Source organism: Phyllobacterium sp. SYP-B3895, from assembly GCF_009647635.1.
GTDB classification, from domain to species: domain Bacteria; phylum Pseudomonadota; class Alphaproteobacteria; order Rhizobiales; family Rhizobiaceae; genus Phyllobacterium; species Phyllobacterium pellucidum.
On record NZ_WJIG01000001.1, the window covers coordinates 396,618 to 454,288 of the forward strand.

A 57,671-nucleotide genomic window follows, 5' to 3' on the forward strand; every position below is an offset into this window, starting at 1 on the left:
GAGCATCGCCTTGCTTGAACGTGCTTCACCTACTAAAGATCAGCGCATGGTCTCGCAGGTTGATTCAACGCCCTCGCCTCTTGTGGCGCCTCACCTTGTTTCGGTGCTCGGTCGCATCGGCACGATGGAGGTCTGCCTTGCCCAGACCGAGGACGAGATCGAGTCGGCGCAGCAGCTTCGCTTCAAGGTTTTCTTCGACGAACTCGGCGCCAAGGGATCGGCGACGCTAGAACAGCGCGATGCGGACCGTTTCGATCCAGTCTGCGACCATCTTCTGGTCTATGATACCTCGATCGCCGGCCCCAAGCACAAGCAGATCGTCGGGACATATCGCCTGCTTCGTTCAGAGCGAGCTTCTGCATCAGGCGGATTCTATTCAGCCAGCGAATATTCAATCGAAAGCCTCGTCAGTGCCAAGCCGGATTTGCGCTTCCTTGAACTCGGGCGCTCCTGCGTTCTGCCGGAGTACCGCTCGAAGCGTACCGTCGAACTCCTGTGGCAGGGGATCTGGACCTATTGCCGCCATCATTCGATCGGGGTCATGTTCGGATGCGCCTCATTCCAGGGGACCGTTCCTGCAGCCCATGCGCTGCAACTTTCGTTCCTGCAGCACAATTTCCGCGCGACGCCCGATTGGGACGTCCGCGCCTTGCCTGACCGCTACCAGGCAATGGACCTCGTTCCGGCCGAGGCGATCAACCCGCGAGTCGCCATGTTTGCCATGCCGCCGCTCATCAAGGGCTACCTTCGCCTTGGCGCAATGATCGGGGACGGCGCCGTCATCGATCACGATTTCGGCACGACGGATGTCTTGATCATCCTGCCGGTCAGCCGCATCGCTGAACGCTATGTTAGCCACTATGCCGCGGAAGCAAAGCGTTTCGCTTGAGATCATCTGTGGAGAAGAACGCAGGATACTCGCTACAGAGGTGGGTAAATCCTGCGTTTGCGCATAAATTGCTCCAGACTGGACAAGGGTCTATCAGGAGAGCGCATTGGCGGAACTTGCAACCATAATCGAAACGCCTGCCTACGATGCCGAGCCATCGGCGCGGCCGACGCCGATGATGGAGCAATATATCGAGATCAAGGCGACGAATCCCGACAGCCTCCTGTTCTATCGGATGGGCGATTTCTACGAGCTGTTCTTCGACGATGCCGTCGCAGCATCGCGGGCGCTCGGCATTACGCTGACCAAGCGCGGCAAGCACCTCGGCGACGACATCCCGATGTGCGGCGTGCCCGTCCATGCCGCCGATGATTATTTGCAGAAGCTCATCGCGCGCGGCTTTCGCGTCGCCGTCTGCGAGCAGATCGAAGATCCAGCCGAAGCGAAGAAACGCGGCTCGAAATCGGTCGTCAAGCGCGATGTCGTCCGTCTGGTAACGCCGGGGACGATCACCGAGGAAAAGCTGCTCGATCCATCCGAGGCCAATTATCTGATGACGCTCGGCCGTGTGAAGGGCGGGGGCCAAGGGCAGTTTGCGCTCGCCTGGATCGATATTTCCACCGGCACCTTCCGCGTCGGCGAAACCGACCCGTCCCGCATGCTCGCCGATATATTGCGGGTCGAACCGCGCGAACTCATCGTCGCCGATCCCGTCTTCCACGATCCGGACCTTCGTCCGATCTTCGACATTCTCGGTCGGTCAGTCACGCCGCAGCCGCCAAGCCTCTTCGACAGCGCAACGGCGGAAAACCGCATCCAACGCTATTTCGATGTCGGCACGCTCGACGGGTTCGGCCAGTTTTCGCGGGCCGAACTTTCGGCGATTTCCGGCGCCATCGCCTACGTGGAAAAGACGCAGATCGCGGAGCGTCCGCCGCTGATGCGCCCGGAGCGCGAGTCGGAAGGCTCCTCGCTCTTCATCGATCCTGCGACGCGCGCCAACCTCGAACTCCTGCGTACGCTTTCCGGCAATCGCGATGGCAGTTTGCTCAAGGCAATCGACCGGACGGTTACCGGCGGGGGCGCCCGGTTGCTGTCCGAACGGCTCACCGCGCCGCTGACCGACCCGGAGGCCATTTCCACGCGCCTCGATTCTGTCTCCTTCTTTCTGCTGCAGCAATCGCTTGCCGGCATTGTCCGGGAAACGCTCAAAGGGGTACCGGATATGCCGCGCGCCCTCTCGCGGCTCGCCGTCGGACGGGGTGGGCCCCGGGACCTCGGCGCGCTCGCCCGCGGGTTTGAAGCCGCCGACGAGATCGGCCGTGTCATCGGAACAGAGATCCTGCCAAGCGAGCTTGCGAGGGTCCGCGATTGCCTCGCCGGGTTGCCGCGTAATTTCCTCAGCCATCTTGAAGCAGCGCTTGCCGATGAACTGCCGCTCCTCAAGCGCGACGGCGGTTTCGTGCGGCCCGGCTATAATGCCGAGCTTGACGAAATGCGCGCCCTTCGCGACCACTCACGCCGCGTCATCGCCGGCCTCCAGGCCGACTATATGGAGACGACGGGCATCAGGTCGCTGAAGATCAAGCACAATAATGTGCTGGGTTATTTCATCGAGGTGACGGCCAACAATGCGTCGGTGATGACCGATACGGATGCAGCCAAGGCAAAGTTCATTCATCGCCAGACCATCGCCAACGCAATGCGCTTCACGACGACCGAGCTTGCGGAACTCGAAACCAAGATCGCCAATGCGGCGGACCGCGCGCTCGGCATCGAACTTGATGTTTTCGAGCAGCTTACGCGGGAGACCGTCGAAAATGCCGAGGCGATACGCGCCGGGGCAGCGGCACTGGCGGCGCTCGACGTCTCGGTGTCGCTCGCGGTCCTTGCGGAGGAACAGGGCTATTGCCGTCCGCTGGTCGATGACAGCCTAGCCTTCGCGATCATCGCCGGACGCCATCCCGTCGTCGAACAGTCGCTACGGCGGCAGGCCGCAAACCCGTTTGTGGCCAATGACTGTACACTATCTCCCGAGGGAACCGGCAAGGGCGCGATCTGGTTGCTGACCGGACCGAACATGGGCGGTAAATCGACGTTCCTGCGCCAGAACGCGCTGATCGCGATCCTAGCCCAAATGGGCTCGTTCGTTCCTGCGGGCTCGGCCCATATCGGCATCGTCGACCGCCTGTTTTCGCGGGTCGGCGCATCCGATGATCTTGCCCGCGGCCGCTCGACCTTCATGGTGGAGATGGTGGAAACCGCAGCGATCCTCAATCAGGCGAGCGACCGCTCGCTGGTTATTCTCGATGAGATCGGGCGCGGTACGGCGACCTTCGACGGCCTGTCCATTGCCTGGGCGGCGGTCGAATATCTGCACGAGAAAAACCAGTGCCGGGCGATCTTCGCCACGCATTTTCATGAGATGACAGCGCTTTCCGAGAAGCTCCCGCGCCTCGGCAACGTCACGATGCGGGTCAAGGAATGGGACGGCGATGTCGTCTTCCTGCACGAGGTCGCCAAGGGCGCGGCTGACCGCTCCTATGGCGTTCAGGTCGCCCGCCTCGCCGGCCTGCCGGAAGCGGTCGTCAGCCGAGCCCGCGACGTGCTGCACCAGCTCGAGGCTGGCAATACCTCCGGCAAGGCCGACAAGCTGATCGACGATCTGCCGCTGTTCTCTGTTGAAGTGAAACGCCAGGCGCCCAAGCCGGCACAGGGGAAAGACAGCGCCCTCCTCACCGCGCTCACCGGCGTCAATCCTGATGAAATGACGCCCCGCGAGGCGCTTGAAGTGCTCTACCGCCTGAAAGGCATTGCAGCAACGAATTCATGAAGGGCGGGTTTGACCTGTTTCAAATGAAGTCATTCCGTTTGAATTGATTTCGCGCTATAGCGAGCCATCATCCATAAAGTCGTGTTCATGAACGCCTCAGACCTGAAACTGGAACAGATCGTCAACCCCACCATACTTCATCGGCAGTTTGAAGATCTGGTCAAGGCGGCGAAGGACAATGGGGCAGCATCCGTCGATCGCAACGACGTGCTGCAGCTTGTCAAGCAAACGCTCGCATCCGGCCGCAAGAAGGCAGAAGAGCTGCTGATGAAAGATGCCGGGGGCACGCGTTGCGCCATGCGGCTTTCCTTTCTGATGGATCAGATCATTTCGGCGCTGTACGAATTCGCGGTCGCCCATGTCTATCCTGCGGTAAACCCGTCGACAGCCGAACGCATGAGCATCGTCGCGGTCGGCGGCTATGGGCGCGGCGCCCTGGCGCCGGGCTCGGATATCGATCTTCTGTTTCTCTTGCCCTACAAGCAAACGCCGTGGGGCGAACAGGTCGTCGAGTATATCCTCTACATGCTGTGGGACGCCGGGCTCAAGGTCGGGCATGCCACCCGCAATCTCGATGAATGCATTCGCCTTTCGCTGGCGGACATGACTATACGCACCAGCATTCTCGAGGCGCGTTATGTTTGTGGCAATGAGGAGCTGTTCACTTCGCTGGAAAAGCGGTTCGACGACGAAGTGGTCAAGGGAACGGGTCCGCAATTCATCGAGGCCAAGCTTGCCGAACGCGATGCGCGCAACCGCAAGGCCGGCGCCACGCGCTACCTGGTCGAGCCCAACGTCAAGGAGGGCAAGGGCGGCCAGCGCGACCTGCATACGCTGTTCTGGATCGCCAAATACTACTACCGCGTCAAAACCAGCGATGAGCTGGTAAAGCTCGGTGTGCTGTCGCGGGCGGAGCACAACAAGTTCCGCAAGGCCGAGGACCTTCTATGGGCGGTGCGCTGCCACATGCACTTTTTGACCGGCAAGGCCGAGGAACGGCTCTCTTTCGATATCCAGAGCGAGATCGCCCGGCGACTTGGCTATACGGCGCATCCCGGCCAGCGCGACGTCGAACGCTTCATGAAGCACTACTTCCTCGTTGCCAAGGAGGTCGGCGACCTGACGCGCATCATTTGCGCGGCACTGGAGGAAGAACAGGCCAAGCACGTGCCCGGCTTCAACAGGATTTTCCTGACCTTTTCCCGTCGCAAGCGCAAGATTGCCGGGACAAGCGATTTCGTCATCGACAACCATCGCATCACCATCGCCGATGACGGTGTCTTCGAGAAGGACCCGGTCAACCTCATCCGCCTGTTTCACTATGCGGACCAGCAGGGCCTCGAGTTTCATCCCGATGCGATGCAACTCGTCACCCGTTCGCTGTCGCTGATCAATGGCGAATTGCGGGAGAACCCGGAAGCGAACCGGCTCTTTCTCGAAATTCTGACTTCCGAGCGCAATCCCGAGCTGATCTTGCGGCGCATGAACGAATCCGGCGTGCTGGGCAAGTTCATCCCGGATTTTGGCAAGATCGTCGCGATGATGCAGTTCAACATGTATCATCACTATACGGTCGACGAACACCTTCTGCGCTGTATCGCAGTGATGTCGGAGATCGACCATGGCGATCTCGGCCAGGAACACCCGCTGGCCAACCAGATCATGCCGGGGCTCAAGAAGGATCGCAAAATCCTCTACGTGGCGCTGCTCCTGCACGATATCGCCAAGGGACGTCCCGAAGATCATTCGACTGCAGGCGCCCGCATCGCAAGGCGGCTAGGACCCCGGCTTGGCCTCTCCAAGGCTGATACCGAGACCGTCGCGTGGCTCGTCGAGCAGCACCTGACCATGAGCCGGGTTGCGCAATCGCGCGATCTCAACGATCGGAAGACAATCGAGGATTTCGCCGAAATCGTCCAATCGCTCGACCGCATGAAGCTGCTGCTGATCCTCACCATCTGCGACATCAAGGCGGTGGGTCCAGGCGTATGGAACGGCTGGAAGGGCCAGCTGCTCCGCAACCTCTTCTATGAGACAGAATTGTTGCTGACCGGCGGCTTCTCGGAGGTTCCGCGCAAGAAACGCACCCAACATGCACGGTCTCAGCTCGAACACGCACTGTCTTCCTGGCCGCAGATCGAGCGCCAGTCCTACCTGGCGCTGCACTACCAGAACTATCTCCTGACGGTCAGCCTCGACGACCAGATCCGCCACGCGAATTTCATTCGCGAATCCGATGCGGCCGGCAAGACGCTGTCCACCATGATCAAGACGCATGATTTCGAAGGCGTCACCGAGATTACGGTTCTATCGCCGGATCATCCACGCCTGCTCTCGATCATTGCCGGCGCCTGCGCCGCGGCGGGCGCCAACATCGTCGATGCGCAGATCTTCACGACCAGCGACGGGCGGGCGCTCGATACGATCCTGATCAGCCGCGAATTTCCGACCGATGATGACGAGCGGAGGCGGGCGAAGAACGTCGGCCGATTGATCGAGGATGTGCTTTCCGGCCGCAGCTATCTTCCTGAAATGCTGGCGGCGCGCACCAAGCCGAAGCGGGCGGTCCGCGCTTTCCGTATCGAGCCCGGGGTCGAAATCAACAATACGCTCTCCAACAAGTTCACCGTCATCGAGGTGGAGGGGCTCGACCGGCCCGGCCTTCTTTCAGAGATCACCGGGATCATTTCCGATCTTTCGCTCGATATCGCCTCGGCGCATGTGACGACTTTCGGCGAAAAGGTCATCGACGTGTTTTACGTGACGGACCTCGTCGGCCAGAAAGTCACCAACACGGCGCGGCAAAACCGCATTCGCAAGAAGCTGCTCGCACTCTTCGGCGAAGGCGACATAACCACCGCCCAGCCGCAGCGGCAAAACATCCTCATGACGGCGGAATAAATGAGTCTCGTCAAGAAATTTGCAACTGTCGCATCCGGCACGCTGATGAGCCGCGTCTTCGGCTTCACCCGCGAAATGCTGATGGCGAGCGCGCTCGGCACCGGGCCGATCGCCGACGCTTTCAACGCCGCCTTCCGCTTCCCCAATACATTTCGCCGGCTTTTTGCGGAGGGCGCTTTCAACGCGGCGTTCGTTCCACTTTTTGCCAAGGAGATCGAGGCATACGGTCTTGATGGGGCGCGTCGCTTCTCCGAAGAGGTGTTCGGCGTCCTCTTCACCGTATTGCTGACGCTGACGATCCTGATGGAAGTGTCGATGCCGCTGATCGTGCGCTATGTCATTGCGCCGGGCTTCGTCGAGGATCCGATGAAGTTCGACAATACGGTGCGCATGGCGATCATCATGTTCCCATATCTCGCCTGTATGTCGCTGGCGGCGATGATGAGCGGGATGCTGAATTCGCTGCACCGCTATTTTGCCGCTGCGATCGCGCCGGTCTTCCTCAATGTCATTCTGATCGGTGTGCTTGCCTATGCCTGGTATACCGGCCAGGACGGCAGGCAGGTCGGCTACGCCCTCTCCTGGGGTGTCATGGTCTCCGGCCTCGTGCAACTTGCGATCGTGTGGATTGCGGTGCGCAATGCTGGCATCACCATCGGTTTCCGCCTGCCGCATCTTACCAAAAACGTGAAACGCCTGCTGGTTCTGGCGCTTCCCGCGGCAGTAACCGGGGGCATCACGCAGATCAACCTTCTGATCAACACCAACATCGCTTCGGCGAAATCCGGGGCCATTTCCTCGCTCGCCTATGCCGACCGCATCTACCAGCTGCCGCTCGGCGTCGTAGGCATTGCCGTCGCTACCGTGCTTTTGCCGGAACTTGCACGCGCGCTGCGCTCGGGCAACCTCAAGGAAGCGTCGAGCCTGCAGAACCGCTCGGTGGAATTCACCCTGTTTCTGACGCTGCCGGCAGCAGCGGCACTGCTCGTCATGTCCGAGCCGATCGTTCGTATGCTCTACGAGCGCGGCAATTTCTCCCCCACCTCGACGCATACGGTCGGCAATATCCTCGCCGTCTACGGGTTGGGGCTTCCGGCTTTCGTGCTGATCAAGGCGTTCCTGCCCGGGTTCTTTGCCCGTGAGGACACCCGCACACCGATGATCTTTGCGGCCATTGCCGTGGCGGTGAATGTCTCGCTCGCGCTCACGCTCTTCCCGATCATGTACGAGACCGGCATTGCCACCGCCGAGATCGTCGCGGGTTGGGTCAACGCCATCCTGCTCTTTGCGACCTTGGTATGGCGCGGCCACTGGGGACGCGACATCCCTCTCCTCACCCGCATTCCGCGACTGTTCATATCCGCGGCGGTCATGGCGATCGGCCTTCATTATGCGATTATCTGGATGGGCCCTGCGCTTGCACCGCATGCGCCGCTCCACACACAGGCCGTTGCCGTGCTGACGCTGGTCATCCTGGCGATGATCTCTTACTTTGCCCTTGCCTTCGGCACGGGCGGCGCCAGTCTTGCCATGATCCGCCGCAACGTGAAGCGCGGCGCGAAGGCCGCTGAAGCCAAGCCAACGGATGCCGCATCGTGAGCCGCCGCATCGGATTGGTCACGCTGGTCGTGCGCGACTATGACGAAGCCATCGCCTGGTACACGCAAAAGCTCGGTTTTCGCCTCGTCGAGGATACCGCGCTTTCCGAAACAAAGCGCTGGGTGGTCGTGGCGCCTGGCGACGGCGGAACGCGTATCCTTCTCGCGAAAGCGGACGGAGAAGCCCAGGAAGCCGCCGCCGGCAACCAGACGGGCGGACGGGTCGCTTTCTTCCTTCACACGGACGACTTCGAGCGCGGTCATTCGGCAATGGTCAAATCAGGCGTCATCTTCCTTGAAGAGCCACGGCATGAGTCATATGGCAGCGTCGCCGTGTTCCAGGATCTCTACGGCAACAAGTGGGACTTGCTTCAACTCAAGCAGCCTACGATATAGGGCTTGAATACTGCGTGTGGCTCTGCCAAAACCGCGCTTCACTGCCATCGGCGCCTGCAAGCCCGATCCCCGAACGATCAAGGACGATTAATGAGCACGTTTGAACAGCTCGTCTTTTCCGGTGTCCAGCCAACCGGCAATCTGCATCTCGGTAATTATCTGGGGGCTATCCGGCGCTGGGTCGCTCTGCAGGAAGACTATAACTGCATCTATTGCGTGGTCGACCAGCATGCCATCACGCAGGCCTTGTCCGTGTGGGGCGGTCCGGCCGAGCTGATGCACAACACGCGCGAGGTGACGGCGGCTTTTCTGGCTTCCGGTATCGACCCAAAGAAACACATCGTCTTCAACCAGAGCCGCGTGCGCCAGCACGCCGAGCTCGCCTGGGTGTTCAATTGTATTGCCCGCATGGGGTGGCTCAACCGGATGACCCAGTTCAAGGACAAGGCCGGCAAGGATCGCGAGAACGCATCCGTCGGGCTCTTCACCTATCCGAACCTGATGGCGGCCGACATTCTCGCCTATCGCGCTACCCATGTGCCGGTGGGCGAAGACCAGAAACAGCACCTCGAACTCACGCGCGACATTGCACAGAAATTCAATACGGATTTCTCCGGCCGCATCGCCGAACTCGGTCTCGGCGTCGAGACGCAATCGGGCGATGAGACGATTGCCAGCTTCTTCCCGCTGACGGAACCTGTCATCGGCGGGCCGGCTGCGCGCGTCATGAGCCTGCGCGATGGCACCAAGAAGATGTCCAAATCCGATCCCTCGGATTTGTCCCGCATCAATCTCATCGACGATGCCGATACGATCTCGAAGAAGATCCGCAAAGCCAAGACCGACGCCGAACCGCTTCCGTCCGATGTCGAGGGTCTCAAGGATCGCCCGGAAGCAGACAACCTCGTCGGCATCTATGCGGCCTTGATCGATGCGGACAAGGAAAAGGTAATCGGCGATTTCGGCGGCCAGCAATTTTCGGTGTTCAAGCCGGCACTCGCCGACCTCGCAGTCGAGCGTCTCGCGCCGATTGCCGCGGAGATGCGGCGTATTTCGGCCGATCCGAGCTATGTCGACTCCGTCTTGAAGGACGGCGGCGAGCGGGCAGCCGTTCTCGCCGAGAAGACGCTGCGCAATGTGCGTGATATTATCGGCTTCCTGCAGGACTAGGACCGGGTGCTGCAAGGGGTGGACGATCACATCGGTTAGGGCAGGAACGGGCACATGGTATCGAAACGTCTCAGCCGGGAAGCGGGCCATCGCCGCAAATTTCTAGCCGTTATCGACGAGACGCCCGAATGCGAGCGCGCGGTAGCCTATGCTTCGCGCCGCGCCAAGACGACAGGCGGCGTGCTGCTCCTCCTTTTCGTCATCGACACGGCCGATTTCCAAGCTTTTCTCGGTGTCGAGCAGATCATGCGGGCTGAAGCGCAGGAGCGGGCAAGCGCGACGCTGAGCAAGTTCGCGGCCAATGTGCGCGGGACGATCGGTATCGAATCCGAACTCGTCGTGCGTGAAGGGCTGACATCGGAAGAGATCCAGAAGCTGATCGAGGAAGACCAAGACATTGCCATTCTCGTCCTTGCGGCAGGCTCGGGCAAGGAAGGCCCGGGGCCCCTCGTTCAGTCGCTGGCGGGACGCGAATCCTTCCCCATTCCCGTCACGGTTGTCCCATACAATCTCTCCGACGAGGATATCGACGCGATTACGTGATCCCGCCGCGAAACGTGATACAATCCTGACTTGAACAGTTGAGTTTTAAGGCCTATATCGCCTTTGAACAATTCTAAACTAGACACGCGAGATCCGTCATGTTTATCCAGACCGAAGCAACGCCCAATCCGGCGACCCTCAAGTTCCTGCCTGGGAAGGTGGTACTCGACCAGGGGACGGCCGATTTCCGCGATGCTCAAAGCGCAGGCGCAGCTTCTCCGCTTGCCGGCAAGATCTTTGCAATCCCCGGCGTATCCGGTGTCTTCTTCGGCTATGACTTCGTCACCGTCACCAAGAGCGACGGTCCGGAATGGCAACATCTGAAGCCGGCCATCCTCGGCGCCATCATGGAGCATTTCATGTCCGGCGCGCCGATCATGACGAGCGCCACGCAGGTTGCCGACGATGCTGAACGCGATTCCGAAGACGAGTTTTTCGACAGCGCCGACGCCGAAATCGTCGATACCATCAAGGAACTGCTTGAGACGCGCGTACGCCCGGCAGTTGCGCAGGACGGCGGCGATATTACCTTCCGCGGCTATGAGAACGGCACCGTTTTCCTCAATATGCGCGGTGCATGCTCCGGCTGCCCCTCATCGACGGCGACCCTGAAGCACGGCATCCAGAACCTGCTCAAGCATTTCGTACCGGAAGTCCAGCACGTCGAATCCGTCTGAGCTTTTAAGGGTTGAAAGTAAAAAAAGGCCGCTTCGAGCGGCCTTTTTAACTGCGCCACGGATCGACGATGTCGATGCCGGAATCAATAAAATCTTTGACGTTCCTTGTCGCAAGCTTCGCTCCCCGCGACTGCGCGATGGCCGCAATTTGTGCGTCAAATTGGGACATGGTCTTACCCGCACGGCGACGTTCACCAAGAATGTCGGAATACGACATCGCCGCGGACGCATCGAACGACAAAATCCGGTCGGCCAGGTCTTCGATGAACATAAGGTTGGCCGCTTCCAAAAGCGCCTGCTTCCTCCTGCCCTCGGGCAAGAGCGAGAGCCCGTAAAAGATTTCGGCCTGTGTGATGGTCGTCGTAAAGAGGGAAGCGACGGGCTGTTGGCCGAGCCAGGCAATTACCTGCTCGTCAGGTTCAGCCTTCATCAACTCCGAAACGACATTCGTATCGAGGATAATCATTCGCTGAAATCGATAGGCTTTCGCACGCCCTCACGGGGAACAACAGGCAAATCCACCCCGCCGAGCCCTTTGAAGCGTTCAGCGATAATCTCCGCGAGATTTTTCGAAGGATTGCTTTCCTGTGCGAGGGCCGCGCGCAATATATCGCGCGCCTCATCTTCCATGGATTTCCCATGCTGGGCAGCGCGCACGCGGAGACGAGATTTCAACTTCTCATCGAGATTTCTGATCGTCATGCTCGCCACATCTGCCTCCATCACCTCTCATGCCACATTACTCATTGATTGCAAATCAATCAATGATTGCATTTGCGTGGGAGACAGGCCGTCACTGGCCTCAGACGCGGGGCTTGAGCTAGTTCACCGCGCCAGGCCCCGGAATTGCCCCGGGTGGGCATTTGCCGAGAATGATCATGCCAAGGACTTCATCTTCGGTGACGTCGGTGACCTTCGCCGTGCCGACGACCTGACCATTCTTCATCACCGCCACACGGTCGGCGAGGTGGAACACGTCGTGAATATCGTGGCTGATCAGGAAAATGCCGATACCTTCGCTCTTGAGCTGCTTGATGAGTTCGCCGACTTGCGCCGTCTCCTGCGGCCCCAGGGCCGCCGTCGGCTCATCCATGATGAGAATGCGGGCATTGAAGAGGATGGCGCGGGCAATCGCCACCGATTGGCGCTGGCCGCCTGAAAGCGCCTTGACCGGGTCCTTGAAGCGTTGGAACCGCGGATTGAGCCGGCCCATCACTTCGCGGGCGCTGTGCTCCATTGCCACATCGTCGAGCGTTCCCCACGGCGTCATCAACTCGCGGCCAAGATAGAGATTGGCAGCCGTATCGACGTTGTCGGCAAGGGCCAGCGTCTGATAGATCGTCTCGATGCCATAGGCCTTGGCATCGCGCGGATTGTTGATCGTTGCCTCCTCGCCATTGACGCGGATTGTGCCACTGTCGCGCTTGTAGGCGCCGGAGAGGACCTTGATCAGCGTCGACTTGCCGGCGCCATTGTGGCCAAGCAGTGCCACCACTTCGCCCGGATACAGGTCGACCGAGGCGCCATCGACGGCGCGTATGCCGCCAAAGGCGATCGAAACGTTTTCGATATCGACGAGAGGGGTTTGTGCATCGGTCATGTTTTAATCTCCCTCAAGCGGTACGGCGGCGATAGATCGTGTCGAGCCAGACGGCAACGACAAGCACGATGCCGACAACGATATTCTGCAGCGGCGTTTCGAGACCGAGCATGACCATGCCCGAATTCAGCGACTGCATCAGCAGCGCGCCGATCATTGCGCCGGCAATGGTGCCGACGCCGCCGGCGAGCGAGGTTCCGCCGATGACAGCGGCTGCGATCGTCATCAGCTCATCGAGCGTGCCTTGCGCATTGGTGGCAGCGTTGAGGCGGGCGGTCGATATCGCGCCGGCGATGGCGCACAGAATGCCCATGATGATGAAGATTTTCATCGTCACCCAGCGCGTGTTGATGCCGGCAAGATCAGCGGCCTCCGGGTTGCCGCCCATGGCGAAAACGTAGCGGCCGAAACGCGTGCGCGTCGTCACGAAGGTCATGATGATGCCCGTTGCGACCGCGATCAGCACGGGAATGGCGATGCCATGCGGGATGAACAGGCCGCCATCCGGAATGGTGATGTTGTTGGCCTCGGCATATTTGCGGACGATACCGATCGGCCAATAGTAATGGTTGGCGATCGAAACTGCGCCGAGGACGAGAAAACAGGCGATCGCCGCCATGAAGGCCTCGGCCCAGACCGGACGGCGAGGAAAGTTGAAACGCTTGCGCTGGCGCCGGCCGTTGACGATCATGCCGACAATGGCAAGGCAGGCGACGATGCCGACAACCCAGCTCCAGGTCGCTCCGATCGAGCCTTCCGGCCCGCCGCCCATGAGGCGGAAGGTCGAATCCATCGGTGCCACGGTGCGACCTGACGTGACCCACCAGGCAGCACCGCGCCAGACGAGCAAGCCGCCCAGCGTAACGATGAAGGCCGGAACGCCGAGGAAGGCGATGACGAAGCCCTGAAAGCCGCCGATGAGCGCGCCGACGACAATACCGAGCCCGAGTGCAATAACCCAGGTGAACGGCTGTTCGAATCCAATCAGCTTCGGCAGAATTTCGGCCTGCGTCACGCCCATCACCATGCCGACAAACCCGAGCACCGAGCCTACCGACAGATCGATATTGCGTGTGACGATGACAAGGACCATGCCGGTCGCCATGACAGCGATGGAAGAGGTCTGGACCGAGAGGTTCCAAAGATTGCGCGGTGTCAGGAACTGGCCGTTGGCAAGGCCGCCGGTTAAAAACTGGAAGGCAAGCCAGATGACGACGAGCGCTCCGATCATGCCGAGGAGGCGGGTATCGAGCTCGGTCGCCTTGAAGAACCTGGCAACGAGACCGAGTTCGGAAGCGCGAGCCCGGTCAAGACTGATGGCCGGATCACTCATGTTAATCTCCCAGTTTTATTTTCTTTTAGAACGCCGCCGATCCAGTGGACCAGCGGCGCTCAATTCTATCAGACTTGAAGGTGTTAGTTGCAGGCCGGTACCGAGCCAGCCTTCACGCCCTGGCAGACGACGTCCTTCGTCACCCAGCCGGCATCTATGACGACGCCGAGATTATCCTTGGTGACCGGGACGGGCGTCAGGAACACGGCACTGACCTCGACCTTGTTGGCGCCGCCGGCAAACTTCTGAACGTTCGGAATCTCTTCCATCTTCTTGCCGTCGGCAAGAGCCGAAGCGATGCCGGCAGCCTGCTTGCCGAGTTCGCGGGAGTCCTTCCAGATCGTTACGGTCTGGGTGCCGAGGGCAACGCGGTTGAGCGCGGCAAAGTCGGCATCCTGCCCGGAAACCGGAACGGTGCCGGCAAGGCCCTGCGCCTGGAGAGCGGCGATAGCACCGCCTGCGGTACCATCATTTGCCGCAACGACTGCATCGACCTTGTTGTCGTTAGCGGTCAGGAACTGCTCCATGTTCTTCTGGGCATTGGCCGGCAGCCAGCCGTCGGTATAGGCTTCGCCGACATTCTTGATCTTGCCGCTGTCGATCGCTTCCTTCAGCACTTCCTGCGCGCCGGAAAAGAGGAAATCGGCATTCGGGTCAGCCGAAGAACCCTTAATGAAGACGTAGTTGCCTTCCGGCTTGACGGCGAAGACACCGCGCGCCTGCATGCGGCCGACTTCCTTGTTGTCGAAGGTGATGTAGAAGGCATCCTTGTTCTCGATGAGACGGTCATAGCCGACGACGGGAATACCTTCGGCAACCGCCTTTTCGACGGCCGGGCCGATGGCGCTCGAATCCTGTGCAAGGATGATCAGCGCGTTGGCGCCCTGCGAGATCAGGCTCTCGACATCGGTAAGCTGCTTGGCGGCAGAGGATTGCGCGTCGGCGGAAATGTACTTGTCGCCATTTGCCTCGAGCGCCTTCTTGATCGCTGCCTCGTCGGTCTTCCACCGCTCTTCCTGGAAATTCGACCAGGACACACCGACGATCTTGTCTTTGGCCAGAACGGGCCCTGCGAAAGAGACAGCAAGGACAGCAGCGCCCGCCAGAGCGGTTGCATATTTCTTCATGGTAATCCTCCCAGTGCACACAGCACGATGACTGATGAACGAGGGCCTACACCTCCGACCCGCGTCTAAACCTCTTTTATTTCGAGGCTCGAAAAAAATAGTGACTTAAAAGTATTTCCATGTCAACATGGATTTTGCTAGGCATAACCCATTGCAAGGCAACAACATTTTTGCATTGCACAAAAAGTGGGTTATGGGGAGGAGTGGAGTTTGTTGATCGATGAGATCGCGCGTCCCGACGATGTCAGGCGCCAGAATCGTAGACTTGCGCTGACGGCTTTGCGCCGTCACGGCCTCCTGTCGCGCACCGATATCGTGGCCCAGACCGGGCTCAGCCCCTCGACTGTTTCCGCCATCACGACCTCGCTGATTTCCGAGAATATCATCATCGAAGCGCGCGAGGGCGACCTCGGTTCCAACCGGCGCGGGCGCCCGCAGATTGCCTTGGTGCTCAACCCCGACGTTGCGAGCGTGGTGACCGTGGAGATCGCGCTTAACCTCGTCCATGCAGTTCTCTACGATTACAAAGGCCAGGTCGTCGCTGAAATTTCGGAGCGGGTGCCAACCCTTGAAATGTCGGCGGACGCGCTGTTTCAATCGATCTTCGCCATGCTGGACAGCCTCATCGATACACGTCCTTCAGGCACCGGCCCGTTGATGCACATTTCCATGGGGGTGCAGGGCGTTACCGACGCCACGAGCGCCACCATGCTGTGGTCGCCGATCACGCCGGACACGAACATCGCCTTCGGCAAGGTCCTGTCGCGGCGTTATGGCGTGGATGTTTCGGTCGCCAATGATTGCAACATGATAGCGGAAGCGTTGCGCTGGACCGATCCGGAACACTACACGGAGAATTTCGCAGCAATCCTGCTGTCGCATGGCATCGGCATGGGCCTCTATCTCAAAGGCAAGCCCTTCGTCGGGGCGCACTCTTCGGCTGCGGAGTTCGGGCACATGTTGCACGTCCCGAAAGGCGCGCTGTGCCGATGCGGCCGGCGGGGCTGCATCGAGGCCTATGCCAGCGACTATGCCATCCTGCGGACGATATCGGGCAAGAATGAATCCACCCCACCGCCGCAGGATATTGATCCCTCGACGTTCGCGGCCGCCGCCCGCCGGGCCCGTACCGGTGACGGCAATGAAGGGGCTGCCTTCCGCAAGGCCGGCCAGGCGATCGGTGCGGGCCTTCGCAGCCTGTTTTCATTGATTGATCCCGTGCCGGTGGCATTGGTTGGACCCGGAGCCGGCGTATTCGACCTCATGGAAGAAGAATTGCGCGGCGTCATTTCCGGCACTTCCGGCTGGGGCGCGACGCAGGACCTCAGCATACGCTGTTATCCGGACGAACATCCGCTTATCGTACAAGGCTGCCTGATGACGTCCTTGCTTCACCTCGACACGCAAATTTTCGCGCCGGGCGACCTCAAGGAAACTCAATTGAAGCAGGCCCTCTAACACCCCAAGGAAGGAAGCCAGCATGTATCTCGGGCTCGACCTCGGCACATCCGGTGTCAAAGCACTTCTGATCGACGAGAACCAAAAAATCGTCGGCTCCGGCACGGGACATCTCGACGTTTCGCGCCCGCATTCAGGCTGGTCGGAACAGGATCCTTCACACTGGATCCGGGCGACGGAAGACGCTGTTGCGGCCCTCAAGGCGAACCATGGACGCGAACTCTCTGCCGTCAAGGGCATTGGCCTCTCCGGACAGATGCACGGCGCCACACTGCTCGATGCCGGCGATCAGGTGCTGCGTCCCTGCATCCTTTGGAACGACACCCGCAGCCACGCGGAAGCGGCTGAACTCGACGCCAACCCGAAATTCCGCAGCCTCAGCGGCAACATCGTCTTCCCCGGTTTCACCGCCCCGAAGATCGCCTGGGTTCGCAATAACGAGCCCGATATTTTTGCGCGGCTGCAGCGCGTTCTGTTGCCGAAGGATTACTTGCGTTTCTGGCTGACCGGCGAACATGTGTCCGAAATGTCCGACGCGGCCGGCACGTCCTGGCTCGATGTCGGCAAGCGTGCGTGGTCGCCGGAACTGCTTGCCGCAACCGGCCTCGATGAAAGCTACATGCCCTCGCTCGTCGAGGGAACCGAGGTGTCCGGCACCTTGAAGCCCGACGTTGCGGCGCGCTGGGGCATGGGCGACAAGGTGGTGGTGGCAGGCGGGGCCGGTGACAATGCGGCATCGGCCTGCGGCATGGGGACTGTTGGAGAAGGCCATGCCTTCGTTTCGCTCGGAACTTCCGGAGTGCTGTTTGCCGCCAACCGTGCCTATCTGCCAAACCCTGAAAGCGCTGTACACACATTCTGCCATGCGCTGCCGGACACGTGGCACCAGATGGGCGTTATTCTTTCCGCGACCGACGCCCTGAACTGGTATGCCGGGATCGTTTCCCGCAAAGCCGCCGAACTCACGGACGAACTTGGAGCGGATTTGCGCGCGCCATCGGGCGTGACGTTCCTGCCCTATCTTTCTGGCGAACGCACCCCGCTCAACGATTCAGCTATCCGCGGGTCGTTCCAGGGGCTCGAACATGCGAGCGACCGGCCGGCTCTGACGCAGGCCGTGCTCGAAGGTGTCGCCTTCGCCTTCCGCGATTGCCTTCATGCCCTGGCTGCCGCCGGCACCAGGCTTGAGCGCGTCACGGCTGTCGGCGGCGGATCGCGCTCCACCTACTGGCTGAAAGCCATCGCCACCGCGCTCAACATACCGGTCGACGTACCGGCGGATGGGGATTTCGGCGCGGCCTTTGGCGCTGCTCGCCTCGGGCTTATCGCTGCCGAAGGTGCGGACCCGCATGCCATCTGCGTCGCGCCGGCAACAGACACGACCATCGAACCGGACGCGAACCTGATCGGGGCCTTCGACGCGGCCTACAATCGCTATCACAACCTCTATCCAGCACTTAAGGGAGTTCAATCATGAGCAGCGGGTTTTTCGGAGATATCAAGCCAGTCAAATATGAGGGGCCGGACAGCAACAATCCGCTCGCCTACCGTTTTTACAATCCCGACGAGAAGGTCCTTGGCAAGCGCCTTGAGGATCATCTCCGCTTCGCCGTCGCCTACTGGCACTCCTTCGTCTGGCCAGGCGGCGATCCGTTCGGCGGCCAGACCTTCGAACGCCCCTGGTTCAACGACACCATGGAAGGCGCCAAACTGAAGGCCGACGTTGCCTTCGAAATGTTCTCGATCCTTGGCGCGCCCTATTTCTGCTTCCATGACGCGGATGTGCGTCCCGAAGGCGACACGATCAATGAGAGCAACAGCCGCCTGCACGAGGTCGCCGACTATTTCGCCGGCAAGATGGAAAAGACCGGCACCAAATTGCTCTGGGGCACGGCCAACCTCTTCTCCAACCGCCGCTATATGTCGGGCGCAGCCACGAACCCCGATCCGGATGTCTTTGCCTATGCGGCAGCCACCGTCAAAAGCTGTATCGACGTGACGCAGAAGCTTGGCGGCGAAAACTATGTGCTTTGGGGCGGACGCGAGGGCTATGAGACCCTGCTCAACACCGACATGAAGCGTGAACTCGACCAGATGGGCCGGTTCCTGAGCCTCGTCGTCGAATACAAGCACAAGATCGGCTTCAAGGGCACGATCCTTATTGAACCCAAGCCACAGGAACCCACCAAGCACCAGTACGATTACGATGCGGCGACGGTCTATGGCTTCCTGAAGCGTTTCGGCCTGGAAAACGAAGTGAAGGTTAACCTCGAACAGGGCCACGCCATCCTTGCCGGCCATTCGTTCGAACATGAGCTGGCGACAGCGGCGGCGCTCGGCATATTCGGCTCCATCGACATGAACCGCAACGACTACCAGTCGGGCTGGGACACGGACCAGTTCCCTAACAATGTTCCGGAAATCGCACTCGCGTACTACGAGGTGCTGAAGGCCGGCGGCTTCACCACGGGTGGCACGAATTTCGACGCCAAGCTGCGCCGCCAGTCGATCGACCCGCAGGATCTTCTGATCGCACATATTGGCGGCATGGATACCTGCGCGCGCGGCCTCAAGGCAGCGGCAAAGATGATCGAGGACAAGGCGCTGACGAGCTTCGTCGACGATCGCTATGCCGGATGGTCGACGCCGGAAGCGCAGGCGATGCTCTCGGGCAAGGAACCGCTGGACGTGATCGCCAAACGGGTCGAGGACAAGAACATCCAGCCTCAGCCGCGCTCCGGCCGGCAGGAATATCTGGAAAATATCGTCAACCGCTACGTTTGACTGTTCGAAGCCTTCGGTACGGTTGGTCGCCGACAAACTGCGGTGCTGCCTGCTCCCTTCCCTCCCCCTTGTGGGGAGGGTCGGACGGAGGTCCGGGGTGGCGATGAAACTTCCGCCGCCCCATCGTGCCTCCGCTAAACGTGCTGGCCGCCGTTGATATGAATCTCGGATCCGGTCACATAAGACGAGGATTCCGTGCAAAGGAAATAGATCGTCTCGGCAACCTCGGCGGTCTTGCCCAGCCGGCGCAGCGGCAGTTGCTCGACGAGCTTATCCGTGCCGGGTGACAGGATCGCCGTGTCGATCTCGCCCGGCGCGATCGCATTGACCCTTATGCCGTGCGGTCCGAAATCCGAAGCCATTTCGCGAGTCAGCGAAGCAAGTGCGGCCTTCGACGTGGCATAGGCCGCGCCGGCAAATGGATGGACGCGGCTGCCGGCAATCGACGTGACGTTGACCACTGAACCTTGGGCAGCCTCAAGTTCGTTGAACAGGCCGCGGGCGAGCATGATCGGCGCGAAGAAATTGACCTGGAACACCGTCATCCACGTCTGCATCGGCGTAACAATCGAATCGAGCCGGTCGCCCGCGCTGTTCTTTGGCGATATGCCGGCATTGTTGACGAGTGCATTCAGCCTGCCGCCCTCGACGGCGAGGCGGCTGCGGATCTCCGCGACAGCGTGATCGACGTCAGCAGGATCTGCAAGATCGACCTTGATGTGGTCGTCAGGACCCGCGGGCCAAGGGCAGTTTTCGGAAAAATCCTGGCGCGAACAAGTGATCACGCGCCAGCCGGCGCGCGAAAAGCGCTTGACAGTAGCGTGGCCGATACCGCGGCTTGCTCCGGTAAGGACAAGGACCTTGCGTGGCTCATCATTGGACATGGCGATACTCCGTTGCATCAGCCTTAGAGCAAGATCAGCCTAAATTCGAGGCTTATCATGTCGCAGCGATTGATCTGTCCCAACCAAGCAAATATCTTGGCGCCAAATCAGGGGGGAAGCATGAACGGATATGTTTTGGCCATCGACCAGGGCACGACTTCGAGTCGCGCCATCGTCTTCGATCACAATCGCCACGTGGTCGGTAAAAGCCAGCAGGAATTCACCCAAATCTACCCGCAGTCGGGCTGGGTCGAGCATGATCCCGACGAAATCTGGCAGTCGGTGCTCAGCACATGCGAAGTCGCCATCGAAAATGCCAGGATTCAGGCCGGCGATGTCGCCGCCATCGGCATAACCAACCAGCGCGAGACAGTTATCGTCTGGGATCGAGCGACCGGCAAACCGATCCATAACGCCATCGTCTGGCAGGACCGCCGGACGGCGTCATTGTGTCAGAAGCTGAAGAAGCAGGGGCTGGAGAAGACGTTCACGCGCAAGACCGGGCTGCTGCTCGACCCCTATTTTTCCGGCACCAAGCTCGCCTGGCTGCTCGACAAGGTACCCGGTGCCCGCAAGCGCGCGGCCAATGGCGAGCTGTTGTTCGGCACCATCGACAGTTTCCTCATCTGGCGCTTGACCGGCGGCAAGGTGCACGCGACCGACGCCACCAATGCGTCGCGCACCCTGCTCTTCAATATCGCGACCAATGCGTGGGATGACGAGCTTCTTGAGATTCTGCGCATTCCGCGCGCAATGCTTCCTGAGGTGAAGGATTGCGCCGCCAACTACGGCGCTGCCGAAGCCTCGCTGCTCGGCGCGGCAATACCGATCCTCGGCGTTGCCGGCGATCAGCACGCGGCGACCATTGGCCAGGCCTGTTTCGAACCCGGCATGTTCAAATCGACCTACGGAACCGGCTGCTTTGCCCTGCTCAACACCGGCAGCGATAGGGTCCTTTCAAAGAACCGCTTGCTGACGACGATCGCCTACCGCCTCAACGGGAAGACCACCTATGCGCTCGAAGGCTCGATCTTCATTGCCGGCGCCGCCGTCCAATGGTTGCGTGACGGCCTCAAGATCATCGGCTCGGCGCCGGAGACCGGCAAACTCGCCGATCAGGCCGATCCGAGCCAGGACGTGTATCTCGTGCCGGCCTTCGTCGGCCTCGGCGCACCGCACTGGGATGCGGAAGCGCGCGGCGCGATCTACGGCCTCACCCGCAACAGCGGCCCGGCCGAGTTTGCCCGCGCGGCACTTGAATCCGTCGCGTACCAGACGCGCGATCTTCTCGACGCCATGCGCAAGGACTGGAAGGCGTCGGACAAGAAGACCGTGCTGCGCGTCGATGGCGGCATGGTCGCTTCGGACTGGACCATGCAGCGACTTGCCGACATCCTGGACGCGCCCGTGGACCGTCCGGTAATCCTCGAAACGACAGCGCTTGGAGCCGCATGGCTCGCCGGGTCGAAAGCTGGCATCTGGCCAAACCGGCGTGATTTCGCCAAGACCTGGGAACGCGAGACGCAGTTCACGCCGAAGATGGACGAGAAGACCCGCAAGGCGAAGATCGCCGGCTGGAAAACGGCCGTGAAGCGTACCTTGAGCCAGTAAGTGGTCATCGATGCGTGCGCGAAGCAAACCGCGCAAACATCGATCAATTGCCCATGATCAGATCGAACAGGGTTGTCTTGCGTCCCTTGCCGCCACTGACGCTGCCTGGCGGCACGGGATGGGTCGATCCAGTCTGATCGCCAAGGTCGGCTGGTGGCATCTGGCCTGCGGGATCGAGCTGGGCCGACGGCACGCCCTCGGCAGCGGGAACGCTGTCGCCTGATCCGGGAAGAACATCATTGCCCTCGATGACCTGCTGATGCAGCTGATAATCGCCGGGAAGCGGCGCCACCGGCACGCCCTTATGCGCGGCGACCATGAAATCTTTCCAGGCGATGGCGGGCAGCGAGCCGCCGGTGATCTTCTTGGTCGGCTTGCCGTCATCATTGCCGAACCATACGCCGGTGGTCAGGTTTGACGTATAGCCGATGAACCACGCATCGCGGAAATTCTGGCTTGTGCCGGTCTTACCCGCCGCTGGCCAGCCGAACTTCGCCTTAGTGGCGGTGCCGCTGTCAACGGTCTGGCGCAACATGGCATTCATCATGCCGACATTGCGCTCGTCAATAACGCGAGACGGCTGCGGACGCTTGAACTCGTAGAGCACCTTGCCCTCGTTGGTCGTCACGCGGCGGATGATGTGGATCGGCGCCTTGTAGCCGCCATTGGCAAAGGGCACGAAGGAATCAGTGAGTTCGAGGAGGGTCACTTCGGACGTGCCCAGCGCGAGCGATGCATTGGCGGTAAGGTTCGATTCAATGCCGAGCCGATGCGCCGTCGACACCACCGTGCTTGGTCCAACTTCCATGACGAGCTGCGCCGACACCGAGTTCAGCGAGCGCGCCAGGGCTTCGGCAAGCGTAACCTTGCCGAAGTACTTGCCGTTGAAGTTGCCTGGGGTCCAGTTGCCGATGCGGATTGGCGCGTCATTGCGCACCGATTCCGGTGTGAATCCCTGCTCCAGGGCGGAGAGGTAAACGAAGGGCTTGAAGGCCGAGCCCGGTTGCCGCTTGGCCTCGCTGGCGCGGTCGAACTGGCTGTTGGCGTAGTCATAGCCGCCGATCAGCGCCCGCACGGCGCCGGTGCCGTCGATCGACACCATCGCGCCCTGCGAAACATTGAGCTTTTCCCCGTTCTTGCTGATGAGGTCGCGGATCGATGCTTCGCCGAGCTTCTGCAAGCCGAGATCGACCGTCGTATCGACGATGACATCGCTGCGCACGTCGCCGATCAGGCCCGGCAATTCCTCCATGATGCGATCAGCGACATATTGCTCCGAGCCGCTCCAATAGGAGGCGGCCCGGGTGGCCGGCTGCTTCATGGCAAAATTGAGCTCCTTGTCGCCGATCATGCCCTGTTCGCGCATGGCCGCGAGCACGAGTTGCGACCGCTCACGGGCGGCTTTCGGGTCACGCGCCGGCGAAAGGCGTGACGGCGCCTTGAGGAGCCCGGCGATGAGCGCCGCCTCCGGCAGCGTCACCTCCTTGGCGGATTTGTTGAAATAGCGCCGGGACGCGGCCGCGACGCCATAGGAACCCGAGCCCAGATAGACCCGGTTCAAATACATTTCGAGGATTTGATCCTTGGTGTATTTGCGCTCCAGCCACAGCGCGAGCAGCACTTCCTGCACCTTGCGCTCGATGGTCCGGTCGGGCGTCAGGAACAGGTTCTTGGCAAGCTGCTGGGTAATGGTGGAGCCGCCCTGCACAAGCCGTCCGGAAACGAGATTGGTTGCCATCGCGCGGGCAAACCCGATCGGATCGACGCCGAAATGCGAATAGAACCGCCGGTCCTCGATGGCGACGACGGCCTCGGGAATATAGGGCGACATATCGTGCAGGCTGATGGCCTCGCCGCCGGAAGCGCCGCGATTGGCAATGAGATCGCCCTCGACCGAAACGATTTTCACGTTTGGCGGACGATCCGGGATGGCCCAGGTCGTCGTCTGCGGCATCTTCGCGGCAAAATAGATGACAGTGCCGGCAAGGCCGATACCGCCCCACAGGCAAAGGACCATCGACCAGTAGACCATACGGCGCACGAGGCCGATGAAGCCGCCGCCACCTCCGCTACGACGCGTCTTGCGCCGCCTGGATGCGGCGGGCTTGCGCGTCGTCTTGCGTTTTGCCACTGGCCTGTCCTCCGGATCTGCGCGCAAATCGTCGCCCGAACGGCGATCCGAACCAAAGCGCGGTTCGATACGTTGCTTGCCCGTGCCGCGTGCCATGAATGAGTAGTCTCGCCCCGTATGCGTTCGAAGAATGATCCCGCGACCCGTTGCAGGTTAAATGCGGCGATTTAAGGTGCGGTTAAATTGTGCGTGATGTAGGAAAATCGCAGCCACGGGGTGGTTGAGATTGCTGTGGGCGATCGTTACGGTCGGTAAAGCATCACTCGGAGCGTACCCATGCGTCTTTTCATTCTGGCCGCACTTGGCATCCTGTTGAGCGGCTGTGGCGGCGGGGCTGTCGAGCGGCTGAATCCGAAGCCCGACGCGGAGGCGCAATACCGACTTGGCGGTTGCCAGCTGCGCGGGCACGGCGTGTGCAAGGACCTGCCGCAATAGCTCCGTGAGCGCTCTAGAGAGAGCTTCTGACTTGGGATCAAAGCCACGGCAAACCCTCTTCGCGATTTCCAAATAATGCCACGCGTAAAATATTATCTTGCGGCCCTTGAAAAGATTTGGGCCCGGTTCTATTTTAATTCTTGCGTAACGAGTGGTTCTCCTCCCATTTTTCGCTCGTTGCGTGTTCCCCTCTGGACGCATTAGCGTTCACAATTCGCCGGGCTCTTAGCCCGGCTCTTTTGTTTTTGGGGCTTGTTTGCAATCAGCTTCTGCTCATCACCTGAATTTTATTTCGATTTTTGTTTTTTCCTATATGTAGGTGCCGGTTGGCTTGGGAAGAACATTCATGAATACTGTTGAAAAGACGCGCGTCGATTGGGTCGATATTGCCAAGGGCATCTGCATCATCTTCGTTGTGATGATGCATTCGGTGCTCGGCGTCGAGAACGAGGCGGGCTCGCGCGGCTGGATGCATGCGGTCGTCGCCTTTGCCCAGCCCTTCCGCATGCCGGACTTTTTCATGATCTCGGGTCTTTTCCTCGGCCTTGTCATCGATCGCCCGTGGTTGCGCTATGCCGACCGCAAAATCGTGCATTTTGCTTATTTCTACGTGCTCTGGCTGACGATCCAGTTCCTGTTCAAGGCGCCGGGTATCGTTGCGGAAAGCGGCGGCGACGGCGCGATCTCCGCGTATCTCCTGTCCTTCATCCAGCCGTTTGGAACCTTGTGGTTCATCTATCTGCTGCCATTATTCTTCGTCGTAACGCGCCTTATCAGACACGTGAATGTCTGGGTCGTGCTTATCATTGCCGCCGCTCTCGAGACGCTGCCGATTCACACCGGCTGGCTGGTCATCGATGAATTCTGCAGCCGCTACGTCTATTTCTTTGCAGGCTACGCCTTCGCGCCTGTCATCTTCCGCCTTGCCGCCTGGCTGCGGGAGCGTCCGGCAACGGCGCTCGGCGTGCTCGGCGTCTGGGCGCTCGTCAATGGCTGGCTCGTCTTTCACCCGGCAACGCAACCGTTCGCAGCGTGGATCCCGGAAGAATCCTATACCTCCGGCGGCCTTGGCGGCTGGAGCAGCGTGCCGATAATCTCGCTCGCCGCCGGCTTTGCCGGGGCCCTCGCCATCGTATCGGTTTCGGCACTGCTCGCCAGATTGGGCGCTTCGCAAGCCTGGCTGGTCAAACCGCTACGCTGGCTCGGCGCGCATTCGATCGTCGTTTACCTCGCCTTCTTCCTGCCGATGGCGCTTGCCCGCACGATCCTGTTGAAGCTTGGCATCATCACCGATATCGGCACGATTTCGCTCCTGACGGTGATTTGCGGCGTGATCGGCCCGGTCATCCTCTATGGATTGATCCAGTGGACCGGCTACGGGCAATTCCTGTTCAAGAGGCCGCAATGGGCCCATATCGACCGCGCCCCCGCCCCGAGAGAGGCGATGGCTTCGGCCGAATAGAACTGCAGCTTTATTCAGCTGTGGGCGAAAATATCCTGCTCGTCCCAACCCATGAGGTCGAGCCTGGCGCGGGTCGGCAGGAATTCGAAGCAGGCCGCCGCCTCGTCCGCCCGCCCGTCGCGCACGAGACGCTGCTGCAGGATCGTGCGCAACCGATGCAGGTAGAGCACATCGGACGCAGCATATTCCAATTGCGCCTGTGACAAATCCGGCGCCGCCCAATCGGACGATTGCTGCTGTTTTGAGAGGTTGACCTCGAGCAGTTCGCTGCACAGGTCCTTGAGGCCGTGCCGGTCCGTATAGGTGCGCGACAGCCGCGATGCGATCTTGGTGCAGTATACCGGTTTCGGCATCACGCCGAAGGTGTGGAACAACACAGCAAGATCAAACCGACCGTAGTGGAAGATCTTGGTAATGGCATTGTCGCCCAGAATCTTGACGAGATTCGGCGCCGTCTTCTGCTCCCGGTCGATCTGGATGACGTCGGCCGAGCCGTCGCCGGGTGATATCTGCACCACACACAGGCGGTCGCGATGCGGATTGAGGCCCAGCGTCTCCGTATCTATGGCAACCGCATCGACCTGGTAGCGGCTGAGATCGGGAAGGTCGTTGCGGTGGAAGCGAATTGTCATCGGCCTGTCTCTTTCAATTAGCGGGCCAGCGCATCGAGGATGCGCGCCCAGGACCTCTGTCCCTTGTGGAACGAGGTGAGTTCGTATTTTTCGTTGGGGGAGTGAATTCGGTCATCCTCCAGGCCGTAGCCAACGAGCAGGGAATCCATGCCCAGCATGCGCTGGAAATCGCCGACGATCGGGATGGATCCGCCCATGGCGATGAGTACTGCCGGCTTCGGCCATTCGTCGCTCAGCGCATTCTTCGCCTTGGTCAAAAGCGGTGATTCATAGGCAAGCTGGATTGCCGGCGAGCCGCCATGCTCGTGGAACTCCACCGTGCAGTCGGCGGGGATCCGCTCGCGGACAAAGGCGCGGAAGGCCTCGCGGATCTTCGCCGGGTCCTGCTTATGGACGAGGCGGAACGACACTTTCGCCGATGCTTCCGCCGCAATCACGGTCTTGAAGCCGGCACCGGTATAGCCACCGGTAATGCCGTTGATTTCCGCCGTCGGGCGCGCCCATACGAGTTCGAGGACCGAGCGGCCCTTTTCGCCGGAAGGGATCGAAAGACCGACCGGTCCGAGGAAGTTTTCCGGCGTGGTGCCAAGACCCTTCCACATCTGCAGGATCTGCGTCGGTGTTTCTTCGACGCCGTCATAAAAACCGGGAACAGTTACCGCGCCGTTCTCATCGTGCAGATCGGCGAGAGCCTTCGCAAGAATGTGAATGGGATTGGCGGCGACGCCGCCGAACATGCCGGAGTGGAGATCACGATCAGCCGCCTTGACGGTGATGTTTTCGCCGACGAGGCCGCGCAGCCCAACTGAGATGGCCGGCGTTTCCACGTTCCACATGCCCGTGTCGCAGACCAGCGCGAAATCCGCCTTGAGCTCATCCTTGTGGGCCGTCAGGAACGGCTTCAGCGAAGGGGACCCGGATTCTTCTTCGCCTTCGAAGAGGATCGACACCCTCACCGGCAGCTGGCCGTGCACTTGCTTGTAAGCGCGGCATGCCTCGACGAAGGTCATAAGCTGGCCCTTGTCGTCGGACGTGCCGCGGCCCGTCAGTATCTTGCGGCCATTGCCGGCATCCTTGATCGCCGGGTCAAAGGGATCGTTTTCCCAAAGCTCCAACGGATCGACGGGCTGCACGTCGTAGTGGCCGTAAAACAGCACGTGGGGCGCATCGCCGCCTGGACCATCGTGATGCGCGACGACCATTGGGTGCCCCGGCGTATCGCGCACGCTCGCGTCAAAGCCTATGGATTTGAGGTCGGCGACGAGCCACTCCGCCGCCTTGCGGCATTCATCCTTATAGGCCGGATCCGTGGAGATCGACTTGATCCGCAACAGGTCGAAAAGCCGCTCCAGGCTGTTGTCGAGATTGTTATCAAGTGCGTTCAAGACGGGTTCGAGAGCTGGCATGGCATTTCCTGATTATCTGTGGACCGGGACTCGTAAAGGGAGTTCTTCTTAGCGCATTTTATCAGGAGGGGCAGAAAAAACTGGCCATCCAGAAGGCCAAAAAAGAAATGGTCGCCGTGGCGGGGGGACCACAGGCGACCAGATCACTACACTCATTTGCGGTCAACCCTGGAGAGGGGGATGAGGTTGGCCCGCAGTCCGGGGTCAGGCGGGGGACGAGCCTTAAATCCGGACATCGATCTAACGTCGACACCCTGAATTTGGGAGGCAAACCGTGGCAATTCAAGGGCACGGAAGATTACATCTTTGTAACAAACGTGTGATGATCTGGTGAGCCGGCTCAGGCCCCGATGGATACCCTCGCTGGCTGTGGAAAGAACCGCACTCCTGTCAGGACGCGTCAGGTGCCTCCGGATCTTTCGTTGAAAGAAATCGCCATGTCATTCCATTTTCGAGGATCATCATTTAATCCTATCGCCCATGAAAAAAGGTGATCATCTCTTCCTCGTCGACGGCTCCGGCTACATCTTCCGGGCCTATCATGCTCTCCCTCCCCTGACGCGCAAATCCGACGGCCTTCCCGTTGGCGCGGTAGCGGGCTTCTGCAACATGTTGTGGAAACTGTTGCGCGAGGCGCGCGACACATCGGTGCGCGATACCCCGACACATTTTGCTGTCATCTTCGACTATTCGTCGCACACCTTCCGCAAGGAGATCTATCCGGAATACAAGGCCAACCGTTCGGCGCCGCCGGAGGACCTCATTCCGCAGTTCGGTCTCATCCGCCAGGCGACCAAGGCTTTCAACCTGCCCTGCATCGAGATGAACGGCTACGAGGCCGATGACCTCATCGCGACCTATGCGCGCATGGCCGAGGAAGCCGGCGCCGAAGTCACCATCATTTCGTCGGACAAGGATCTGATGCAGCTCGTGACGCCGAACGTGTCCATGTATGACAGCATGAAGGACAAGCAGATCGGCATCCCGGACGTCATCGAAAAGTGGGGCGTGCCACCGGAGAAAATGATCGACCTCCAGGCGCTGACCGGCGATTCGACCGACAATGTGCCGGGCATACCAGGCATTGGGCCAAAGACGGCCGCGCAACTGCTGGAAGAGTTCGGCGATCTCGATACGCTCCTGGCGCGCGCGGGGGACATCAAGCAGCAGAAGCGTCGCGAAAACATCATCGAGCACGCCGAGCAGGCCCGCATTTCGCGCCAGCTCGTGACGTTGAAAAAGGACACGCCCGTCGAGGTCGGGCTTGAGGAATTCGGTCTCGAGCCGCAGGACGGAAAGAAACTCATCGCTTTCCTCAAGGCGATGGAATTCAACGCGCTGACGCGCCGCGCCGCGGAAGCGACTGGCGTGGACGCCAGCTCGATTGCCCCCGCTCAATTGAAAATCGAAGCGGTTGCCGAAGCCCATGGCCCGGATCTCGACGTCGAGGCTGGAGATTTCGAGCCTGTGGAGATCAAGTCGCCGTCGGCGGTATCGCCCACGGCGCGGTCGGGTACGGAGAATTTCACGGCAACGCCGGCTGACCTGGTCAAGTCGCGCACTGACGAGGCGCTTGCGGCGCGCTTCGACAGGAGCGCCTATGTCACGATCCGCGATGTCGCGACCTTGCAGGTCTGGATCGACGAGGCCATGACCTCCGGCATCATCGCCTTCGATACGGAAACGAATTCACCTGATCCCATGCAGGCCGATGTCGTGGGCATTTCGTTGGCAACGCGTCCGGGCCGTGCTGCCTATATACCGATTAACCATAAATCCGGTGACGGCGATCTTCTTGGCGGCGGACTGGTCGAGCGGCAGATACCCGAGCAGGAGGTGTTTGCCAGGCTGAAGCCACTCCTCGAAGACCGTTCTGTTCTGAAGATCGCGCATGGGATGAAGTATGAATGGCTGATCATGCATCGCCATGGCATCGACCTTCACCCGCTCGACGACACGATGCTTATTTCCTACGTGCTCGACGCCGGCGAGGGCAGCCATTCGATGGATGCGCTGTGCGATCGCTGGCTCGGTCACAAGCCCATGGCATACAAGGAGTTGATCGGCTCTGGTAAGTCATCAGTTACATTCGACAAGGTGCCGATCGAGCGCGCCGCCGAGTATGCAGGCGAGGATGCCGATGTCACCTTAAGGCTATGGCGTCTTTTGAAGCCGCGCCTTGCCGCCGATAGTATCGCTTCCGTCTACGAACGTCTGGAGCGGCCGCTCATTCCCGTGCTTGCACGCATGGAAGAGCGCGGCATTTCGGTCGACCGGCAAATCCTTTCCCGCCTCTCCGGCGATTTTGCCCAGACGGCGGCGGCTATCGAAGACGATATCTACAAGCTCGCAGGCGAGCGGATCAATATCGGCTCGCCCAAGCAGATGGGCGACATCCTCTTTGGCAAGATGGGCCTTCCCGGCGGGACCAAGACCAAGACCGGCCAATGGTCGACCACAGCCCAATTGCTCGAGGAACTGGCGGCGGAAGGCCACGAACTCCCCCGCAAGATCGTCGATTGGCGGCAGCTGACGAAACTCAAATCGACCTATACGGACGCCCTCCCCGGTTATATCCATCCGCGCACTAGGCGCGTCCACACATCCTATGCGCTTGCCGCGACATCGACAGGCCGCCTCTCCTCATCCGAGCCGAACCTGCAGAATATTCCGGTGCGGACGGCTGAAGGTCGCAAGATCCGCACCGCCTTCATTGCAGAGCCCGGCAACAAGCTGATTTCGGCCGACTACAGCCAGATCGAACTGCGCGTGCTCGCACATGTTGCGGAAATTCCGCAGCTTACACAGGCCTTTGCGGATGGCATCGACATCCACGCAATGACCGCTTCGGAAATGTTCGGCGTTCCGGTCAAGGACATGCCGGCGGAAGTGCGCCGCCGCGCCAAGGCGATCAATTTCGGCATCATCTACGGCATTTCCGCGTTTGGTCTTGCCAACCAGTTGTCGATCCCGCGCGAGGAAGCCGGCCAATATATCCGCACCTATTTCGAGCGATTTCCCGGAATCAGGGACTATATGGAAGCGACCAAGGCCTTTGCCCGCCAATACGGCTATGTGGAGACGATCTTCGGACGCCGCGCGCATTATCCCGAAATCCGCTCGTCGAATCCGCAGCACCGCGCCTTCAACGAGCGCGCCGCTATCAATGCACCGATACAAGGATCGGCTGCCGATATCATCCGCCGCGCCATGGTGCGGATGGAATCCGCCCTTGACGAAGCCAAGCTTTCAGCGCGGATGCTGCTGCAGGTGCACGACGAACTGATCTTCGAAACCGCGGAAGCGGAGGTCGAGGCGACGATACCGGTGATCCGCGATGTGATGGAGAATGCGGCAATGCCTGCCGTTTCGCTATCCGTGCCGCTCAAGGTCGATGCGCGCGCGGCGCACAATTGGGATGAAGCGCATTAGAGCGGTGCCTGCCGCGAAAGAATTGTTCTAAAGCGAATCGAGTACGCGCCGTTGCGCGTGCATTTCGAGGAAAATGCGATAGTCGCGGTCGAAACGCCGGCGGGCATCTGGATTTGGTTGCCGTTCGTGTCCGCCTTGCTTCATGGCGAGGCACGCCGAGGGCAGATCCGGGTAAAGGCCAGCCGCCGTGGCGGCGACCATCGCGGTGCCAAGCAGCACCGCATCCTCGGCTGCGGAAGTCACGACCGTGCAACCGGTCGCATCTGCGTAAAGCTCCATGAGCAGCGGGTTCTTGATGTGCCCGCCGGTGACATGCATCGTGTCGATCGCATAGCCCTTGTCGTTCAGCGCATCGAGAATGTGGCGCACTCCAAGGGCAATTGCGACGCAGGTGCGCCAGTACAGCCGGCAAAGACTGTCGAAGGATGTGTCGAGCGTCAGGCCGCTGATGACGCCCACCGCATGCGGATCGGCAAGCGGCGAACGATTTCCATGGAAGTCAGGGAGCACGTGCAGGCGTCCCGCGAGATCCAGGCCTTCGCCGGCGCGCAGTTCCATGACACGGTCCGTTATCTTCTTGTGAAGCGCGGCATTCGGCTCGCCAACGGCGCCATGCCAGCGGATCATGTGGTCGAGCAGCGCGCCCGCTACGGATTGTCCGCCCTCACTCAGCCAGCAATCCGGCAAGGCGACGCCGTAATAGGGGCCCCATCCGCCGCTGAAGGAGATCGGCTCCGGCGACAGCGCCATAAGGCAACTCGAGGTCCCGGCAATCAGCGCAAGGTGGCGGTCGATCTGCGACAGGTCGCCGGCGAACCCGGCAAGAACACCAAGCGCGCCCGCGTAAGCATCGATCAACCCCGCCCCGACGTGACATTGGGTCGTCAGTCCGAGCGCATCGGCGGCATCTTGCGTCAAGGCGCCGACATCGGTCCCGACGGGACTCGCGCGCTTCGGGAGGCTGCCGCGCTCGAGCATGTCGGCAATACCCATGGCCGCGAAGAAGTCCGGCAGCCAGCCCGGCTCCTCATGTGCGAGATAGGCCCATTTGCAGGTCAGCGTACATTGGGAACGGGCGAGTGAGCCTGTTGCTTTCCAGGTCAGATAGTCGGCAAGGTCGAAAAAGTAGCCAGCTTTCTTCCATGTTTCCGGTAGGTGCCTCTTAAGCCACATCAGCTTCGGCGTCTCCATCTCCGGCGACATGACGCCGCCAAGGTGCTCCAGCACCTTGTGGCGGCTTGCGGTGCATTCATCAGCCTCCGCGAGTGCTCTGTGATCGAGCCAGACGATCGTATCCCAGCGGTTTTCGCCCGATGTCGATACGGTGAGCGGAGCGCCGTCCGCGTCACGGACCACAAGCGAGCAGGTTGCGTCGAAGCTTATGCCCGCGATATCCGAGGGACTGATACCCGATTCTAAGATCGCGCCCTGCACGGCGATGCACACGGATTTCCAGATGTCTTCCGAATCGTGCTCGGCATGGTCGCCGACAGGCCGGTTCAACAGGATTGGATGTTCGACACGCCCGAGCAGATTGCCGTTTACGTCAAGAATACCCGCGCGGGCGCTTCCGGTACCAACATCGACCGCACAGACGAATTTCGGCATCAACGAACTTTCGGTGTGGCTTCCTGCGAGGCGAGCAAGCCGGGCAATTGCAACATGTCGTTGAATATACGGTCTGGGCCGAGAGACGCAAGTGCCGCCTCCAGCCGGCCCCCGCGCGAGTGTGTGCCGCCGGTGAAGGCGAAGACCCGCATTCCGGCGCTTTTTGCCGCCTCGATGCCGGCGGGACTGTCTTCCACCACCACGCAATCTTCCGGATCAGCCTTCATGGTGTGCGCGGCGAGGAGAAAGAGGTCGGGCGCAGGCTTGCCATGCTTCACCATGGTTGCGCTGAAAATATGGGGGTCAAGCAAATCGATCAGCCCGGTCAGTTGCAGCGACAGGCGGATCCGATCGGGCTGGCTCGACGACGCGACGCAACGCGGTATGTCGAGCACCCGCAACGTATCGGCTATCCCGGGGATCGGCTTGAGGTCACGTTTGAATCGCGCGAAGAGATTTGCCCGCATCTCATCGAGATCGGCATCGCTTGCGGCAAAGCCGTAATCCTCGTGCAGGATCTTGCTAATCGTCGTCATGCTGCGCCCGAGGAAGCGGTCATAAGCATCGTCCTCGGACAAGGTCGTCCCACTCTTGGCTATCATATCGAGCAGGACCGCGATGGAAATGGGCTCGCTGTCGACGAGCACGCCATCGCAATCGAAGATGACGAGTGCGGGCTTGGCCATCTCAGAGCTTGCCCTGGAGATAGAGCGTCAGCGTTTCGCGCGTGCCCTTGTCCCAGAGTGTGCGCAGGTGGCGGGTAAAGGTTTCAACGAAAATCGGAGCGGTCCCGACCTCGCCGAAAATGTCGCTCATTGCGAGGAACGCCTTGGGGTCGTCCTTTGCCTTGAGCGCCTCAACTTTCAGCCGCTCGGCGCTGGCATCGAGATAATTCGTCGGCTTGCCCGTGTCGGTGGTACCCGCGCAAAAACGGCACCAGAGCGCTGAAACCAGCGCAAGCCCGGTGATGCTTTTGCCGGCCTTCAACCGGTCGGCGGTGGTCGGCAGTATGAATTTCGGCTGCCGGTTGGAACCATCCTGGCAAAGGCGTTGGATCGTATCGCCGATCTTGGGATTGGAAAAGCGCCTGACGATGAGGTCGAAATACTCGTCGAACGGCATGCCGGGTACCGGCGGCAGGACGGGAATGATCTCATCGCGCTCGAGCTTGGTGAGGAAATCACGAATCAGTGGCTCCTCCATGGCTTCGTGGACAAAATGAAGGTCCATCAATGCGGCCGGATAGGCGATTGCCGCGTGACCGCCATTGAGGATGCGGATTTTCATGAGCTCATACGGCGCGACATCCTTGACGAAGGTAACCCCAACCTTTTCGAGTGCCGGGCGGCCAGTGGGGAAGTGATCTTCGAGCACCCATTGCTTGAACGGCTCGCAGAATACTGGCCAATTATCCTCTGCGCCGAAATCCGTCGCCAGCATCTGGCGCTCGCGGTCGGTCGTTGCCGGCGTGATACGATCGACCATGCTGTTGGGGAAAGCCACATTGTCCTTGACCCACTTCGCAAGGCCGGTGTCGATCAGAGCGGCAAGTCCGCTCACCGCATCGCTGGTCACATGACCGTTGCCAGGAATATTGTCACAGGACATGACGGTGAAGGGCTCGGTGCCCTCGTCGCGGCGGCGCATCAGCCCGGCAAGAATAAGGCCGAAAACGGTTTTAGGGCTCTTGATATTCGCCGCATCCGCGACGATCGCGGGATGTTTGGGATTAAACACGCCCGAGGCCGGATCGATAAAATAGCCGCCTTCGGTGATCGTCATCGACACGATGCGGATCGTCGGGTCCGCGAGGCGCGAAATCGTGGCTTCCGTGTCAGCCGGTTCAAGATAGTCGATCATCGATGCCGTGATATGGGCCACGCGGTGGCCGCTATCCTGCTCGACAACGGTCGTCAGCCAATCCTGGTCGGAAAGCTTCTGGCGCATGGTTTCGTCTGAAGGAAGAACGCCCGCGCCGACGATGGCCCATTCGTGATCCGAACCGCCATTGAACAGTTCGTCGAGATAGACCGCCTGGTGTGCGCGATGGAAATTGCCGATGCCGAAATGAACGATACCTGCCTTCAGATTGGCCGGGTCATAGCGCGGAACGCCAACATTCTGCGGCATCTGCTTGAGCGCTGCTTGCGAGAGTTTAACAGTCATCGGGCTTAACCCCTCTTCTTGTGTCATTTGAGCCGGCAAATCAGCGCCGGGAAAATCAGCTCATCCAGTTGCCGCCATCGACATTATAGGTCTGGGCAACGATGTAATCGCTCTCGCTGCTGGCAAGAAATATCGCCATTCCTGTCAGATCGTCAGCAGTGCCCATGCGCCCATAGGGCACCGCTTCACCAACGAGCTTCTTTTTTTCGCCGCGCGGGCGGTTTTCATATTTTGCGAACAGAGCATCGACACCGTCCCAATGCTCGCCGTCGACAACGCCCGGCGCGATGGCGTTCACATTGATGCCATGCTCGATGAGGTTGAGCCCGGCAGACTGCGTCAGGCTGATCACCGCAGCCTTCGTCGCACAGTAGATCGCAACGAGCGGCTCGCCGCGTCGGCCGGCCTGGCTCGCCATGTTGATGATCTTACCGCCCTTGCCGCGTGCGATCATCGCCCTGGCGACAGCCTGCAAGGTGAACAGCGTGCCGGCAAAATTGACGGCAAACAGCTTGTCATAGCTTTGGCGCGTTATGTCGACGATCGGGGCCAGGTCGAAAAGCGCGGCGTTGTTGATAAGCACGTCGATCCCGCCGAACTTGTCGACGGCTTCCTTGACGGCGGCATCGATCGAAGCCTGGTCGGTAACATCGAGGCGAACGGCATGGGCACGTTCACCAAGCTCGCTTGCCGTCTGCCGGGCCCGTTCTAGATCGATATCGGCAATCACCACATGAGCCGCGCCCTCGCGCAGATAGGCCTCGGCGAATGATCGCCCAATGCCGCGGGCTGACCCGGTGATGAATGCTGTCTTTCCTTGCAGTCTGTTCATTGGATATGCTCTTGGTTACTGGATGGCCTGTCCGTTCGCATCAAAGCGATGGACGCGACGCTCCTCAGGCGTGATGAAGACCTTCTGCCCGTGCTCGACCGGAAAATCGCCGTCGGTCCGTACAGTGATCTTGCCGATCCCGTCGGACTGGACATGAATCAAGGTGTCGGAGCCGAGATGCTCGGTGACGCCGACAGTACCCGGCCATGTGCCTTCGCTTGTCGAGATACGCATATGTTCGGGACGTATGCCCACCGTCGCGGCATTCAGCTTGGCGGCATGGGCGCCTTCGATAAAGTTCATGCGCGGCGAGCCGATGAAACCGGCGACGAACAGATTGCGCGGATTCCGGTAGAGGTCGAGCGGCGACCCTACCTGCTCGATACGGCCAGCATTGAGCACCACGATCTTGTCGGCCATGGTCATCGCCTCGATCTGGTCATGCGTCACATAGATCATCGTCGTCTTCAGCTGATGATGCAGGTCGCTGATTTCGAGGCGCATGTTGCCGCGAAGTGCCGCATCGAGGTTCGACAGAGGTTCGTCAAAAAGGAATGCCTTGGGCTGGCGCACGATCGCGCGGCCGATGGCGACACGCTGGCGCTGGCCGCCGGAGAGTTGGCCGGGACGACGATCGAGATAGTTGGTGAGGTTAAGAATGTTCGCGGCATCGCGAACCTTCTTGTCGATCGCGGCCTTGTCCTGCCCGTCCATCTTGAGCGGAAAGGCGATGTTGCCGTAAACGCTCATATGCGGGTAAAGCGCATAGGACTGGAACACCATGGATAACCCGCGCTTGGCCGGCGCTTCGTTGGACATGTCTTTGCCGTCGATGACGATGCGCCCGCCGCTCAAGTCCTCGAGGCCGGCGATCATGCGCAGCAGCGTGGATTTTCCGCAGCCTGACGGCCCGACGAAGACGACAAACTCGCCATCATTGATATCCAGGTCGATTTCCGGAATGACCGATGTCGTTCCAAACGACTTCGATACTTTCTGCAGTGTGATGCTTCCCATCATGTCCTCCCTGAAATCTTATTTCACCGCGCCGAATGTCAGGCCGCGTACCAATTGCTTTTGCGAGAACCAGCCCATGATCAGAATGGGGGCGATCGCCATTGTGGATGCAGCCGACAGCTTGGCCCAGAACAAGCCTTCGGGACTGGAGTAAGACGCAATGAATGCCGTAAGCGGTGCAGCATTCGCGGCGGAGAGATTGAGCGTCCAGAACGCCTCGTTCCATGCGAGAATGATATTGAGCAGCATGGTCGAGGCAATGCCGGGCACCGCCATGGGTGTCAGCACATAGACGATTTCCTTCATAAGCGATGCGCCGTCCATCCGCGCCGCTTCAAGGATCTCGCCGGGGATCTCCTTGAAATAGGTGTAGAGCATCCACACGATGATCGGCAGGTTGATCATGGTCAAGACCGCAACAAGACCAAGCCGCGTATCGAGCAGGCCCCAATCGCGGAAGATCAGGTAGAGCGGCACAAGAACGCCGACGGGCGGCATCATCTTTGTGGACAGCATCCACATCAGGACGTCCTTGGTACGCTTTGTCGGCGAAAACGCCATGGCCCAGGCGGCCGGTATGGCAAGCGCGAGGCCGATCAGGGTCGAACCCACCGATATCACGATCGAATTGGTCACATGCTTCATATAATTGGAGCGCGCCTGCACCTCGTGATAGTTCTCGAGCGTCCAGTCGAAGAACAGGAACTGCGGGGGCGTTGCAATGGCGGTGCCCTCGGTCTTGAAGCTTGTCAGGAACGTCCACAGGATCGGGAAGAAGATCAGAAGTCCGATCGCCCAGCCAAGAATGGAGAAGGTCAGTTTGCGGCGTGTCGAGATTGCTCTGGCCATGATCTTACCTCTCGAGGTTCTTGCCGATGAGGCGAATGAGGAAGAAGGCGACGATATTGGCGAGGATCACCGCGACGATACCGCCTGCCGAAGCGCCGCCGACGTCGAACTGCAGCAGTGCCTGCGCGTAGATCAGGTAGGTGATGTTCGTCGTCTGGATGCCCGGTCCGCCATTGGTCGTGACGAGGATTTCGGCAAAGACGCTCAAAAGGAAGATCGTCTGGATGAGGATCACCACGGTGATCGCACGCGACATGTGGGGGAGCACCAGATAGAAGAAGCGCGACAAGGCGCCGGCGCCATCCATTTCCGCCGCTTCGATCTGCTCGCCATCGAGCGATTGCAGCGCGGTCAGAAGGATAAGCGTCGCAAACGGCAGCCACTGCCAGGCGACTATAAGAATGATCGAAAATAGCGGGACTTCAGCGAACCAGTCGATGGGCTGAAAGCCGAACGATCGGGCGATCCAGGCAAAGAGCCCATTGACCGGATGCATCAGCATGTTCTTCCACACGAGCGCCGAGACGGTCGGCATGACGAAGAACGGTGCGATGACGAGAAGCCGCACGATGCCCTGGCCGAAAAACGGCTGATCGAGCACCAATGCGAGAAGGATCCCGCCGATAACGGTGATGAGCAGGGTACCACCGACAAGGGTAAGCGTATTGCCGAGCGCCGTGAAGAATGAAGGGTCGGTCAGAAAGTATTTGTAGTTGAGGAAACCGATGAATTCCTCGGTTCCCGGCATGAGCAGATTGTAGCGCAGGAACGAGAAATACAGTGTCATGACGAGCGGCACGATCATCCAGAGAAATAGAAGGATGACAGCCGGTGACATCATGATACGGGCAGTTGCGCGCGTCTGGTGCGTGGCCATGGTCAGGTTCCGATGCGTTTGCCGTTACGAGAAGCAAAGGAGGCTCGGGCGGTCCGCCGACATTTGCGTCAGCGAACCGTCCGAGGCCAGGAGGATCCTTATTTGATATAGCCGCCCTTGGTCATTTCGCGGGTGGTGAGCTGCTGGGCGCTCGTCAGTGCCTGATCGACCTTGACGGAGCCGGCAAGCGCTGCCGAGAACTGCTGGCCCACGGCCGTACCGATACCCTGGAATTCAGGGATGGCTACGAACTGGCCGCCCGTATAGGGCACAGGCTTGACGGACGGCTTGCTGGTATTTGCCGCATTCATCGCGTCGAGTGTGATCTTGGCAAAGGGCGCCGCCTTTTCATATTCCGGGTTGGCATAGAGCGACTTGCGCGTGCCTGGGGGAACGTTGGCCCAGCCTTCCTTGCTGGCGACGAGCTCCGTATAGGCCTTGTCGGTCGCCCAGGAGACGAACTTCTGCGCGGCTTCCGCTTTCTGGGTGCCGGCAGGAATGCCGAGATTCCAGGCCCAGAGCCAGTTGCCGTGATTGTCAGGCCCCGCGTCACCGGTGGGGAACAGTGCATAACCTACCTTGTCGGCGACCTTCGAGTCCTTCGGATTGGTCACGAAAGATGCAGCAACCGTGGCGTCGATCCAGATGCCGCACTTGCCGGTCTGGAAAAGCGCAAGGTTTTCATTGAAGCCGTTGGAGGATGCTCCGGGAGGTCCGGCTTCCTTCATCAGGTCGACGTAGAACGTAAGCGCTTTCTTCCATTCCGGCTGATCGAACTGCGGCTGCCACTTTTCGTCAAACCAGCGCGCGCCGAAGGAATTGGCCATGGCGGTCAAAAGCGCCATGTTCTCGCCCCAGCCGGCCTTGCCGCGCAGGCAGATGCCGTAAGTCTCGGTGGACTTGTCCGTCATCTTCTTGGCGGCTTCGGCGATCTGGTCCCAGGTTGGCTTTTCCGGGATCGTGACGCCCGCCTTTTCGGCGAGATCCTTGCGGTACATGACCATGGCGCTCTCGCCATAGAACGGCGAGGCATAGAGCTTGCCGTCGACCGAGACCGCATCGCTGATGGCAGGCAGAAGGTCGGACTTGTCATAGGCATCGCCAAGCCCCTCGAGCGGCAGGAGCCAGCCCTGCTTGGCCCAGATCGGCGTTTCATAGGTGCCGATGGTCATGATGTCATATTGGCCGCCTTTGGTGGCGATGTCAGTGGTAACGCGCTGACGCAGGACGTTCTCCTCGAGTGTTACCCATTCGAGCTTGATATCCGGATTTTTCGTCAAAAAGTCATCGGTCAATTTCTGCATGCGCACCATGTCGGCATTGTTGACGGTGGCGATGGTCAGCGTGGTTTCCGCGTGCGCGAAACTCGCCATGGCGAGCACCGATGCAGCGCCGAGCAGAAGCGTTCTCGTTAACATCTCATTCCTCCCGAATGTTATGAGCATTTGCTAGCTTGTTGAGCAAATACTCACACAACGGCGAAACAAGTCAAGCGCAATTCGTCGCTGCGTTGCAACATAAGACCAAACAAGATGATATCTACTTTTCGCCGAGAAGCATTTCCGCCGTTTGCTCGTCGGTAATCAAGCCGTTGATAAGCCTGCCTTTTATGGCCGCCGAAATCCCTTGCATCTTGCGCGCGCCCATGGCGGTGGCGATAACCATGGCGGTCTCGCAAGAAGGGATCGGCGCGCTGGCCACGCGCTCGTTCGTCAGCCCGGCAATGGGCGATCCATTACGGTCGAAGGCGCGGCCGATAATCTCGCAGACGCCCCCAGCGCGGCGCAAGGCGTCGAGTTCCTCGCGCGAAATGAAGCCGTCGACAAAAAGCGGCGCCTCATCGCCAAGATCACCGATGCCGAGAAACGCCACATTGGCCATGGCGGCAAGTTCCAGCACTGGACGGATCATCGCCTGCGCGTGCAGAAGTTCGCGCTCTTCCGGCGAAGAGGCGATGACCGGGAGCGGCATCGGGAAGGACCGCGCCTTGATCTTGTCGGCAATATTGAAAATGACGTTGTAATAGGCGGCCGAGCCATCCGGCGAAATATTACCGGTCAGCGATACCACCTTGTGTTGCGGGCATTCGATCGGCGACAGCTGCTCGATCGCCGCCTTGAGCGTGCGTCCGGTGCCGATGCCGAGCACGATCGGGGTTTCCGATTTCAGCCAGCGTGTCATTTCGGCTGCGGCCGCATCGGCGACACCGAGTGTCGTCGAGGTCGAGCCTGGATCGGTCGGCACAACCTCCGTCATCTTCAGGCCGAAACGCTCGCGCAGTTGCGCGGCGAGGTCGAGGCAGCGTGCAATCGGATGGTCAAGCCTTACCTTTACGAGACCTTCCGAGACGGCGAGCGAGACCATGCGCTGCGCCGACTGGCGCGAAATCCCGAGCTTGGCTGCGATCTCATCCTGCGTATTGCCGGCGACATAATAGAGCCAGCCGGCACGCGCAGCATCGTCGAGCCGCGTTGTGGTAACCTCCGGCTTACTCATTGGTTGCCCCGCCCTTAAGCTTCCCGCTTTGCTGGTCGCTGGCGGGGGTGGCTTTTGCCCCGCCCTTAAGCTCCTCACTGTGCTCGTCGCTGGCGGGGGCCCGGTTATGCCCGTCTGAGTGTCCGAGATTACGCTCGGGCCAGACGATGTCGCGCACGCGCTGCTTCAGGACTTTCGCCTCGGGGAAACCGCCATCGCGCTTGCGCTCCCAGATGCGTTCGCCATCGACGTGAATCTCGAAAATGCCACCGGTTCCTGGAACGAGCGCCACCTCACCAAGATCGGCGCCGAAGGTTGACAGGAGTTCCTGCGCCATCCAGGCCGAACGCAGGAGCCAGTTGCACTGAGTACAATATTGAATCGTGATGCGCGGTTTTGACGTCATGCCTCTTTAGATATCACTTTCCTTTCCTATTGGAAGCAGCAGCATGAAAAGGGGCGCCCGATGGGCCGGGTGCGCTTAGCGGTTCCTCCCCCCGCCATCTTGTCCACCCACACGTAATCCCTCCCGCAATTCTCAATCCCGTTCTTCCCGCCACCTCCTGACAGGAGGTTGTCAGGAGGCCTGCGTTATATTTCTGTTTGAGGACACAGTAAGCGGGAGGGAACGATGATGGACGCGAGGCCCGAGACAATCGGCAGTGCCACTGATTTCGATTTCCTCATCGGCGACTGGAACATCCGCAACCAGCGGCTCAAACATCGATTTGTCGGCTCGGATGAGTGGGATGAGTTCCAGGCGACATCGCGCGTCCGCAAACTCCTGCAGGACACCGCCAATATCGACGAGATGGATATTCCGGAGAAGGGCTTTGCCGGCCTGACGCTGCGCCTCTTCAACCCGCGCGACGGTTCCTGGTCGCTGCATTGGGCTGACAGCCGCAGCAATTGCCTGTTTCCGCCGGTCATCGGCCATTTCGATGGCGGCAAGGGTATCTTTTACGGTGACGACACGGATGACGGCGGGCCGGTTCGCGTCCGATTCCTTTGGACCCCATCGCCCGAAAAGCCGCTCTGGGCCCAGGCCTTTTCCAAGGATGGCGGCGAGACCTGGGAAACCAACTGGCTGATGGAATTCACAAAGCGGGGCTAACCCGAGCCGCGTTTACGCCGAGCCTGACCGAAGTCGCGGACATCCTCCCAAGCCCGCACTTCGGCTGGCTTGGAGCAAAACCTCAACTGCCGCTCACTTGCTCTTCCTGTTCCACCGTCAGAGGCTTGATGCCGGGTGTCGGAGGTTCGGGGCGGTCGCCTTGGATGACCGGCGCGGGTGGCGGAGCAACGTGTTTTACCGTCGTGCAGGCTGAAAGCGCGGCGAAGATGAGCCCAACCGCTGCGACATGGCGGGCTCGCCGTAGCGCCGTTCCGAAATTGCCGCTGGCGCTGTCGCTCACTCGCTCAGTTGTCGCTCATCTTCAGCGCCTGGATGAACGCTTCCTGCGGAATCTCCACCTTGCCGAACTGGCGCATGCGCTTCTTGCCTTCCTTCTGCTTTTCCAGAAGCTTGCGCTTGCGCGTCACGTCGCCGCCATAGCACTTGGCGGTCACGTCCTTGCGCAGCGCCGAGATGGTCTCGCGCGCGATGACTGTGCCGCCGATAGCCGCCTGGATCGGAATCTTGAACATGTGCTTGGGGATGAGATCCTTCAGCTTCTCGCAAAGGTCGCGGCCGCGCTTTTCTGCCGCTGAACGGTGCACCATCATCGACAGCGCATCGACTGGCTCGGCGTTGACGAGCACCGACATCTTGACGAGATTGCCCTCGCGATAGTCAGACAGGTGATAATCGAAAGAGGCATAGCCCTTGGAGATCGATTTCAGGCGATCGTAGAAGTCGAATACCACTTCGTTGAGCGGCAGGTCATAGGTGACCATGGCGCGCTTGCCGACATAGTTCAGATCGATCTGGATGCCGCGCCGGTCCTGGCACAGCTTGAGGATGGCGCCGAGATAATCATCCGGCGTCAGGATCGTCGCGCGGATCCACGGCTCTTCAATCGAGGCGATCTTCATCACTTCCGGCATATCGGCGGGATTGTGCAGTTCACGCTGCGTGCCGTCGGTCATGTTGAGCTTGTAGACGACGCTCGGCGCCGTGGCGATGAGATCGAGATTGAACTCGCGCTCCAGCCGCTCCTGGATGATTTCGAGGTGGAGCAGCCCGAGGAAACCGCAGCGGAAGCCGAAACCGAGCGCGGCCGAGCTTTCCATTTCGAAGGAGAACGAAGCGTCGTTGAGGCGCAGCTTGCCCATGGCGGCGCGCAAATCCTCGAAATCCGCCGCATCGACGGGGAAGAGGCCGCAGAATACGACCGGCTGCGCCGGCTTGAAGCCGGGCAGGATCTCGGCGGTCGGGCGCTTGTCCTCGGTGATCGTATCGCCAACGCGCGTATCGGCGACTTCCTTGATCGAAGCGGTGATGAAGCCGAATTCGCCGGGGCCGAGTTCATCGACAGCCAGCATCTTCGGCGTGAACACGCCGGTCCGCTCCACGGGATATCTGGCGTCCGTTCCCATCATGCGGATGGTCTGGCCCTTCTTGAGCACGCCGTCGATGATGCGCACGAGAACGATGACGCCGAGATAGGCGTCATACCAACTATCGACCAGCATCGCCTTCAGCGGCTTGTTGCGGTCGCCCTCGCGTGGCGGCGGCAGCTGGTTGACGATGGCTTCAAGCACATCCGGAATGCCGAGACCGGTCTTGGCCGAGATCAGCACCGCCTGGCTTGCATCGATGCCGATGACTTCCTCTACCTGCTCGCGAATGCGCTCGGGCTCGGCGGCCGGAAGATCGACCTTGTTCAATACCACGACGATTTCGTGATTGTTGTCGATGGCCTGGTAGACATTGGCGAGCGTCTGCGCCTCGACGCCCTGGCTGGCATCGACGACGAGCAGCGAACCCTCGCAGGCCGAAAGCGACCGCGACACCTCATAGGCGAAATCGACGTGGCCGGGCGTGTCGATGAGGTTGAGGACGTAGTCCTCGCCGTTCTTTGCCTTGTAATTGAGGCGTACGGTCTGCGCCTTGATAGTAATGCCGCGCTCGCGCTCGATATCCATCGAGTCGAGCACCTGCTCCTTCATGTCGCGCAGATCGAGCCCGCCGGTCGATTGGATCAGGCGGTCGGCAAGAGTGGATTTGCCATGGTCGATATGGGCGACGATGGAGAAATTGCGAATGTGATCAAGTGGTGTGGTCATGAGCGCCACATAGAGCATTTCCCGCCGATTTGGAAGGGCGCGGCGGCAAGGCGGCATGGTTCAGCGCAGATAATTTTACCCGGGTATATTGACGACGCTATTTTACCCGGGTAAAAGCAGCCATCGAGCAAGGAAACAGTCATGGAAAACGCGCAAGAGACATACACAGCCTTCAGGGGCGTGGAGAAAATCGCCAGCGGCACAGCAGCCGAAGTCGCGGTTAAGGCACAGCACGCAGGCAGCGACGGCGCCACCACGCTGATCTTCGAGGACTCCACGGGCCGGCAGGTAGACTTCGACCTCTCGGGGACCGAGGCGGAGATCGTCGCGCGGCTCGATCCCACCGCGCAGCGTGGACCCGGCCGGCCGAAGCTCGGCGTTACTGCCCGAGAAGTGACACTCCTGCCCCGGCAATGGGAATGGCTCGCACGCCAGCCCGGGGGCGCATCGGTTACGCTGCGCAAGCTCGTCGACGCCGCGCGCAACACAACCTCGGCGCGCGAGCGCAAACGGCAGGCGCAGGAAGCCGCCGACCGTTTCATGATGGCGATGGCCGGGGATCTTCCACACTACGAGGAGGCAGCACGCGCGCTGTATGCGGCTGATTTTACGCGGTTTAGCGAACTCACCGAGGTCTGGGCTGAAGACATTCGCAACCATGCGCGACGGCTGGCCGAACCAGCGTTCGACTGGCCCGATGCCTCGGTGTAGTGGGCAAATGGGCGCCGGCGCCAACGGGCGTCGACGCCAAGCGCCACTATAGGCTGACGGTCAAACGCCGATCTTGCCGCCGCCCTTTTTGGTGATGGCAACGACGGAGGGGCGAACCGGCATGTCATCCTTGAAATCCGGCCAGCGCGTCGACAGATCCTCATAGTAGGAGGGGCGGACGAAGCCTTCCCAATCCTCGCCGCCATCGCCAGGATGCTGCACCGCCACCATCATCGTCGCCATGTCCGGCAGCATAAGCGGGCCGCACATTTCCGCGCCGACTGGCACGCGGAAGAAGAGTTTCGATGTGGTGCGGGCCGGGCCAGCGATATCAACCGCCCAGATACCGTCCGTGCGGCCGGTTTCCTTCGGCGAGTTGCCGTCCGTCGCAACCCAGAGCCGGCCGTCGGCATCGACGGCGCAATTATCAGGCATGCCGAACCACCCATTCTTGGTCGTATCGGTGGAGAAGGACGCGCCGACATCGGCCACGGATGGATCGCCGCATTTCAACAGGATTTCCCACTTGCCCTTGGTGGCGGCAAAATCGCCACCATCCTCGGTGATTTCGATGATGTGGCCGAAGGCGTTCTTGGCGCGCGGATTGGCGGCGTCGATCTGGTCGTCCTTGCGCTTGGTGTTGTTGGTCAACATTACATAGACCTTGCCGTTGACGCTATTCGGCTGGATATCTTCGGGTCGATCCATCTTGGTCGCCCCAAGCAGATCGCCGGCGCGGCGGGTCTCGATGAGCACGTCGGCCTGCGAGGCAAAACCGTTCTCCGCGTTGAGCGGACCCGAGCCATGGACGATGGGAAGCCATTCTACGCCGCCTTCCGCATCGAACTTCGCGACATAGAGCGTGCCGTCGTTGAGAAGGTCCATATTGGCGGCACGATCGCCCGGATTGAATTTGCCGGACGTGACGAACTTGTAGACATAGTCGAAGCGGGAATCATCGCCGAGATAAAAGACGACCTGACCGCCCTTCGCGACGATCGATTCAGCGCCCTCATGCTTGAAACGGCCCATCGTCGTGCGCTTCTTCGGTACCGACGCCGGGTCGTTGACATCCACCTCGACGACCCAGCCGAAGCGGTTGGCCTCGTTCGGCTCCTTGGCAAGATCGAAGCGATCGTGGAACTTGCCCCATTCATAGGCGGTTTCGGGAATGCCCAGCCGCTTGTAGTTTTCAGCTTCCTTGCTGTCCTTCGGCAGTTCACCGCTGAAGTAGCCGTTGAAATTCTCCTCCGACATCACATAGGTGCCCCAGGGCGTGACGCCGCCGGCGCAGTTGTTCATCGTGCCGAAGACCTTGGTACCCGAGGGATCGGCGTCGGTCTTGACGCGGTCATGGCCGGCAACGGGACCGGTAAGCTGCATTTCGGTATTGGCCGTGATGCGGCGGTTGAGCTTGCCATCCTTCACCACCTGCCACTTGCCGTCGACTTTCTTGATTTCGACAATGGTGCCGCCGTGGGCCGCCATTTCGATATCGACGCGCTTCTGGTCGGCCGGCGCGACTTCGATCTTGCCCTCGACGACCTTAACGATGCCGGGGAACATCAGATGCTCGTTCGTATATTCGTGGTTGACCACAAGCAGGCCGTGCTCGGAAGAGCCGTCGATCGGGATAAAACCGACATAGTCGTTATTGTAGCCGAATTGCTTCGCCTGGGCTTCGGGACTCTGGTTCTTCGGGTCGAATTCCGGCGAATCGGGGAAGAGGGCGTCGCCCCAGCGCAGCAGCACATCCGCATCGTAACCGGAAGCCACGTGGTGTTTCTGGTCGATGCCGGCCTCGACTTCCTCAAAGACAAAAGCCGATTTTTCCTCGGCGCGGGCATCGTCAGCTAGCATGAGGGCCATCGGGCTGACGGTCGCGGCGATGGCCGATACGGCGAGCGAGCCCTTCAGGAAACCGCGGCGCGAAAAGCGCGAAGCGATGATCTCACCCATCGTCGGGTTGTCGGTCGGGTTATGGCCCGGCCCGTCGTTTTCTTCGAGCAGGCTGGTGCGAAACGGTGGGGACTGGTCGTTCATGGCTCACCTCTGGCTATCTGGCTGGGGGGACGAAACCCAAGCCTACCGCCCTCTTGTGACGACCAAGTAACAACCGCAGCGGTCTTTTGCCTCAAGCCGCTGCGATCATCCCGCCATAGATGTCGAGATCGACATTTCCGCCCGAAAGGACGACGACGACGGTTTTGCCTTCGATATCGACCTCGCCGCTGGCGAGCGCCGCGAAGGCCGCACAGCCGCCCGGTTCGACGATTAGTTTCAGGTGATTGGCGGCGTCGCGCATGGCTCCGCGCACCGCGCTGTCCGACACTGCGATGGCGCCGGCGAGATTGTGCTTGTTGATCGGGAAGGTGAGTTCGCCCGGCTGCGGCGTCAGGATGGCGTCGCAGATCGAACGGTGGCCAGCCTCGTTGGTGACGCGCTCTCCAGCAATCAGCGAGCGGCGCAAATCATCGAAATGCTCCGGTTCCGCGCCCCAGATTCGCGTCCTCGGCGAACCGGCCTTGACCGCGACCGAGATGCCGCTGATCAGGCCACCGCCCCCGGTCGGCACGAAGAGGTCATCGATTTCAAAGCCGCGCTCCTTCGCTTCGGCCACGAGTTCGAGACCGATCGTGCCCTGCCCCGCCATGATCGAGGGGTCGTCGTAGGGTGGCACGAGAATCATGCCGCGGTCCTCGATAAAGGGCGTCGCGACATCGTCGCGGTTCTGGTTGTAGCGGTCGTAGAGGACGACTTCAGCGCCATAGGAGCGCGTATTGGCGATCTTGGTCTGTGGCGCATCGCTCGGCATGATGATTACTGCGTTGATGCCAAATAGTTTTGCGGAGCTCGCAACGCCCTGCGCGTGATTGCCGGAGGAATAGGCGATGATGCCCCGCTCGCGCTCGGCTTCGTTAAACTGGCTTATGCGGTTATAGGCGCCGCGAAACTTGAACGAACCGGTCCGTTGCAGGCATTCCGGCTTGAACAGGATGCGCGCCTTGTATTTGGCATTGAGCGCTTCCGATTCGACAAGGCGCGTCGATGCCAGCTGTCCCTGAAGCCGCCCGGCGGCGGCCTTTACATCTTCTATACCAACGGCAAAATCCTGACTGTCCATGCGGCCCTCGCTGGCGAATAATGGCAATGGCGAATTCATAGCACTGCGATCGGCTCACAGCACCCAAATCATTGTCATCATTGTAGCAGGATCGGCGCTGGCGCGCCGGAACTTCTCAGGCCCGTTCGGCCTCAGCCCGATGCGCAAGAAACGCCGGCAGTTCGGCGATGGAACCGAGAATGGCGTCGCTCAACGGACCGAGATCATCGAGCGTGCTGTTGCCCGAGAGAACGCCGATTGCGAGGCCCGCGCCCGCGGCATGCGCCATCTCGAGATCATGTGCATTGTCGCCAACCATGGCGATGGCGGCGGGAGCGATACCGGTACGCTCGGCGAAGAGATGCAGCTGGTCGGCATGGGGTTTGGCGCGGGCGACCGAATCGTAACCGATGATAAGGCCGAACAGGGCAGTCAGCCCGAGTGCCTCGGCCGTTGCGCGTGCGCCGGCCTCGGAATCATTGGTGGCGATGCCGAGCACGTAGCCTTGCGCCACTAGCGCTTCCAGGGTTTCGCGCAAGCCGTCAATGCCGACAGCGCGGCGGGAGCCTTCGCTCACCGCATAATCGTCGTAGGCGCGAATGCGTTCGCGCTTTTCCTCAAGCGTCAGTTCGGGGTGCCAAAGGTCGACGATATCGTGGATGGTTCCGGCAGCGACAACAGAGCCGCCGCGGAACTTTTCCATTTCCCAATCATAACCGCCCGCCTCGACCAGCGCCCGCGCCTTTGCTTCATCGCCTGCAGCCGCCTCGCGGGCAATCTCCATGGTGATGCCGAACCAGGTGCGGTTGAAATCGACAAGCGTTCCGTCCTTGTCGAACAGAATTCCACGAATCTGCGCCGAGCGGGTGGTCGCCATCATGCCTCCAGCGAGCCCGGACGCGCCGTCTCCGAGCGCTTCGAGCCGAGGAGTTTCAGCAGGTCATCGCCACGGCGGGTATAGCGGTGGCTGCGCCGCGTCAGAATCCGCCCGGCCTGCGGCGCGGTGAGGACGATGTCCCCGCCTGCATCGCCCGGAACGGTGACAACCGTCACGAGCTTGTCGCCCTCCTTAACCTCTGCGCCGATCTCGACGTGGAAGAGGATCATGCCGCCCCGCGGGGCGCGGATCATTTCGACATTTTCGAGCGGGGTCACTGGCCCTTTGAAATCGATATCGAGTTTCACTGCCGCATCGGTAATGACGCCGCGGTGCACGAGGAAACGGTAGAGACCAAGGGCATCCGACCTGCCCGTCTCAACGCCAACATCGGCAATGCCGCGAAACTCTACGGTCGTTACCGCCCGGCGATTCACATTGCGTTCCTCTTTTGACAGCTGGATCACCGGATGGGCGCAGGCCTCCTCGAAAGCGGCGTCTGCGGTGCTGCTCCAGGAAAGGATAGCGGTCGATCCGAGCGCCGACGCCAGATCGTACATTTCAGGCAGGAATGCCTGGTGGATATAGACATAGCTTTCGCTTTCGTCATCGCAATGGAGATCAAGGACGATTTCATGCGGCAGCGCGAGGCGCAGAAGCTGGGCTTTCAGCCTTTCAGCCAGAGATTTTGGCGCATCCACGCCCGGAAGTCCCGACGTGTCGAAGCCTTCAAGCAAGGGAAAGGAACGGTTGAAATTCACGCTCGAGAAATAGTCGAAGCGGCCAAGATGCTCGTGCGCCAGCCATTGTGCCGAGGCGATCGGATTGGCTTGGGGGACGACCGTGATATTGCCGGCAAGGCGACCCTCGCGCTCGGCCTTCTCCAGCATCGGAATGAGAAAATGCAAGGCAGCCTGACCGGGAAGCTCGGAGCCGTGCAATGATGATTGCAGATAGGCAGTGACGGCCTTGTCGTCCTTGCCCTCAAAGCGCAGGACGCGCAGTTCAATGCTGTTGCCCGGCACATCGCCGGCCAGCGTGATCGTCTCAGTCTTCATAGTTCTCTCCCGAGTATGCTTGGTATGATTGTTGGAACCTTGGGCCTATTTGCCACGCCGCTTGCGCAGGTGGGCGACAAGACCTTGCGTCGAAGCGTCCTTGTCCTTTGCCGTTTCCGCTCCGGAGACCACGGGCAGCAGCTCCGTCGCTAGTTCCTTGCCGAGCTCAACGCCCCATTGATCGAAGGCGTTGATCCCGAAAATCTGCGCCTCGACAAAAACGCGGTGCTCGTAGAGCGCGATCAGCCGGCCAAGCGCATAGGGATCGAGCTTGTCGTAAATGATGGTAATCGACGGCCGGTTGCCGGTGAAAACGCGGTGCGGCGCAAGCCGCTTAACCTCGGATTTCGCCAGGTTCTTGGCGGCAAGCTGCGCTGCCGCCTCCTCCAGCGTGCGTCCCTTCATCAGCGCTTCCGACTGGGCAAGGCAGTTCGCCATCAACATCTCATGCTGGTTGTCGAGATTGGGCTCGTGCCCCGTGGCCGCAACGATAAATTCCACCGGAATCGTATCAGTTCCCTGATGCAGGAGCTGGAAGAAGGCATGCTGTCCATTCGTGCCGGGCTCGCCCCACACGACAGGGCCGGTCGGACCGGCGACCGGCTTGCCGTCGATCGTCACACCCTTGCCGTTCGATTCCATGTCGAGCTGCTGCAAATAGGCCGGAAGCCGGGCTAGGCGTTGATCGTAGGGAATGACCGCGCGGCTCGTATAGCCGGATATCGCACGATGCCAGTAGCCGACAAGGCCGAGCATGATCGGCAGGTTTTTCTTCAAAGGCGTCTTGCGGAAATGCTCGTCCATGGCGTGGGCGCCATCGAGAAAACGGCCGAAATTCTCCGGTCCTATCGCGATCATCAGCGGCAGGCCGATTGCCGACCAGATCGAATAGCGGCCGCCGACCCAATCCCAGAAACCGAAGATGCGATCGGCCGGAATGCCGAAGGCGTCGACCTTGTCGAGCGCCGTCGATACGGCGGCAAAATGCTGTCCGACAGCCTCTTCGCCAAGCGCATCGGCGATCCATTTGCGTGCCGCCTTGGCGTTGGTCATGGTTTCGATGGTCGTGAAGGTTTTCGACGCAACGATGATCAGCGTCGTCGCGGGATCGAGTTTGGCGAGCGTATCGGCAATATGCGCGCCATCAACGTTGGAGACGAAATGGGCGCGGGGGCCGTCATGATATGGCGATAGCGCAAGCGTCGCCATGGCAGGGCCGAGATCCGACCCACCTATGCCGATATTGACGATATCGGTGATCGGCTTGCCCTTGGAACCCTTGATCGCACCCGAACGCAAGCCATCGGCAAACGCGCCCATGCGGTCAAGTACATCCTTGACGCCGGGCATGACGTCTTCACCGTCGACCTTGATCGGCTTGCCGGACCGGTTGCGCAGGGCGACATGCAGTACCGCGCGGCCCTCGGTATTGTTTATTGGTTTGCCGGCAAACATCGCGTCGCGACGCTCCTCGACCTTCGCCGCCCTGGCGACGTCAGCAAGCAGAGCCATCGTATCGTCATTGACAAGGCACTTCGACCAATCGAGCAGGAGATCATCGAGTTCGAGGGAATAGCGGGAAAAGCGCTTCGGATCCTCGGCGAAGGCGCTGCGCATGTTGCGCGGGGCGCCGTTTTTCCAGTGATCCTTGAGAGCCTTGACCGAACGTTTTACTTCGTTCGCTTGTTCTGACGCCATTTTCGTCTCCTGCAACAATGCTTCGGGCGTGGGCAAACTGCCACTCAAACGGTTTGAATTCAATTCATCGAAGGGAGAATCTCATGCTTTCTTCGCTGCGGCGAACATGCCTTGCCAATTGCGGGAAAACTGCGGCACGCGCCGCTTCATTTTCACCGCAAAACCATCTAGCCTCCGCTTCGGGAGGAGCCAATCATGGATTTGACTGGAGAGGAACGGATCGTCGCACCGCGCGATACCGTATGGAAAGCGCTGAACGATCCGGAGATTTTGAAAGCGTGCATCCCGGGCTGTGAAAGTCTGGAGAGGATCTCAGATACCGAGCTTGCAGCAGTTGTCGGCGTCAAGATGGGACCGGTCAAGGCACGCTTCAAAGGCAAGGTCGAGCTTTCCAATCTCAATCCGCCCCAATCCTATACGATCTCCGGCGAAGGCACCGGCGGGATTGCGGGTTTTGCCAAGGGCGGAGCCGACGTAACGCTTATCGACGAGGGCGCGGAGACCGTGCTCGCCTACGTCGTCAATGCCGATGTCGGCGGCAAGATCGCCCAGCTCGGCAGCCGCCTGATCGCATCGACCTCGAAAAAGCTCGCGACACAGTTCTTCGAGAACTTCAACGCGGCGGTGAGCGGCGGGTAGAGCAGGCAAGAAATGCGCGGATCCTTCTTCCTGTCGCATTTTCCATAGGCCGTGACGGAAAGCCGTTTGGGTTTAGGGGATCGAAGGCGGGTATCTTTCCCGGACATATTCGCATTCGGGCAAGGCATCTATGCGCTCCTTTGACTTCATCATCGTCGGTTCCGGTTCGGCCGGCTCAGTCGTTGCCAATCGCCTCTCGGAGAACGGGCGCTACTCCGTGCTCGTGCTCGAGGCGGGCGGCTCCGATCGGCGATTCTTCATCGCCATGCCGCTCGGCTACGGCAAGACCTTCTATGACAAATCCGTCAACTGGATGTACCGCGCCGAACCGGACCCCGGCCTCGCAGGCAATGCCGACTACTGGCCGCGCGGCAAGGTGCTCGGCGGATCGAGTTCGATCAATGCCATGGTTTATGTCCGGGGCGCCCGCGAGGATTTCGACGAGTGGCGAGACCGCGGCAATCCGGGTTGGGGCGCTGCCGATGTCTGGCCGATCTTCAACGCATTGGAGGACCATGACGGCCCGTCGGACACTCTGGGCCGTGGCGGGCCGCTGCATGTCAGCGATTGCTCCAAATTGTTTCACCCGCTTGCCAACCAGCTGATTATCGCGGCGCAGGAGGCAGGTCTCGCCTATAATCCCGATTTCAACGGCGCGAGCCAGGAGGGCGTCGGCGCCTTTCAGCTGACGACGAAGGGTGGTCGTCGCATGTCGGCGGCGCGGGCCTTTTTGCGTCCGGCGATGAAACGGCCCAATGTGACAGTACTGACCGGTGCCATGGTGACCCGCATCCTCTTCGAGGGTAAGCGAGCCGTGGGCGTAGTATTTACTAGGAAAGGCCGCAGCGAAACGGTGAAGGCGGGTCGCGAAGTCATTCTTTCCGGCGGCTCGGTGAACACGCCGCAGCTGCTGGAAATTTCCGGCATCGGCGATCCGGCGCGGCTGTCACAACTTGGCATCGACGTCGTTTACGCAAACTCGAATGTCGGCGAAAACCTGCAGGACCATCTCGGCATAAATTATACCTATCGCGCCAATGTTCCGTCGCTCAATCAGGTGCTGCGGCCATGGTGGGGCAAGGCGATTGCCGGCATCGAATATCTCTTGCTGCGCACGGGACCGCTTTCGATCAGCATGAACCAGGGGGGCGGTTTCTTCCGCACCGATCCGTCACGGACGCGTGCGAATATGCAGCTCTATTTTCAGGCGTTCTCGACGATTGTGCCGAAAAATGGCGAGCGTCCTATCCTGACGCCAGACCCCTGGCCGGGATTTTCCATTGGCCTGTCGAACTGCCGCCCGACCAGCACCGGCTCGATCCACATCCGTTCGGCTGATCCGCTGCAGGCCCCGCAGATCGTGGCAAATGCCTTCTCGACCGAGCATGACGTTGCCGAAATGCTCGACGCGGTCAAATTCCTGCGCAAGGTGGCGGCGACGCCTACCATGTCGAAGCTCATCGACGAGGAATTATTGCCGGGACCCCTCTGCCGAAGCGACGAGGAGTTGATCGCCGATTTTCGCAAGCGCAGCGGCACGGTCTACCATCCGGTGTCGACCTGCCGCATGGGACCGGATCCGGCCCAGTCGGTGGTCGATCCGCGGCTGAAGGTGCATGGCGTGGATAGCCTCAGGGTCATCGACTGCTCGATCTTTCCGAACATCATCAGCGGCAACACCAACGCCGCCGCGATGATGGTTGGCGCCAGGGGCGCGGCGCTGGTGCTCGAGGATTTGCGATAGACCGTCTACCCGTACCGCGCTTCGAGCAGATCGATATCGCGCACCATCTTGGTTGCGACGGCGGTCTCGAGCCGCCGGGCGCGCACCAGCCGATAGATCTCCTGGCGCTCGGCTTTCAGCGCGGTGGTGAACAGCACTTTCTCGACTTCGTCGGTCTGCGCGGTCTGCTCGCGCTCTTCGCCGAGACGCATGCGGCCGTCAATGCGCTTGCGGTAGAGTTCCATGATCTGCGCCGCGACGTCCGCGTAGAGATCGGCATCGGGCCGGCCAGCGGCGAGATCGTGCTGCGCGCGCTCGACCGCCATGATGGCCGCTTCTGCGGCGGCGATACGGGCGTAATCCTCCTCCTTGCGATGCGAGGCCTCGACAGGAACCTCGATATTGTTCAGCAGGCGTGGAAGGGCGATGCTGGCAACAACTAGCGAGAGGATGATGACGCCGGCCGCAAGAAAAATAACGAGATCGCGCGCCGGAAACAGGCTGCCATCATAGAGGAAAAGCGGCAACGTCAGTATGCCGGCAAGTGTTATGGCGCCGCGTACGCCGGCAACCGACATGGTGGCGACAAGTCGCCAGCTCGGCCGCACGAGGATCTGCTCGCGCGTTCCTGCCGTTCGTGAGAGGGTAATGCTCCAAGACGCCCACACCCAGGCAAATCGCAGCGCGCCGAGCGCAAGCGTGATGACCACTACGTACACGACCAGCCACCAGGGCGACGAGCGACCTGCTGCGATATTCTCGACCGCTCCAGAAAAGATGCCGGGAAGCTGTTCGCCGAGCAGGACGAATATTGCGCCATTGGCGGCGAACTGCACGGTATCCCAGACTGCCGTGCGGCGCACGCGCGTGACGGCCAGCGCCTGACCGGTAATCTCGGCATAGCTCATGGTGATGCCGGCGGCAACGGCGGCGAGGATGCCCGAGGCATGGACATGCTCGGCGAGAAGATAGGCGCCGAACGGGATGAGCAGGCTGATCAGGATCTGCGAGCCGCTTTCTTCCCCGAGATGGCGGGCGAGAAATGCCTTGCCCCTCGTTACGCCGAGCGTGACGCCGACGCCAATGGCGATGCCGCCGATCGCCAGCCAAAGGAAGGTGAAGAATGCGTCCGAAATCGAGAAAGCACCGGTCAGCATGGCCGCGACGGCAAAGCGCATGCAGACGAGGCCGGACGCATCGTTCAACAGCGATTCGCCCTCGAGAATGTGCATCATGCGCGACGGTATCGGTACCCGCGCGGCAATGCCCGATACGGCGATCGGATCCGTGGGCGATACGATCGCCGCGAGCGCAAAGGCGACGGGAAGCGGGATCGAGGGAATCATCCAGTAAATGAGATAGCCGAGGCCTACCACCGTGAAGACAACGAGGCCGAGCGCCATTTCGAGGATAATGCCCTTGTCGCGAAAGAGCCCCTCCTTCGGAATGCGCCAGCCATCGAGGAAGAGCAGCGGCGGCAGAAACAGGAGAAAGAAGATATCCGGATCGAGTTCCACGCGTATGGTCGTCACCGAGGCGATGAGAGCGCCAAGCCCGATCTGCACCAGCGGTAGCGGCACTGGCAAGGGCAGCGCGCGCACGATGGAGTCGCTGACCACCACGGCAAGGAGCATCAACAGGATGACGGTAATGGTTTCCACAGTTGATCCGATTCGATCCGGTGATTTCAGGTTGCCACTGCTTTGTCGAGACGAACCTTGGCAACTTTGTGCCCGGATGTCACCAAATCGATGAATCGCCAGACTTGGTAGAAATGCCGGACATCCAGTTTTTACGTTTACGTTAATGTAAATACTTGCCAGCGCCGCGCCTCTCGCAATAGATAGCAGAGTTGGGTAGCATCGAACGCGGTGGGGAGATTGCGTTCGGGTTTGGGAAGCAAGCAGGGAGGTTTAGTGTGGCCAAAGAGACAACACGCAGGAGCAAATCCGCGCCGTCCACGGACCGTGAAGCAGCGAAGACTGCTCCGGCGCCCGTAAAAAAGACGTCCGGAACCGCCGCGAAGGCGAGTGCCGATGGTGTGGCCAAGGCCGCGGGCAAACCGGCAGCGAGGACAAAGGCTGCTGCCAATACGACAAAGCCGAAGGCAGCTGCCAAACCTGGCACGGCCACAAAGAAGACGGCCCCGAAAGCCGCACCACCTGTTGACGAAAAGCCGGCGGCGCGGCCGAAACAGGCAAAGCAGGCAGCGCAGCCTGTCCCCCACGCCCCGGCTCAGCCGACACCCAAGTTCTGGGTGAGCAATTATCCGGACGGCGTGCCGGCCGAAGTAACCTCGCCGTACGAATCCATCGCCGATCTTTTCACCCGCGTATTCAGCGACTATGCCGATAGGCCTGCTTTCAACTGCATGGGCGTGAGCATCACCTACACGCAGCTAAAGAATTATTCCCGCGCGCTTGGGGCATGGTTTCAGTCACGCGGGCTCGAAAAGGGCGACCGCATCGCGGTGATGATGCCCAACATCCTGCAGTATCCGATCACCATCGCCGCCATCCTTCGGGCCGGCTATACGGTAGTCAATATCAACCCGCTCTACACGCCGCGCGAGCTCGAATACCAGCTCAAGGACAGCGGCGCCAAGGCGATCGTCATTCTCGAAAATTTCGCGGCAACGCTGCAGAAAGTCATCACCAAGACGCCGGTCCAGCACGTCGTCGTCGCCGCCATGGGCGACATGATGGGTCTCAAGGGTCACGTCGTTAATCTCGTCGTGCGCCGGGTAAAGAAGATGGTGCCGGCCTGGTCGCTGCCGGGGCATGTGCCGTTCAAGACAGCGCTCGCCAAGGGTGGCGCCCAAAGCATGCGGCATGTGGAACTCAAGGCGACGGATATTGCCTTCCTGCAATACACCGGCGGCACGACCGGCATCTCAAAAGGCGCAATTCTCACCCATGGCAATATTGTCGCCAACGTTGCGCAGATGAACGTCTGGTGCGACGTTGCCTATCGCCTCAAGGGCCGTCCGAAGGATCTTACCTTCATCTGCGCGCTGCCGCTCTACCACATATTCGCGCTGACGGTGAACGCGATGATGGGCATGCAGCATGGCGCGGTCAACATTCTCATTCCCAATCCGCGTGACATACCGGGCTTCGTCAAGGAGTTGCGCAAGCACAAGATGCACATCTTTCCCGGCCTCAACACGCTCTTCAACGGCCTCATGAACAATGAGGATTTCCGCAAGCTCGACTTCAAGGAGCTCATCCTTTCGCTCGGAGGCGGCATGGCTGTGCAAAAGCCCGTTGCCGATCGCTGGAAAGAGATTACCGGATGCGTGATCACCGAGGGCTACGGCCTTTCGGAAACCTCGCCCGTCGCCTCGGCCAACCGGCTCGATGCCACCGAATTTTCCGGGACGATCGGCCTCCCCGTCCCTTCCACCGACATTTCGATCCGCAATGACGACGGCAAGGAACTTGCCCTGCACGAGGTCGGCGAGATCTGTATTCGCGGCCCGCAGGTGATGGCCGGCTACTGGAACCGG

The 57,671-nt window shown here is 60.4% G+C and carries 46 protein-coding genes and 1 pseudogene (1 of these 47 only partly in view); 20 read left to right on the forward strand and 27 right to left on the reverse strand.

Annotated elements, in window-relative coordinates; all coding sequences use genetic code 11:
• Positions 1–46: 46 nt before the first annotated feature.
• The 8 genes from GF108_RS01930 (at position 47) to GF108_RS01965 (ending at position 11,007) form a co-directional block, all read left to right on the forward strand.
• Complete coding sequence (locus GF108_RS01930; protein WP_153666657.1) at positions 47–889, forward strand: GNAT family N-acetyltransferase; 843 nt, start codon at positions 47–49, stop codon at positions 887–889.
• A 175-nt stretch (positions 890–1,064) separates the two neighbouring features.
• The gene (gene mutS, locus GF108_RS01935) at positions 1,065–3,722 is read left to right on the forward strand and encodes a DNA mismatch repair protein MutS (RefSeq protein WP_153667294.1); all 2,658 of its coding nucleotides are present in this window, start codon (positions 1,065–1,067) and stop codon (positions 3,720–3,722) included.
• Positions 3,723–3,809: 87 nt separating this feature from the next.
• A complete protein-coding gene (locus tag GF108_RS01940) occupies positions 3,810–6,623 on the forward strand; it encodes a [protein-PII] uridylyltransferase (RefSeq protein WP_153666658.1) in 2,814 nt (937 codons plus the stop codon).
• Positions 6,624–8,222 (forward strand): murein biosynthesis integral membrane protein MurJ, encoded by a 1,599-nt coding sequence (murJ, locus tag GF108_RS01945; protein ID WP_153666659.1) that lies wholly within the window; start codon positions 6,624–6,626, stop codon positions 8,220–8,222.
• Positions 8,219–8,617, forward strand: a complete 399-nt coding sequence (locus GF108_RS01950; protein WP_370462046.1) for a VOC family protein — start codon at positions 8,219–8,221, stop codon at positions 8,615–8,617. The genes murJ and GF108_RS01950 overlap by 4 nt, the downstream gene beginning before the upstream one ends.
• 90 nt (positions 8,618–8,707) lie before the next feature.
• Positions 8,708–9,787 (forward strand): tryptophan--tRNA ligase, encoded by a 1,080-nt coding sequence (gene trpS, locus GF108_RS01955; protein WP_153666660.1) that lies wholly within the window; start codon positions 8,708–8,710, stop codon positions 9,785–9,787.
• Between the two features lie 54 nt (positions 9,788–9,841).
• Complete coding sequence (locus GF108_RS01960; protein ID WP_027230636.1) at positions 9,842–10,330, forward strand: universal stress protein; 489 nt, start codon at positions 9,842–9,844, stop codon at positions 10,328–10,330.
• A gap of 98 nt (positions 10,331–10,428) precedes the next feature.
• Positions 10,429–11,007, forward strand: a complete 579-nt coding sequence (locus tag GF108_RS01965) for a NifU family protein (RefSeq protein ID WP_091946887.1) — start codon at positions 10,429–10,431, stop codon at positions 11,005–11,007.
• Positions 11,008–11,053: 46 nt separating this feature from the next.
• Here the strand turns inward: GF108_RS01965 and GF108_RS01970 are convergent, their stop codons facing one another.
• The 5 genes from GF108_RS01970 to xylF form a co-directional block, all read right to left on the reverse strand.
• A complete protein-coding gene (locus GF108_RS01970; protein ID WP_153666661.1) occupies positions 11,054–11,473 on the reverse strand; it encodes a type II toxin-antitoxin system VapC family toxin in 420 nt (139 codons plus the stop codon).
• Positions 11,470–11,718, reverse strand: a complete 249-nt coding sequence (locus GF108_RS01975; protein WP_370462047.1) for a plasmid stabilization protein — start codon at positions 11,716–11,718, stop codon at positions 11,470–11,472. Before GF108_RS01975 ends, GF108_RS01970 begins: the two co-directional genes overlap by 4 nt.
• Before the next feature lie 109 nt (positions 11,719–11,827).
• Positions 11,828–12,607 (reverse strand): ATP-binding cassette domain-containing protein, encoded by a 780-nt coding sequence (locus GF108_RS01980; RefSeq protein WP_027230638.1) that lies wholly within the window; start codon positions 12,605–12,607, stop codon positions 11,828–11,830.
• Between the two features lie 13 nt (positions 12,608–12,620).
• Complete coding sequence (locus GF108_RS01985; RefSeq protein WP_153666663.1) at positions 12,621–13,940, reverse strand: sugar ABC transporter permease; 1,320 nt, start codon at positions 13,938–13,940, stop codon at positions 12,621–12,623.
• An 83-nt stretch (positions 13,941–14,023) separates the two neighbouring features.
• Positions 14,024–15,067: a D-xylose ABC transporter substrate-binding protein gene (gene xylF, locus GF108_RS01990; protein WP_027230640.1), complete on the reverse strand. Its 1,044-nt coding sequence runs from the start codon at positions 15,065–15,067 to the stop codon at positions 14,024–14,026.
• 213 nt (positions 15,068–15,280) lie between these two features.
• Here xylF and GF108_RS01995 point away from each other — a divergent pair, with 213 nt between their 5' ends.
• Genes GF108_RS01995 through xylA form a run of 3 tightly spaced genes read left to right on the forward strand, consistent with a single transcriptional unit; the run spans position 15,281 to position 19,309 of the window.
• A complete protein-coding gene (locus GF108_RS01995; protein ID WP_153666664.1) occupies positions 15,281–16,525 on the forward strand; it encodes an ROK family transcriptional regulator in 1,245 nt (414 codons plus the stop codon).
• A 22-nt stretch (positions 16,526–16,547) separates the two neighbouring features.
• Positions 16,548–18,002 carry a xylulokinase gene (gene xylB, locus GF108_RS02000; RefSeq protein ID WP_153666665.1) on the forward strand — a complete coding sequence of 485 codons (1,455 nt, stop codon included), beginning with the start codon at positions 16,548–16,550 and terminating at the stop codon, positions 18,000–18,002.
• Complete coding sequence (gene xylA / locus GF108_RS02005) at positions 17,999–19,309, forward strand: xylose isomerase (protein WP_153666666.1); 1,311 nt, start codon at positions 17,999–18,001, stop codon at positions 19,307–19,309. The genes xylB and xylA overlap by 4 nt, the downstream gene beginning before the upstream one ends.
• Positions 19,310–19,443: 134 nt before the next feature.
• Here xylA and GF108_RS02010 read toward each other — a convergent pair whose 3' ends face one another.
• Entirely contained in the window at positions 19,444–20,193 is a 750-nt protein-coding gene (locus GF108_RS02010; RefSeq protein WP_153666667.1) for an SDR family NAD(P)-dependent oxidoreductase, read from the reverse strand.
• Positions 20,194–20,313: 120 nt separating this feature from the next.
• Between GF108_RS02010 and glpK the strand changes: the two genes are divergently transcribed.
• Positions 20,314–21,804: a glycerol kinase GlpK gene (gene glpK, locus GF108_RS02015; protein ID WP_153666668.1), complete on the forward strand. Its 1,491-nt coding sequence runs from the start codon at positions 20,314–20,316 to the stop codon at positions 21,802–21,804.
• A 43-nt stretch (positions 21,805–21,847) separates the two neighbouring features.
• On the opposite strand, the gene GF108_RS02020 is transcribed toward glpK, so the two are convergent.
• Positions 21,848–24,031, reverse strand: a complete 2,184-nt coding sequence (locus tag GF108_RS02020; protein WP_153666669.1) for a transglycosylase domain-containing protein — start codon at positions 24,029–24,031, stop codon at positions 21,848–21,850.
• 180 nt (positions 24,032–24,211) lie between these two features.
• Here GF108_RS02020 and GF108_RS02025 point away from each other — a divergent pair, with 180 nt between their 5' ends.
• Both GF108_RS02025 and GF108_RS02030 read left to right on the forward strand, forming a co-directional pair.
• The gene (locus GF108_RS02025) at positions 24,212–24,370 is read left to right on the forward strand and encodes a hypothetical protein (protein ID WP_153666670.1); all 159 of its coding nucleotides are present in this window, start codon (positions 24,212–24,214) and stop codon (positions 24,368–24,370) included.
• Positions 24,371–24,716: 346 nt separating this feature from the next.
• Positions 24,717–25,832, forward strand: coding sequence for an acyltransferase family protein (locus GF108_RS02030; protein WP_153666671.1), 1,116 nt, complete (start codon positions 24,717–24,719; stop codon positions 25,830–25,832).
• Positions 25,833–25,846: 14 nt separating this feature from the next.
• Here the strand turns inward: GF108_RS02030 and GF108_RS02035 are convergent, their stop codons facing one another.
• A complete protein-coding gene (locus GF108_RS02035) occupies positions 25,847–26,464 on the reverse strand; it encodes a ribonuclease D (protein WP_153666672.1) in 618 nt (205 codons plus the stop codon).
• A gap of 17 nt (positions 26,465–26,481) precedes the next feature.
• Positions 26,482–27,870, reverse strand: coding sequence for a M20/M25/M40 family metallo-hydrolase (locus GF108_RS02040; protein ID WP_153666673.1), 1,389 nt, complete (start codon positions 27,868–27,870; stop codon positions 26,482–26,484).
• Between the two features lie 480 nt (positions 27,871–28,350).
• Here GF108_RS02040 and polA point away from each other — a divergent pair, with 480 nt between their 5' ends.
• Complete coding sequence (gene polA / locus GF108_RS02045) at positions 28,351–31,302, forward strand: DNA polymerase I (protein WP_153666674.1); 2,952 nt, start codon at positions 28,351–28,353, stop codon at positions 31,300–31,302.
• A gap of 27 nt (positions 31,303–31,329) precedes the next feature.
• On the opposite strand, the gene GF108_RS02050 is transcribed toward polA, so the two are convergent.
• The 10 genes and pseudogenes from GF108_RS02050 to GF108_RS02095 form a co-directional block, all read right to left on the reverse strand.
• Entirely contained in the window at positions 31,330–32,913 is a 1,584-nt protein-coding gene (locus GF108_RS02050; RefSeq protein ID WP_172982551.1) for an FGGY-family carbohydrate kinase, read from the reverse strand.
• Positions 32,910–33,596, reverse strand: a complete 687-nt coding sequence (locus GF108_RS02055) for an HAD family phosphatase (RefSeq protein ID WP_153666676.1) — start codon at positions 33,594–33,596, stop codon at positions 32,910–32,912. Before GF108_RS02055 ends, GF108_RS02050 begins: the two co-directional genes overlap by 4 nt.
• Before the next feature lies 1 nt (position 33,597).
• A complete protein-coding gene (locus GF108_RS02060) occupies positions 33,598–35,076 on the reverse strand; it encodes a mannitol dehydrogenase family protein (RefSeq protein ID WP_153666677.1) in 1,479 nt (492 codons plus the stop codon).
• A gap of 55 nt (positions 35,077–35,131) precedes the next feature.
• Complete coding sequence (locus tag GF108_RS02065; protein WP_153666678.1) at positions 35,132–35,908, reverse strand: L-iditol 2-dehydrogenase; 777 nt, start codon at positions 35,906–35,908, stop codon at positions 35,132–35,134.
• A 15-nt stretch (positions 35,909–35,923) separates the two neighbouring features.
• On the reverse strand, positions 35,924–36,925 hold the full coding sequence (locus GF108_RS02070; protein ID WP_153666679.1) for an ABC transporter ATP-binding protein: 1,002 nt from the start codon (positions 36,923–36,925) through the stop codon (positions 35,924–35,926).
• 18 nt (positions 36,926–36,943) lie between these two features.
• The gene (locus tag GF108_RS02075; RefSeq protein ID WP_027230656.1) at positions 36,944–37,774 is read right to left on the reverse strand and encodes a carbohydrate ABC transporter permease; all 831 of its coding nucleotides are present in this window, start codon (positions 37,772–37,774) and stop codon (positions 36,944–36,946) included.
• Between the two features lie 4 nt (positions 37,775–37,778).
• Positions 37,779–38,651 (reverse strand): carbohydrate ABC transporter permease, encoded by an 873-nt coding sequence (locus GF108_RS02080; protein WP_153666680.1) that lies wholly within the window; start codon positions 38,649–38,651, stop codon positions 37,779–37,781.
• 98 nt (positions 38,652–38,749) lie between these two features.
• On the reverse strand, positions 38,750–40,069 hold the full coding sequence (locus tag GF108_RS02085; protein ID WP_153666681.1) for a sugar ABC transporter substrate-binding protein: 1,320 nt from the start codon (positions 40,067–40,069) through the stop codon (positions 38,750–38,752).
• Positions 40,070–40,190: 121 nt separating this feature from the next.
• Positions 40,191–41,147 carry a sugar-binding transcriptional regulator gene (locus GF108_RS02090; RefSeq protein WP_153666682.1) on the reverse strand — a complete coding sequence of 319 codons (957 nt, stop codon included), beginning with the start codon at positions 41,145–41,147 and terminating at the stop codon, positions 40,191–40,193.
• Positions 41,148–41,259: 112 nt separating this feature from the next.
• Positions 41,260–41,532: pseudogene (locus tag GF108_RS02095) on the reverse strand (SelT/SelW/SelH family protein); the annotation flags it as partial.
• Between the two features lie 225 nt (positions 41,533–41,757).
• Between GF108_RS02095 and GF108_RS02100 the strand changes: the two are divergent.
• Positions 41,758–42,240 (forward strand): hypothetical protein, encoded by a 483-nt coding sequence (locus GF108_RS02100; RefSeq protein WP_246663818.1) that lies wholly within the window; start codon positions 41,758–41,760, stop codon positions 42,238–42,240.
• Positions 42,241–42,322: 82 nt separating this feature from the next.
• Here GF108_RS02100 and GF108_RS02105 read toward each other — a convergent pair whose 3' ends face one another.
• Together GF108_RS02105 and lepA are read right to left on the reverse strand one after the other, a co-directional pair.
• Positions 42,323–42,541 (reverse strand): hypothetical protein, encoded by a 219-nt coding sequence (locus GF108_RS02105; RefSeq protein WP_153666684.1) that lies wholly within the window; start codon positions 42,539–42,541, stop codon positions 42,323–42,325.
• Between the two features lie 4 nt (positions 42,542–42,545).
• On the reverse strand, positions 42,546–44,354 hold the full coding sequence (gene lepA / locus GF108_RS02110) for a translation elongation factor 4 (protein ID WP_027230661.1): 1,809 nt from the start codon (positions 44,352–44,354) through the stop codon (positions 42,546–42,548).
• A 141-nt stretch (positions 44,355–44,495) separates the two neighbouring features.
• On the opposite strand from lepA, the gene GF108_RS02115 reads away from it, so the two are divergent.
• Positions 44,496–45,065 (forward strand): DUF2239 family protein, encoded by a 570-nt coding sequence (locus GF108_RS02115; RefSeq protein WP_153666685.1) that lies wholly within the window; start codon positions 44,496–44,498, stop codon positions 45,063–45,065.
• 60 nt (positions 45,066–45,125) lie between these two features.
• Here the strand turns inward: GF108_RS02115 and GF108_RS02120 are convergent, their stop codons facing one another.
• The 5 genes from GF108_RS02120 to pgi form a co-directional block, all read right to left on the reverse strand.
• Positions 45,126–47,108, reverse strand: a complete 1,983-nt coding sequence (locus GF108_RS02120) for a PhoX family phosphatase (RefSeq protein ID WP_153666686.1) — start codon at positions 47,106–47,108, stop codon at positions 45,126–45,128.
• 91 nt (positions 47,109–47,199) lie between these two features.
• The gene (locus GF108_RS02125) at positions 47,200–48,189 is read right to left on the reverse strand and encodes a threonine/serine dehydratase (RefSeq protein ID WP_153666687.1); all 990 of its coding nucleotides are present in this window, start codon (positions 48,187–48,189) and stop codon (positions 47,200–47,202) included.
• A 115-nt stretch (positions 48,190–48,304) separates the two neighbouring features.
• On the reverse strand, positions 48,305–49,045 hold the full coding sequence (locus GF108_RS02130) for an HAD family hydrolase (protein WP_153666688.1): 741 nt from the start codon (positions 49,043–49,045) through the stop codon (positions 48,305–48,307).
• A complete protein-coding gene (locus tag GF108_RS02135) occupies positions 49,045–50,103 on the reverse strand; it encodes a succinylglutamate desuccinylase/aspartoacylase family protein (protein ID WP_153666689.1) in 1,059 nt (352 codons plus the stop codon). The genes GF108_RS02130 and GF108_RS02135 overlap by 1 nt, the downstream gene beginning before the upstream one ends.
• Before the next feature lie 45 nt (positions 50,104–50,148).
• Positions 50,149–51,801 carry a glucose-6-phosphate isomerase gene (gene pgi / locus GF108_RS02140; RefSeq protein ID WP_153666690.1) on the reverse strand — a complete coding sequence of 551 codons (1,653 nt, stop codon included), beginning with the start codon at positions 51,799–51,801 and terminating at the stop codon, positions 50,149–50,151.
• Between the two features lie 195 nt (positions 51,802–51,996).
• Between pgi and GF108_RS02145 the strand changes: the two genes are divergently transcribed.
• Together GF108_RS02145 and GF108_RS02150 are read left to right on the forward strand one after the other, a co-directional pair.
• Positions 51,997–52,440 (forward strand): CoxG family protein, encoded by a 444-nt coding sequence (locus GF108_RS02145; RefSeq protein ID WP_027230672.1) that lies wholly within the window; start codon positions 51,997–51,999, stop codon positions 52,438–52,440.
• Positions 52,441–52,570: 130 nt separating this feature from the next.
• Positions 52,571–54,184: a GMC family oxidoreductase gene (locus tag GF108_RS02150; RefSeq protein ID WP_153666691.1), complete on the forward strand. Its 1,614-nt coding sequence runs from the start codon at positions 52,571–52,573 to the stop codon at positions 54,182–54,184.
• A gap of 5 nt (positions 54,185–54,189) precedes the next feature.
• Here GF108_RS02150 and GF108_RS02155 read toward each other — a convergent pair whose 3' ends face one another.
• Complete coding sequence (locus GF108_RS02155) at positions 54,190–55,824, reverse strand: Na+/H+ antiporter (protein WP_370462048.1); 1,635 nt, start codon at positions 55,822–55,824, stop codon at positions 54,190–54,192.
• 257 nt (positions 55,825–56,081) lie between these two features.
• On the opposite strand from GF108_RS02155, the gene GF108_RS02160 reads away from it, so the two are divergent.
• Positions 56,082–57,671, forward strand: the 5' portion of a protein-coding gene (locus tag GF108_RS02160) for a long-chain-fatty-acid--CoA ligase (RefSeq protein WP_370462049.1). The gene runs 396 nt beyond the window's last position; the window shows 1,590 of its 1,986 coding nt (coding positions 1–1,590); the start codon lies at positions 56,082–56,084; its stop codon lies off the right edge, out of view.

Excerpts from the sequence above, each read along its gene's own strand:
- xylA (WP_153666666.1), top strand. The coding sequence starts at position 17,999 with ATGAGCAGCGGGTTTTTCGGAGATATCAAGCCAGTCAAATATGAGGGG.
- GF108_RS02135 (WP_153666689.1), bottom strand. The coding sequence starts at position 50,103 with ATGAAGACTGAGACGATCACGCTGGCCGGCGATGTGCCGGGCAACAGC.
- GF108_RS02070 (WP_153666679.1), bottom strand. The coding sequence starts at position 36,925 with ATGGGAAGCATCACACTGCAGAAAGTATCGAAGTCGTTTGGAACGACA.
- GF108_RS02065 (WP_153666678.1), bottom strand. The coding sequence starts at position 35,908 with ATGAACAGACTGCAAGGAAAGACAGCATTCATCACCGGGTCAGCCCGC.
- GF108_RS01960 (WP_027230636.1), top strand. The coding sequence starts at position 9,842 with ATGGTATCGAAACGTCTCAGCCGGGAAGCGGGCCATCGCCGCAAATTT.
- GF108_RS02145 (WP_027230672.1), top strand. The coding sequence starts at position 51,997 with ATGGATTTGACTGGAGAGGAACGGATCGTCGCACCGCGCGATACCGTA.
- lepA (WP_027230661.1), bottom strand. The coding sequence starts at position 44,354 with ATGACCACACCACTTGATCACATTCGCAATTTCTCCATCGTCGCCCAT.
- GF108_RS02125 (WP_153666687.1), bottom strand. The coding sequence starts at position 48,189 with ATGGACAGTCAGGATTTTGCCGTTGGTATAGAAGATGTAAAGGCCGCC.
- GF108_RS02085 (WP_153666681.1), bottom strand. The coding sequence starts at position 40,069 with ATGTTAACGAGAACGCTTCTGCTCGGCGCTGCATCGGTGCTCGCCATG.
- mutS (WP_153667294.1), top strand. The coding sequence starts at position 1,065 with ATGATGGAGCAATATATCGAGATCAAGGCGACGAATCCCGACAGCCTC.
- glpK (WP_153666668.1), top strand. The coding sequence starts at position 20,314 with ATGAACGGATATGTTTTGGCCATCGACCAGGGCACGACTTCGAGTCGC.
- pgi (WP_153666690.1), bottom strand. The coding sequence starts at position 51,801 with ATGGCGTCAGAACAAGCGAACGAAGTAAAACGTTCGGTCAAGGCTCTC.
- xylB (WP_153666665.1), top strand. The coding sequence starts at position 16,548 with ATGTATCTCGGGCTCGACCTCGGCACATCCGGTGTCAAAGCACTTCTG.
- GF108_RS01940 (WP_153666658.1), top strand. The coding sequence starts at position 3,810 with ATGAACGCCTCAGACCTGAAACTGGAACAGATCGTCAACCCCACCATA.
- GF108_RS02025 (WP_153666670.1), top strand. The coding sequence starts at position 24,212 with ATGCGTCTTTTCATTCTGGCCGCACTTGGCATCCTGTTGAGCGGCTGT.
- GF108_RS02100 (WP_246663818.1), top strand. The coding sequence starts at position 41,758 with ATGATGGACGCGAGGCCCGAGACAATCGGCAGTGCCACTGATTTCGAT.
- GF108_RS02130 (WP_153666688.1), bottom strand. The coding sequence starts at position 49,045 with ATGGCGACCACCCGCTCGGCGCAGATTCGTGGAATTCTGTTCGACAAG.
- GF108_RS02020 (WP_153666669.1), bottom strand. The coding sequence starts at position 24,031 with ATGGCACGCGGCACGGGCAAGCAACGTATCGAACCGCGCTTTGGTTCG.
- GF108_RS02060 (WP_153666677.1), bottom strand. The coding sequence starts at position 35,076 with ATGACTGTTAAACTCTCGCAAGCAGCGCTCAAGCAGATGCCGCAGAAT.
- GF108_RS02030 (WP_153666671.1), top strand. The coding sequence starts at position 24,717 with ATGAATACTGTTGAAAAGACGCGCGTCGATTGGGTCGATATTGCCAAG.
- GF108_RS02075 (WP_027230656.1), bottom strand. The coding sequence starts at position 37,774 with ATGGCCAGAGCAATCTCGACACGCCGCAAACTGACCTTCTCCATTCTT.
- GF108_RS02035 (WP_153666672.1), bottom strand. The coding sequence starts at position 26,464 with ATGACAATTCGCTTCCACCGCAACGACCTTCCCGATCTCAGCCGCTAC.
- GF108_RS01965 (WP_091946887.1), top strand. The coding sequence starts at position 10,429 with ATGTTTATCCAGACCGAAGCAACGCCCAATCCGGCGACCCTCAAGTTC.
- GF108_RS02115 (WP_153666685.1), top strand. The coding sequence starts at position 44,496 with ATGGAAAACGCGCAAGAGACATACACAGCCTTCAGGGGCGTGGAGAAA.
- GF108_RS01985 (WP_153666663.1), bottom strand. The coding sequence starts at position 13,940 with ATGAGTGATCCGGCCATCAGTCTTGACCGGGCTCGCGCTTCCGAACTC.
- xylF (WP_027230640.1), bottom strand. The coding sequence starts at position 15,067 with ATGAAGAAATATGCAACCGCTCTGGCGGGCGCTGCTGTCCTTGCTGTC.
- murJ (WP_153666659.1), top strand. The coding sequence starts at position 6,624 with ATGAGTCTCGTCAAGAAATTTGCAACTGTCGCATCCGGCACGCTGATG.
- trpS (WP_153666660.1), top strand. The coding sequence starts at position 8,708 with ATGAGCACGTTTGAACAGCTCGTCTTTTCCGGTGTCCAGCCAACCGGC.
- GF108_RS02010 (WP_153666667.1), bottom strand. The coding sequence starts at position 20,193 with ATGTCCAATGATGAGCCACGCAAGGTCCTTGTCCTTACCGGAGCAAGC.
- GF108_RS02120 (WP_153666686.1), bottom strand. The coding sequence starts at position 47,108 with ATGAACGACCAGTCCCCACCGTTTCGCACCAGCCTGCTCGAAGAAAAC.
- GF108_RS01970 (WP_153666661.1), bottom strand. The coding sequence starts at position 11,473 with ATGATTATCCTCGATACGAATGTCGTTTCGGAGTTGATGAAGGCTGAA.
- GF108_RS01930 (WP_153666657.1), top strand. The coding sequence starts at position 47 with ATGGTCTCGCAGGTTGATTCAACGCCCTCGCCTCTTGTGGCGCCTCAC.
- GF108_RS02040 (WP_153666673.1), bottom strand. The coding sequence starts at position 27,870 with ATGCCAGCTCTCGAACCCGTCTTGAACGCACTTGATAACAATCTCGAC.
- GF108_RS02080 (WP_153666680.1), bottom strand. The coding sequence starts at position 38,651 with ATGGCCACGCACCAGACGCGCGCAACTGCCCGTATCATGATGTCACCG.
- polA (WP_153666674.1), top strand. The coding sequence starts at position 28,351 with ATGAAAAAAGGTGATCATCTCTTCCTCGTCGACGGCTCCGGCTACATC.
- GF108_RS01980 (WP_027230638.1), bottom strand. The coding sequence starts at position 12,607 with ATGACCGATGCACAAACCCCTCTCGTCGATATCGAAAACGTTTCGATC.
- GF108_RS02055 (WP_153666676.1), bottom strand. The coding sequence starts at position 33,596 with ATGGCCAAGCCCGCACTCGTCATCTTCGATTGCGATGGCGTGCTCGTC.
- GF108_RS02150 (WP_153666691.1), top strand. The coding sequence starts at position 52,571 with ATGCGCTCCTTTGACTTCATCATCGTCGGTTCCGGTTCGGCCGGCTCA.
- GF108_RS02090 (WP_153666682.1), bottom strand. The coding sequence starts at position 41,147 with ATGAGTAAGCCGGAGGTTACCACAACGCGGCTCGACGATGCTGCGCGT.